This is a genomic window from Pseudomonas sp. BF-B-26, from assembly GCF_019956495.1.
Taxonomy (GTDB): domain Bacteria; phylum Pseudomonadota; class Gammaproteobacteria; order Pseudomonadales; family Pseudomonadaceae; genus Aquipseudomonas.
The window spans coordinates 1-57671 of the sequence record NZ_JAHBDP010000082.1; the positions used below are offsets into that span (position 1 = coordinate 1).

Genomic DNA, 57671 nt, shown 5'->3' on the forward strand with positions numbered 1-57671 from the left:
CGCGAAGGCGGAGTGTCAGTCAACATTGATGTCGACTGACACTCCGCCTTCGCGAGCAAGCCCGCTCCCACATTGGATTTGCTGTGTTTTAAAGATCAGTTCAACCACCACTCATGTTCATAAACCGCACAATCTGTACCTCCCCGTCTGGACTGAAATCATGGCGCAGTGGCTTGCCGCGCAAGGCCTTCTGCACCGCGTTGATCACCGGTTGGTCATCCAGCGGATAACGCCGCAGCAATCCCCGCAAATCCAGCGCATCATCCTGCCCCAGACACAGCAACAGCTTCCCTTCAACCGTCATCCGCACCCGATTGCAGCTGCCACAAAAGTTATGACTATTGGGCGAAATGAAACCAATGCGCGTCTCGGGATGGCGTTCCAGACGCACGTAGCGCGCCGGTCCGCCGCTGTTTTCGGTGCTGTCGAGCAAGCGATGCTGGCTGGCGATCAGCGTGCGCACTTCGTCGCTGGAACAGAACGATTCGCCCCGGGAACGACCGACGTCGCCCAAGGGCATTTCTTCGATGAAGCTGATATCGATGCGCTGATCAATCGCGTACTGCACCAACGCCGGGACTTCATCGAAGTTGCGCCCCTTCATCACCACGCAGTTGAGCTTGACCCGCTCAAACCCTGCGTCCCGCGCCGCTTCGATGCCGTTGAGCACCTGGTCGAGATCGCCGTTGCGGGTGATCGCCCGAAACTTCTGCCCGTCCAGGCTATCGAGGCTGATGTTCATCCGCTTGACCCCGGCGTCGACCAACGGCCGGGCCAGACGGCCCAGTTGCGAGCCATTGCTGGTCATCACCAGCTCACGCAAACCGGGCAACGCGGCGATGTTGCGGCACAGTCCGACAATGCCAGGGCGGATCAGCGGCTCGCCGCCGGTCAGGCGGATTTTGCGTACCCCCAGGCCGACGAACAGCGTCGCCAAGCGCTGCAATTCCTCCAGCGTGAGCACCTGCTGACGCGGCAGGAACGTCATGTTTTTCGCCATGCAATACACACAGCGAAAATCACAGCGGTCCGTCACCGACATCCGCAGATAGTCGATCTGCCGCCCAAAACCATCCTGCATCACAGCGTTCATCACTTCTCCCGGTTTGCCTCGAGGCTCACTGCACCAGCGGTGAGTCGGCGCCCTGCAAGTGGATGCCACGAATATCGGCTGCACCGATCAGGGTTTGCAGGTACTGCACCAGGGCTTTCTGCCAGACGCCTTGCTGCAACTGCGTGCGGATTGCCGTCGACACCACTTCATAGGGCAGCGGCATGCCTTCGATCCGCTGATCGACGCTGACCACATGCCAGCCGTAGCGACTTTCCAGCGGTTTGCTGGCCAGGCCTGGTGCCAGAGTGAACAGCTGACGCTCCAGCTCGGGCACGGTCTGGCCCTTGCTGATCTGTCCCAAAGAACCGCCTTGAGCCTTCGACGGGCAGGCCGAATATTTCACGGCCAGCTCGGCGAAACTGCCGGGGAATTCATCCAGCTGCTGCAGCAGGACTTCGGCCTGCCCCTGCGCCAGCTCCCGGGCCTCGACATCGTCTGGAGCACATTCGAGCAAGATGTGCCGCACCGCCAACAACGGCGCGCTGTGGAAGCGTCCGCGATTGTTTTCGTAGTAACGCAGACTCGATTCCTCGTCGCACTGCGGCACTTTCACCTCACGCTCAAGCAACAAACGCGTGGCCGCTTCTTCTTCGTTCTCACCGGCGCCGATCTCCAGCGACACCCCGAGTTCGGTGATGCGCTGCTGCAACAACTCGCGGATCACCAGCGCGCGGGCGGCCAGGAAGACCGCCTCCTCGCGGCTTTCGGCCGGATGATATTGCAGCTCCTGGGCCATCGCTTCCGGGGTGATCGACACCTCGTTGACGCTGATGATCGGCCACTCCTGTTCACTGCTGGCGATCAACTGCGCCGGGGCGTCATCGGCCGCCGCAGGCTCAACCGGCAGGGCTTCGAACTGCGCTTCTGCGACCGGCGCGATGTCCAGAACGACCTCGGCTTTTTTTGAAGAACCGCAGCCACCGCTGCCCCCGTTACCGCCACCACATCCACATCCACCTGACATGATTGTCTCCTCAGTACTTCTGACGAACGATTTGATAACGACGCCCCAAGTACCAGATCGGTGCGCTGATCATGTGTACGAGACGGGTGAAGGGGAACAGCACAAACAGGGTCAAGCCGAGAAACACATGCAATTTGTAGATCAACCCGACCGGCGCGATGGCCGCCGCTGCTTCCACTGGCCGCAACAGCACGGTGTTCTGCGCCCAATCGGCGAGCATCACCATCACCGAGCCGTCCATGTGGCTGGTGGACGCGACGATGGTCAGCAGACCGAGCAGCAATTGCGCCAGCAGCACCAGCAGCACCAGGATGTCCGAAGGACTGGAAGTGGCACGGACCCGAGGATCGCTAAGCCGGCGGTTAACCAGCATCAGCAGGCCGATCAGGCACAGCAGGCCGAAGAGCCCACCGGAAACCATTGCCAACAACTGCTTGTTCTCAGTGCTGATCACATGGTGATAAACCGACGCTGGGGTCAGCAGGCCGACAAAGTGTCCGGCCAGTACGAACAGCACGCCAATGTGGAAGAAGTTGCTCGCCACGCGCATGCCGCGCTGATTGAGCATCTGGCTGGAGCCCGCTTTCCAGGTGTACTGCGACAGATCGAAGCGCGCCCAGCTGCCAATCAGGCAAATCGCCAGGGCGACATAGGGATAGACCCCGAACAACAACAGGTTCCATTTAGACATTGCCTACCTCCTTGGCTGGCACGGCGGCCAGCCCTTCATGCTGAAAATCCACCCAGTGCAATGGCACTGCGCTTTCCTCACGGGCCTTGCCCGGTGCGCTAGGCAGTGAACTGCAACGGTCCTGCTGTTCGGCCTGGAGGAAGTCCACGGCCTCCTCTTCCCAGATCTTGTCGAGGGCTTCGAGGGAGTCGTCGCGCGGTTCCGCCGCGACCTGCGCCCGCAGGTCGGCGACTGCCTGATGCGGCTCGGCCCCGGCAATTTGCAGCAGCGCCCGGAAGCAGCTGGCATAGGCGCTTTCGCGCTCTTCCAGACGTGCCGCGAGCAAGGCCAGCAAGTGCGAAACATCCGCCAGGCCCTCGCGGGCCTCGAGGTCTTCGCGGGTGGAGAGGAACTCCAGGTACAGCGGGATGTAGTCGGGCAGCTCTTTGACGCCGATGGCAAAACCGGCTTCTTCGTATTGCGCCATCATGTCGACCATCGCCTGGCCACGGTCGCGGGATTCACCGTGCACGTGCTCGAACAACAGCAGCGACAGCGAGCGCCCTCGTCCGAACAGCGCACCGTAGTGCTCCTGCCCGTCCATCAAGTCATTGGCGCAGATCAGCTCGAGCAATTCGAATAACGCACCGCGCTGTTTAGGGCTGATTTCCCGTGACTGGATGATCGCTTGCTCCAGTTCGTCGCGACCGCCAATCAGCGTCTCGGTCGGGTAATCGAGCAGCAGCGAAATCACTTTGAGAATTTGCATGCTCATTCCTCCCACAACTGGACGGTTTTCAGGATGTCGCGGCGGTTGGCTTTCTTCGCACCGAACATGTTGGTGTCGGAGCTGCCGCTACAGCCGCTGCCGAAACTGAAACCGCAACCGGAACGTTCGGCGAAGGCATCGCTCATGGCGTCTTCACGGTGCGCGCTCGGTACCACAAAGCGGTCTTCATAGTTGGCGATCGCCAGGTAGCGATACATCTCCTCGACCTGGGCCACGCTCAAGCCAACATCCTTGAGTACTTGCAGGTCCTGAACCCCGTCGACTTGCTCGGAACGTTTGTAGGCGCGCATCGCCAGCAAGCGTTTAAGCGCACGCTTCACCGGTTTTTCATCGCCCGCCGTCAGCAGGTTGGCCAGGTACTTCAGTGGAATACGCAGGCTGTCGACGTCCGGGATCACCCCGTTCATGCCGACGGTGCCGGCAGTGGCGGCGTTCTGGATCGGCGACAGCGGCGGTACGTACCAAACCATCGGCAAGGTGCGGTATTCCGGGTGCAGCGGCAGTGCGAGTTTCCAGTCCACGGCCATTTTGTAGACCGGCGAACGCTGGGCTGAATCGATCACCGACTGCGGTACACCATCGGCCAGAGCCTGACGGATCACCGCCGGGTCATTTGGATCGAGGAAGATCTCCAGTTGTTTCTCGTACAGGTCCTGCTCATTGGCGGTGCTCGCCACTTCGCTGATGCGGTCGGCGTCATACAGCAGCACGCCGAGGTAACGGATGCGCCCAACGCAGGTTTCGGCGCAAACGGTCGGCATCCCGGCTTCGATACGCGGGTAGCAGAAGATGCATTTCTCGGACTTGCCGCTCTTCCAGTTGAAATAGATCTTCTTGTACGGGCAGCCGCTGATGCACATCCGCCAGCCACGGCATTTCTCCTGGTCGATCAGGACGATGCCGTCTTCTTCACGCTTGTAGATCGCCCCGCTCGGGCAAGCCGCTGCGCACGTCGGGTTGAGGCAGTGCTCGCACAGGCGCGGCAAATACATCATGAAGGTGTTTTCGTACTCGCCGTAAATGTCCGCCTGGATCTTGTCGAAGTTCTTGTCCTTGCGACGCTTGGCGAATTCGGTGCCGAGGATCTCTTCCCAGTTCGGGCCCCACTCGATTTTTTCCATGCGTTTGCCGGAAATCAGCGAACGCGGGCGCGCGGTGGGCTGATGCTCGCCCAGCGGCGCGGTGTGCAGGTGCTGATAATCGAAGTCGAACGGTTCGTAGTAGTCGTCGAGGCTCGGCAGGTCAGGGTTGGCGAAAATGTTCGCCAACACGCGGAATTTACCGCCGATGCGCGGGTTGATCGTGCCGTTGGCGTTGCGGATCCAGCCGCCCTTCCATTTGTCCTGGTTTTCCCATTCTTTCGGGTAGCCGATCCCGGGTTTCGATTCGACGTTGTTGAACCAGGCGTATTCCATGCCTTCGCGGCTGGTCCAAACGTTTTTGCAGGTGATCGAGCAGGTGTGGCAACCGATGCATTTGTCCAGGTTCAGAACCATGCCGATTTGTGAGCGAATCTTCATCTCAGTTCTCCTCAATATCGGTCGGCAGCGGACGTGGCAGGTCATCGCCACTTGAACCATCGAGCCAGTCGACTTTGGACATTTTGCGCACCACGACGAATTCGTCGCGGTTGCAACCGACCGTGCCGTAATAGTTGAAACCGTAGGCTTGCTGGGCATAGCCGCCGATCATGTGGGTCGGCTTGAGCACGACGCGGGTGACCGAGTTGTGATGGCCGCCACGGGTCTTGGTGGTTTCCGAACCGGGCACGTTCACGATCCGTTCCTGTGCGTGATACATCATCACCATGCCGTCCTTGACCCGTTGGCTGACCACCGCACGGGCGGTCAGCGCACCGTTGACGTTGAAGCACTCGATCCAGTCGTTGTCCTCGATGCCGGCGCTTTTCGCGTCGTTCTCCGAGAGCCAGACAATCGGCCCGCCGCGGCTGAGGGTGAGCATCAGCAGGTTATCGCTGTAGGTGCTGTGGATGCCCCACTTCTGGTGCGGGGTGATCCAGTTCAGGACGATTTCCTTGTGGCCGTTACTGCGCTTGCCTTTCACCCCTTCGATGGTGCGGGTGTTGACCGGCGGCCGATAACTCATCAGTTGCTCGCCGAACGCCTGCATCCACGGGTGATCCTGGTAGAACTGCTGACGACCGGTGATGGTGCGCCATGGGATGCCTTCGTGAACGTTGGTGTAGCCGGCGTTGTAGCTGACGTGATCGTCTTCGAGCCCCGACCAGGTCGGGCTGGAAATGATCTTGCGCGGTTGTGCCTGAATGTCGCGGAAACGGATGGCCTCGTGGGCCTTGGACAGCGCCAGGTGGCTGTGGTCGATGCCGGTGAATTCCGACAGTGCGGCCCAGGCCTTGACGGCGACCTGGCCGTTGGTTTCCGGTGCCAGGGACAGAATCACTTCAGCGGCGTCGATGGCCGTGTCGATTTTCGGCCGACCCTGGCTGATACCGGCATCGCCTTCTTTGTGATTGAGTTCACCGAGGAATTTCACTTCGTCTTCGGTGTTCCAGTTGATGCCTTTGCCGCCGTTGCCGTTTTTCTCCAGCAATGGCCCCAGGGACGAGAACTGCTTGTAGATGTTCGGGTAGTCACGCTCCACCACGTGCAGGTTCGGCGCGTTTTTGCCCGGCTCCGGTGCCACACCAGCGCTTTTCCAATCGGTGCCGCCAAACGGTTGGGCCAGTTCGCCGACGCTGTCGTGCATCAGTGGGATGGTCACCAGGTCCTTCTCAACGCCCAGGTGCCCTTCGGACATGCTGGAAAACGCCTTGGCGATGCCTTTGTAGATTTCCCAGTCGGAACGCGATTCCCACGCCGGGTCGATGGCGGCCGACAACGGGTGAATGAACGGGTGCATGTCCGAGGTGTTCATGTCGTCTTTTTCGTACCAGGTTGCGGTCGGCAACACGATGTCGGAATAGACGCAGGTCGAAGACATGCGGAAGTCCAGCGTGGTGACCAGATCGAGCTTGCCGATGGCGCCCTCGTCCACCCATTCGGCTTCTTCGGGTTTGCAATCGCCGACCTGGCCGATGTCTTCGTTCATCACACCGTTTTTGGTGCCGAGCAGGTACTTGAGCATGTACTCGTGGCCCTTGCCCGAGGAGCCCAGCAGGTTGGAACGCCAGATGAACATGTTGCGCGGGAAGTTGACCGGGCTGTCCGGCTGTTCGCAGGAGAAACGCAGCGAACCGTCCTGCAGCGACTTGACCACGTAGTCTTTCGGGTCCATGCCGGCCGCAGCAGCGTCGCGGCAAATGTGCAAAGGGTTAGTGTTGAGTTGCGGAGCGCTGGGCAACCAGCCGGCGCGTTCAGCGCGGATGTTGTAGTCCAGGGCATGCTCAGGGAATTGCGATTTATCGGCCAATGGCGAGAGCACGTCGTGCATGCTCATCTTCTCGTGGCGCCACTGCGAACTGTGGGCGTAGAAGAAGCTGGTGCCGTTCATTTGGCGAGGCGGACGGTTCCAGTCCAGGCCGAATGCCAGGGGCAGCCAGCCGCACTGCGGACGGAGTTTTTCCTGACCGACGTAGTGCGCCCAACCGCCACCGGTCTGACCGACACACCCGCAAAGCATGAGCATGTTGATCAGCCCGCGGTAGTTCATGTCCATGTGGTACCAGTGGTTCATCGCCGCGCCGACGATGATCATCGAGCGCCCCTTGGTCTTGTCGGCGTTGTCGGCGAACTCACGGGCAATCTGGATGGCTTTCTCACGGCTGACGCCGGTGATCTGCTCTTGCCATGCCGGGGTGCCAGGCACCGAGGCGTCGTCGTAATCCTTGGCCACATTTTCGCCGCCGAGGCCGCGATCGATCGCCAGGTTGGCGGCCGACAGGTCGAACACGGTGGCAACTTTGGCCACGCTGCCGTCTGCCAGCACCACGTTATGCACCGGCACGCGGCGGTATTGCACGGCATCGCCGGCCACGTGCTGGAAGTGCTCGTGGGACTCGCCGGCAAAATACGGGAACGCCACTTCGGCGACGTCATCGCCGATCAGGCTCAGCTTCAGATCGATCTCACGGCCTTCGCCGCCTTCACGAGGCAGGATGTTCCACTTGCCCTTCTCGCCCCAGCGATAACCAATGGAACCCTGAGGGGACACCAGCTCGCCGCTGACATCCAGCGCGATGGTTTTCCATTCCGGGTTGTTTTCCTGGCCGAGGTTGTCGGTCAGGTCACTGGCGCGCAGGAAGCGGTCTGGCTGGTAACCGGCGCCCGGTGCCTTGTCGACCATTTGCTTGAGCAGCACCAGCACCGGCAAATCGGTGAAGCGCTTGGCGTAGTCGCTGAAATAGGCGCTCGGTTTGTCCAGGTGGAACTCTTTGAAGATCACATGGTTGAACGCCTGGGCCAGCGCCGCATCGGTGCCTTGCTTAGGGTTCAGCCACAGGTCAGTGAGCTTGGCGACTTCCGAGTAATCCGGAGTGATCGCGACCGTCTTGGTGCCCTTGTAACGAACTTCGGTAAAGAAGTGCGCGTCCGGGGTACGGGTCTGCGGAACATTGGAGCCCCAGGCAATGATGTAGTTGGAGTTGTACCAGTCGGCCGATTCCGGCACGTCGGTCTGCTCGCCCCAGACCATCGGCGAGGCCGGTGGCAGGTCGCAGTACCAATCATAGAAACTCAGGCAGGCGCCGCCGATCAGCGACAGGTAACGAGAACCTGCGGCGTAGCTGACCATCGACATGGCCGGGATCGGCGAGAAACCGACGATCCGGTCAGGGCCGTATTGCTTGATGGTGTAGACGTTGGCCGCGGCGATGATCTCGTTGACTTCTTCCCAGTTGGAACGAATGAAGCCACCCATGCCGCGCTTGCTTTTATAGGAGTCGGCCTTGACCTTGTCCTCGACGATGCTGGCCCAGGCTTCCACCGGCGCCATGGTTTGCCGCGCATCGCGCCAGAGCTTGAGCAACGGTTTGCGGATTTTCGGGTACTTGAGCCGGTTGGCGCTGTAGATGTACCAGCTGTAACTGGCACCACGCGGACAGCCACGGGGCTCATGGTTGGGCAGATCGTTACGGGTACGCGGGTAGTCGGTCTGCTGGGTTTCCCAAGTAATCAGGCCGTTCTTGACGTAGATCTTCCACGAGCACGAGCCGGTGCAGTTCACCCCGTGGGTGGAGCGCACGATCTTGTCGTACTGCCAGCGCGAACGGTAGACGTTCTCCCAGTCGCGAGACTCTTTGCGGGTCTCTCCATGACCGTCGGAAAACTCGTTTTGCTTACGGTTGAAAAACCGCAATTGATCCAGTAAATGACTCACGGTGTAGTCCTCTCAGGCTTTGTCGCGGAGTCTGTGCCCCGCCCACGCAATGGTTGGATTCGGGTCGTCTCAGCAGGGTGTCGCGGCGCCTTTGCGCGCGTACCACCACCAGGTCACCACGATGCAGCTCAGGTAAAAGACGACGAACATGTAGAAGGCCATCTCCGGGCCGCCGGTCAGGGCCATCGAAGAGCCGAAGGATTTGGGAATGAAGAACGCACCGAAGGCGCCCATGGCCGAACTGAAGCCCAAGACGGCGGCTGACTCTTTGCCGGCATTTTTCAGCGCTTGTTCACGCACGGCGGGTGGTTTTCCGGCGGAAGCTTTTTCGTGCTGGGTGCGGAAGATCACCGGGATCATGCGGAAGGTGGAGCCGTTGCCGATGCCAGTGGTAATAAACAGCAGCATGAACATGCCGAGGAAGCCGTAGAAGTTGCCGCCGGTACCGTTCTGCGGCAGGAAGTGCATCACGGCGAAGACCATCACGATCATCAGCACGAAGTTCCACAAGGTCACTTTCGCGCCGCCGAGCTTGTCCGCCAGCCAGCCGCCCAATGGACGCACCAGCGCACCCACCAACGGGCCGAGGAAGGCGAATTTCAAGGCGATGACATCCGGGAACGAGGTTTTGATCAGCAGCGGAAACGCGGCGGAGAAACCGATGAACGAACCGAAAGTCGCCAGGTACAACCAGCACATCAGCCAGTTGTGTTTGCGTTTGAAGATGACGGCCTGCTCGCTGAAAGAAGCGCGGGCACTGGACAGGTCATTCATGCCGAACCAGGCCAGCACCGTCACCAGGACAATAAACGGCACCCAGATGAAGCCGGCGTTCTGCAACCACAATTGACCGCCGTCCGGCAGTGCTTGCGGCGAGCCGCCCATGAAGCCGAACACACCGAAGGTAATCACCAGCGGCACACAGAACTGCATCACCGAGACGCCCAGGTTACCCAGCCCGGCGTTGAGGCCAAGGGCCGTGCCCTGCTGCGACTTGGGATAGAAGAAGCTGATGTTGGACATGCTCGAGGCGAAGTTGCCGCCACCGAAACCGCAGAGTAAGGCAATCAACACGAACACGCTGTAGGAGGTGCTCGGGTCCTGCACCGCGAAGCCCATCCAGATCGAGGGCAACAACAGCGATGCGGTGCTCAGGGCCGTCCAGCGACGGCCACCGAAGATCGGCACCATAAAGGAATAGAAGACGCGCAAGGTCGCCCCGGACAGGCCTGGCAACGCCGCCAGCCAGAACAGCTGGTCGGTGGTGAAGGTGAAACCGATGGCGTTCAGACGCACGATCACCGTGCTCCAGACCATCCACACCGCAAAGGCCAGCAGCAGCGCAGGAATGGAAATCCACAAGTTGCGTGTGGCGGTCTGTTTGCCGCTACTTCCCCAGAATGCGGGGTCCTCGGGGCGCCAGTCATGAATGACCGGGCCTTTGTCAGGCTTTTGCAGAACGGACATGTTCTTCTCCTAGGGCAATGCTGGAAATCGGGGACGGGGTCAGCCGCGGCGCTTTACCCAGCACCGCGCTTTTGCGTATTTCGCTGAAGTACATCCAGGTGAGGGAGACCCAGACCACGCCGTACATCAACATGAAGCAGGAAGAGCGCACGCCGGTGAGGTCCACCAGGGCGCCGAACAGGATCGGCAACACGAAACCGCCCAGGCCACCGGCGAGGCCGACGATGCCGGACACCGCGCCCATGTTTTTCGGGTAGTCGTTAGCGATGTATTTGAAGACCGAGGCCTTGCCGAATGCGAAGGCGATGCCCATGACGAACAGCAGCACGGTGAACAACGCGGGGTTGAGGCCGATGTGGAAATCCACCGGGCCGTCGATCGTTTGCACTTGCAGTTGAGTCTGGGGATACGAAAGCAGGAACAGGCAGATCCAGCTGACCCACAACACCCACCAGGTCACGCTTTGCGCACCCCAGCGATCCGACATCCAGCCGCCGACGGCACGCAGCACGCCACCGGGCAGGGAAAAACAGGCCGCCAGCAACGCCGCGCTTTGCAGGCTGAAACCGTATTCCTGCACGTAGTACTTGGTCATCCACAGGGCCAGGGCGACGTAGCCACCGAAGACGATCGAGTAGTACTGGCAGTAGCGCCACACCGCCGGGTCTTTCAGCGAGCTCAATTGCTCGCGCAAGGTGGCGCCGGTGGCACTGCGGTGGTCCTTGTTTTCAGCGCTGAGGAACCAGAACAATAGCGCCGTAATAAAGAGGATCGCGCTGAAGACTTTCGGCACCAGCTGCCAGCTGCCGGCAGCGATCAGTGCCGGGGCGAGAAACTTGGTGACCGCGGCCCCGGCGTTACCGGCGCCGAAGATGCCCATCGCAAAGCCCTGATTCTCTTTGTCGAACCATTTGGCGACGTAGGCAATCCCGACCGAGAACGAGCCGCCGGCCAGGCCGACGAACAAGCCCAGCACCAGGAACTGCCAGTAGGCGGTGGCGTGACTGATCAGGTACAGCGGCGTCACGCAGGCCAGCATCAACAGGAAGAACACGCTACGCCCGCCAAAGCGGTCGGTCAGCAGGCCCAGCGGCAACCGCACCAGCGAACCGGTCAGGACCGGGGTCGCGGCCAGCAGGCCGAACTGGGTTTCGTTGAGCTGGAGAAGGTCCTTGATCGGCACCCCGAGCACGGCAAACATCATCCAGACCATGAAACAGACAGTGAAGGCCAATGTGCTCATGCCCAGCACCAGGCCTTGTCGTACACGGGGTTGGTTCACAAATGCTCTCCAGTCAGTTAGCCATGGCGGCAGACTAGAGAGGCCAACCCCGCAAAAACTTGATCCATGTCAACGAAGCCCAAGGGGGCATAGGCCTATGCTTGCGCGGTCTACCTCTAAGGAGGTAGTACAGGAAAACCCTGAAACCGTTGGTTTATCAGCGTCTTGAGGTTTTCTGCCAAGGTTTTTGCTGACAAGGATCAGTCGACAACTCTTTAGAGGTAGCGCGCCCGGGATCGGCGGCAAAACCCCTTCCTGGAGCTCCACGTGTTCTGTTTTGCTGATTTCTTCCGGGACCTGCGCTGATGATCCGCTGGTTGCGCAGCTCCCTGCCCGCTCGCGCCGGGCTGGCGGTGATCCTGATCGCCGTGCTCGCCCTCGCCAGTTCGTTGAGTGCCGGATTGATCGCCTGGTTCAGCCAGGGCGATGCCGCCGCCATCAACACTGCTGGCTCGGTGCGCATGGAGACCTACCACCTGAGCTGGAAACTGGCGGCGGGTGCAACGCCCTCAGAAATCATCGCCATCAGCGACAGCCTGCAAACCCGTCTCACCAGCCAGTCACTCAAAGCGGTGCTGGAAGATGGCCCGAGCACTGCGCTGCAAATCAGCTACGGACAAATACAGCAGCAATGGAACGAGGATTTGCGCCCGGCACTGGAGCGCGGCGATGCCGCCTATTTTCAGGTCCAGGCCCTGCCCTTCATTGAACAACTGAACCAGTTCGTCAACCTGTTGCAACGCCAAAGCGAACAGAAGCAAGGCTGGCAACAGGTGATTCAGGGTCTGGCCTTGTTCACCACCCTGTTCGTCCTGCTGATTGGGCTCTACGAACTGCAGTACGGGGTCGTCATGCCCTTGAAAGAGTTGGTGGATGCGACCCAGCGCTTTCGTCGCGGCGATTTCAAGGTGCGGGTCAATCATCAGTCCCAGGACGAACTGGGCCAGTTGGCCACGAGTTTCAACGCCATGGCCGAGACGATCGAAGACTCCCATCGCACCCTTGAGAGTCAGGTTCAGCAAAAAACCCTGAACCTGCAACAAGCCAATGCCGCCCTCGAGTTGCTGTACCAAAGCAGTCGAAGCCTGGCCACACGCCTGGCCAATGCCGAAGGCCTGGATGAGTTGATCCGGCGCTTCCAGCAACGCCTGCCCGGCTTGCGTCTGTCGCTGTGCCTGCAAGGACAAATGCAGGCACCGGCCCAGCAGTTGCTCGCCCTGCATGGCGCGAACATCCGCGAAGTCTGCGCCAGCAGCGATTGCGCCACGTGCCAGAAGCACCATAAAGCCAGTCCACAAACCTTCAGCATCAGCAATCAGGGCAGCGAACTGGGTGAACTCAAGGCGCACTTCGTCGACGGGCACCCGACGCAAGCCTGGGAAACCCAACTGATCCAGGCCCTGGCCAACCTGATCGGCACCTCGCTGTCGCTCAAACGCCAACGGGAGCAGGATCATCGCCTGCTGCTGCTTGACGAACGCACGATCATTGCCCGCGAGCTGCACGACTCACTGGCCCAGGCCTTGTCCTATATGAAACTGCAAGTCAGCCGCCTGCAGACTTTGATGCGCCGTGGCGAACCGGTGGAAACCCTGGAAAACGTCACCGCAGAACTGCGCGAAGGGTTGAATAATGCCTACCGCCAGTTACGCGAATTGCTGACCACCTTTCGCTTGCAGATCCACGATGCGGGACTGGTGCAGGAACTCAAGGACACCGCCGAGGAATTCTCCCGTCGCGGCGAATTCCAGGTGCACCTGCACGTCGACGCGCTGGCCTTTCAGTTATCGGCCAGCGAGCAAATCCACATTTTGCAGATCACCCGCGAGGCGCTCTCCAACTGCCTGCGCCATGCCCACGCGCAGAACGCCTGGCTGCAACTGCGTCAGGACGGTGAAACCGTCAGGCTCATCGTCGAAGACGACGGGCGTGGCTTCAGCGGCAACGTCGACCAACGCGAACACCACGGCCTGAAAATCATGGATGAGCGCGCCCGCAGCTTGCGCGGCCAACTCGAAATAGTCTCCAGGGAGCCGCAAGGCACCCGCGTCCAACTGGAATTCCAACCGGAGTTTCTCGGGCAGAAAACAGAAGGTAGCGTCACATGAACCCGTCCCTGCAACACACCATCCTGCTGGTCGACGACCACCCGATGATGCGTCACGGCATCCGCCAGATGCTCGAACTCGAAGATGATTTCCTGATCGTCGGCGAAGCCAATAACGGTGAAGAAGCACTCGCTCTGATCGAGCCGCTGCAACCGGACCTGGTGTTGCTCGACAACAACATGCCGCTGATGAATGGCATTGAAACCCTGCGCCAATTACGGGCGATGCACTACACCGGCAAGGTGCTGCTGTTTACGGTCTCGGACGCCGAAGACGATATTCGCGACGCACTGCGTCTGGATGCCGACGGCTACCTGCTCAAGGACATGGAGCCCGAACTGTTGATTCAGTACATCCGCAATGCCTTGAACGGCGAATTGGTGATCAGCCCGGGGCTGACCCAGGTCATGGCCCAGGCACTGCGCTCACCGCAGCGCCAGACGGTGGTGGAACTGACCGAGCGCGAACGCCAGGTGCTGAAAACCATCGCCAGCGGTTTCAGCAACAAGGTCATCGGGCACAAGCTGGGCATCACCGAAGGCACGGTCAAGGTTCACGTGAAAAACCTGCTGCACAAACTCGGCTTGCGCTCGCGGGTCGAGGCGGCGGTGTGGGCCATGGAGCATCTGCGCAATGCCGGATGACGGGCATGCCTCTTTGGAGGTAGGCCGGCAGAGGCATAGGTCATCGGGCCGGCGCTCTCTACTATGAGCGTCAGCGGAGGTACGCCATGCTGACCCACCCTTCCATCGTTTTATCGTTGCGTCGTCACCATCTGTTCAGCCAGTTACCGGAGAAAATCTTCGAGGAAGTCTGCGGCCTGGCGATGCTCAAGCGCCTGGCCTGTCACAGCACACTCATGCACCAAGGCGATCCGGCCAAGCGCTTTTTCCTGCTGGTCAGCGGCCAGATCAAGTTGTACCGGCTGACCGGCGAAGGTCAGGAAAACCTGGTGGAGATCATCCAGCCGGGCCAAACCTTTGCCGAAGCCTTGCTGTTCAGCCAGGCCCGTCTCTACCCGGTGAGCGCCACGGCGCTGAAGGACAGCGTGCTGGTGAGTATCGAGGGCAGCCATTACCGCAACGCCCTGGAGGACCAGCCGAAAGTCTGCCTGGCGATCCTCGCGAGCATGAGCGTCCACTTGCACCTGCGTCTGCGGGACATCGACACCTTGACCATGGCCAGTGCGAGCCGGCGGGTGATCAATTTTCTGTTCCAGGAACGCAACCCGGTCAGCGGTCTGATTGTGTTGCAGGTGTCCAAACGCCTGGTGGCCTCGAAGCTGGGTATCCAGCCGGAAACCTTTTCGCGGATCTTGCACCGCCTGGTGGACAGCGGCCTGATCGCCATGGAACGGCGCAACATCAGCATCCTCGCCGAAGAGGATCTCGCGGCCTTCCAATAGACGGAATTGACCGCAGTCAATGCGCAATGCCACCAGCCTTGCACACTGAAGAAGTCCACCCATGGAGAGCGCTCATGTCCCATTCAACCTTGCCCCTGATTTACTCCTGCTCAGGCTGCTCCAACGTCGCCCAACTGGCCAACACGCTGGCCGTGCGACTGGATCGCAGCGGCCTGGCGGAAATGTCCTGCATCGTCGGGGTCGGCGGGCATGTGGCGGCGCTGGTCAACAAGGCACGCTCGGGGCGGCGGATTTTTGCGCTGGATGGGTGTCCGTTGCAATGTGTTGAAAATTGCCTGAAGCAGCATGATCTGCATGCGGATGTGCATTTGATTCTTAGCCATTATGGTTTGCGTAAGCGTTATGGCGAGGATTGCACTGAGGCAGAGAGTGATGAGTTGTTTGAACAGATCAGGCAGTTGATTGCCAGTGATGCTCGGCAGCATGAAAGCCGGCAGGAAACGATGGCCTGAAGGCCAACGAAAATCAAAACTGTGGGAGCGGGCTTGCTCGCGAAAGCGCACTGACCGCTGACCTATGATTTTGGTCGGAGTACATATCCATTGTTGCGGTAACGGCGGCTTAGGGTTCCGCCCTTACGGCGGGTCACTTGGAAAAGCCCCAAGTAACCAAGGACTCTTGCCCCTGTCGTTCGGTGCCTCGCTCCGGTCCTGCTCCGTGGGCCCGCCGCCATTCCTCTGGAAGCAAACCTGATTAATTGTGGGAGCGGGCTTGCTCGCGAAGACGGACTTACATTCAACATTCATGTCGACTGACACGGTCTCTTCGCGAGCAAGCCCGCTCCCACAGTTAAGATTTTTTTAGGCACGGCATTCGGGTACACCGCCGCTGACCAGACTTGACCGAACCAACATCAGGTCGGCTATCAGGCCGCCTCGCTTTGGCTTTTGATCTTGCTTTGATCTTGATCTGCTCCGTCGGAAGGCCGAGCGCAGGTTCTGCGCAGTGGGCACCGCGGCAAGGATGCCGCGGTAGCCGCCCCCGGCCATGGATGGCCGATGGCGGCGGGCCCACGGAGCAGGACCGGAGCGAGGGTACCCTGAGCCTAGGCGAAGGGCCGTACGTCAGGGGCCAAAGCGTTTTGGTTACTTTGGCGCTTTTCCAAAGTGACCCGCCGTAAGGGCGGAACCCTAAGTCGCCATCACCGCAGCAACGGATATGTCCCCCAACCTTAGTGACGCTGACCGCTCTAGTGCCCGCGAATGTAATGCTCCAGCTGCCGAATCAAATCCGCCTGCTCAACGATAGCTTCCTTGACCAAATCCCCAATCGATAACAAACCAATCAGCTCGCCACCCTCCACCACCGGCAAATGACGCAGATGGCTATCAGTCATAACCGCCATGCAACGCTCAATACTCTGCTGACTGTCAGCCGTCACCACCGGCGCGCTCATGATGTCGCGCACCGGCGTACCCACCGAAGAGCGCCCCTGCAAAACCACCTTGCGCGCATAGTCACGCTCGCTGATCACGCCGACCACTTGCCCGGCCTCGATCACCGGAAGCGCGCCCACGTTCTTTTCGGCCATGATCCTCAGCGCTTCAAGCACCATTTCATCCGGCGCGATGCTATGCACCTGGCGGTTTTGCACGACCTTGAGTTTCAGCAATTGTGCGGCTGTTTTCATAAATGCCTCCGATGCGGATACGCGATGCTGTTGAACAGGCTCAAGCCACTCCGACTTCCACCACGCCGCTGTTCAACCGCACGGGCCAGACACGCAGACGCTGTTGCGGATACTCCAGGCAGCTGCCGTCCTCAAGGCGGAAATGCTGTTTGTAGATTGGCGATGCAACCACCAGATCCCCCTTGATGCTGCCCACCAATCCGCGACCGATCACATTCGCCCCGGACTGCGGGTCATGGTTGTCGATGGCGTAAAGGGTCTTGCCGTGAACATTCGGCAGGTAGAACAGCGCCACTTGCGCGCCGTCGAGCCAGACGACGACGCCGGAGTTGCTGACCAGGTCCTGTTGCTCGCACACCGTTTGCCAGGCCTCGGGGTTTTCCAGGGAATCGATGCGTTGGGTATTGGACTGGCTCATCAGGCAATCTCCTCGGTGACAGGGATAAGGTTGAGTTCGGCAGCCATGATCGGGCGCCGCTGGCCGCGTTCCTGGACAAAGTGGATGTCCGGGTCCGGGCGTTTATCGTTGACGAAGGTACGGAAGCGCTTGAGTTTTTCCGGGTCTTTGAGGGCGTTAGCCCATTCGCATTCATAGCGATTGACCACCAGTTGCATCTGCGACTCGAGCTCTTCACCCAGCCCGAGGCTGTCGTTGATGATCACTTCCTTGAGGTAATCGAGGCCGCCCTCCAGGCTTTCGCGCCACACCGAGGTGCGTTGCAATTTGTCGGCGGTGCGGATGTAGAACATCAGGAAGCGGTCGATGTAGCGGATCAGGGTCGCGTCGTCGAGGTCGGTGGCGAACAGCTCGGCATGGCGCGGGCGCATGCCGCCGTTACCGGCGATGTACAGGTTCCAGCCTTTCTCGGTGGCGATCACGCCAACGTCTTTGCTCTGGGCTTCGGCGCACTCGCGGGTGCAGCCGGACACCGCAAACTTGAGCTTGTGCGGCGAGCGCAAACCCTTGTAGCGGTCCTCGATGGTCAAGGCCATTTGCACGCTGTCTTGCACGCCATAACGGCACCAGGTGCTGCCGACGCAAGATTTCACGGTGCGGGTGGATTTGCCGTAGGCGTGCCCGGTTTCGAAACCGGCTTCAATCAGTTCGGCCCAGATGTCCGGCAACTCATGCAACTGCGCGCCGAACAGGTCGATACGCTGGCCGCCGGTGATTTTGGTGTAGAGGTCGTATTTCTTCGCCACCACACCAATCGCGATCAGTTTGTCGGCAGTGATCTCGCCACCGGGGATGCGCGGCACCACCGAATAGGTGCCGTTCTTCTGCATGTTGGCCATGAAGGTGTCGTTGGTGTCCTGCAGCGGTACCAGCGACGCGTCCATGATCGGCTGGTTCCAGCACGACGCAAGGATCGAGCCCACCGCCGGTTTGCACACGTCGCAACCGGTGTGGCCACGGCCATGCTTGGCCAGCAGTTCTTCGAAGGTGATCACCCCTTCTACCCGCACCAGCGCATAAAGCTCCTGACGGGTATAGGCAAAGTGTTCGCACAGGCTTTTGTCGACGCTGACGCCACGGGCGATCAACTCATGTTCGAAAACCTGCTTGAGCAGCCCGGCACAACCACCGCAACCGGTGCAGGCCTTGGTCTGCGACTTGAGCAGGCCGAGGTCGGTGCAGCCACCGTCGATGGCCGAGCAAATGGAACCCTTGGTGACGTTGTGGCACGAGCAGACCGTGGCCGCTTCGGGCAACGCGCCCGGGCCGAGGGTCGGTGCGCCTTCGGAGGACGGCAGAATCAGGCTGGCGGGTTCCGCCGGCAGCGCAATCGCGTTCTGCATGTATTGCAGCAGCGTGTCGTAATAGCTGTTGTCACCCACCAGCACCGCACCGAGCACGTGTTTGCCGGTCGCATCCACCACCAGGCGACGATAGCTGGCCGTGGTTTCGTCGATGAACTGATAACTGCGCGCGCCCGGCGTGCTGCCATGCGCGTCGCCGATGGAACCGACATCGACGCCCAGCAGCTTGAGCTTGGTCGACATGTCCGCGCCCATGAACGGCTCGGCGGTTTCGTTGCACAGCAATGCGGCAACACCGCGCGCCATTTGGTAGCCCGGGGCGACCAGGCCGAAAATGCTGCCGTTCCATGCGGCACATTCGCCGATGGCATAGATGTTCGGATCGCTGCTCTGGCATTGGTCATCAATCACCACGCCGCCGCGCGGGCCGACTTCCAGCGAGCATTGGCGGGCCAGTGCGTCTTGCGCACGGATACCGGCGGAAAACACGATCAGGTCGGTTTCAAGAAATTCGTCATTGGCGAAGTTCATCCGGTAGCGGTATTCCTCACCTGCGCTGATCGATTGCGTGCCGCGCGACAAATGCACGCCGACGCCGAGCCGTTCGATCTGCGCCTTGAGCGCCAGGCCACCGTATTCGTCCAGTTGCACCGGCATCAGGCGCGGGGCGAATTCCACCACATGCGCTTCGAGCCCCAGGGTTTTCAGGGCGTTGGCCGCTTCCAGTCCCAGCAAGCCACCGCCAACCACCACACCGCGTCGGGCGTTGCTGGCCGCGGCACGAATGGCATCGAGGTCTTCAAGGGTGCGATACACCAGGCGCGAATCGCCCTCGGCGCCTTCGATCGGCGGCACAAACGGATAGGAGCCGGTGGCCAGCACCAATTTGTCGTAGGAGACACAGCCTTGCGCGGTGATCACCTGGCGGCGTACACGGTCGATTTCCAGCACCGGTACCCCCAGATGCAACGTGACGCCCGGGGTCTGGTACAGCGAGGCTTCACCGAGGGCCAGCGACTCGGCATCACGGCCGGAGAAATACTCGGAAAGGTGCACGCGGTCGTAGGCACGCATCGGCTCCTCGCTGAACACGTGCAGCCGATAGTGATCAAGGGCACCGCGTTCGATCAGCTGTTCGACACAATGATGTCCGACCATGCCATTGCCGATCACGATCAGCGTTTGCAGCTTGTTCAAAGTGGCAACATTGGAATTCATAATAGACACCCGTCGATAGCTGTTCAAAAAGCAAAAAAAAACGCCTGAAACCTTGCGGTTCCAGGCGTCTTTGCCTGTTCATTTACGGTGCTAAGTCAGGCATCTATGCCGGAACCACCGATGTTGCCCACGACCTGTTCGGCCAATCGATCGTCGTTGACCGAGGGGGCTGCCCACTCGACTGCGTCACAGTGGGCCTGAACAGTGTCTTGCAGACTTTGTGCCAGTCGGCGATTGGCAGCATTTGCGTCGGAAAACAGGGGGCATTGGGCTCCAGAACATCCGATATTTGCCTTCGCATAGTGCAGCGCAGTGTTGCGTGGCCTTATAAAAGTGCACAAAGTTCGGCAACTCGACGATCGTGATATTCCATTTTCCCTATCCTTTTACGCAGACCACCTGCCGCAAAGTGTGCAGCACTTCCACCAACTCGCGCTGGGCGTGCATGACATCGTCGATGTCCTTGTAAGCCATCGGAATTTCATCGATGACGGCAGCATCCTTGCGGCACTCCACGTGGGCGGTGGCACGGATCTGGTCTTCGACGGTAAACAGGCTTTTCGCTTTGGTGCGACTCATGGCGCGGCCGGCGCCGTGGCTGCAGGAGCAGAACGACTCCTCGTTCCCCAGCCCGCGGACGATGAAGCTTTTAGCGCCCATCGATCCCGGAATAATCCCCAACTCGCCCTTCTTCGCCGATACCGCGCCTTTGCGGGTGACCAGAATTTCCTGACCAAAATGTCGCTCTTTCTGCACGTAGTTGTGGTGGCAGTTCACCGCTTCCAGCGCCGCCTCAAAAGGTTTGTTGATCACTTTTCGGGTCGCCTGAATCACCGCTTGCATCATCAATGCACGGTTTTGCCTGGCGAAATCCTGGGCCCAACCGACCGCTTCGACGTAGTCATCGAAATGCCGGCTGCCCTCTTTAAAGTAAGCCAGGTCACGATCCGGCAGATTGGCGAGGTGCTGACGCATATCCGCCTGGGCCATTTGAATGAACAGGTTGCCAATGGCGTTGCCAACACCGCGGGAACCGCTGTGCAGCATGAACCAGACCCGGTTGGTTTCATCCAGGCACACTTCGATGAAGTGGTTCCCGCTGCCGAGCGTGCCCAAGTGCCCACGGTTGTTGGTGTTGGCGAGTTTCGGGTACTTGGTGGTGATCGCCTTGAACCGCGAGTCCAGTGCCGCCCAGGCCCGGTCCGCCTCACGCGGAACGCTGTCCCAGGCGCCCTTGTCCCGAACGCCGCGGCCAATGGTGCGGCCATGGGGCACCGCCTTCTCGATCGCGCAACGCAAGCCATGCAGGTTGTCCGGCAAATCGCTGGCGGTCAGCGACGTGCACGCCGCGATCATCCCGCAGCCGATGTCCACTCCGACGGCGGCTGGAATGATCGCGCCGACCGTGGGAATCACACTGCCGATGGTCGAACCCTTGCCCAGGTGTACGTCGGGCATCACGGCCAGATGCTTGAAGATGAATGGCATCCTGGCGGTGTTCATCAATTGCTGTCTGGCTTCGTGTTCCACCGGGACGCCTTCGGTCCACAGCTTGATCGGTTTGCCGTTGGCGACTTCCAGCAGTTGGTAGGTATGTGCTTGCATGATTTTGATTCTTTTCTTTTGGCCGATTGTTCGGCGTTGGTCTGGCGCCTGGGGTGATAAAGGTCGGTGCAATTGCATTGGCGGTCGCCTGTTGGGAAAGGTATAGCCGCCGACGTGCCAGTTTTGATTTTCCTACGTTGCGGAAGAAAGGGACACCTGAAACAACCGCCGACACTTTTCTCCTGTCAGCACCGATAACAGAAACGCCGCTCAGTGAGCGGCGTTTTTTGTGAGTTCTACTGAAGTGACGAACAGGCACCCTTTCAGAGCTTGGCGATCGATACTTCGGTGGATTTGACGAAGGCAATCACCTCGCTCCCCACTTTCAATTCAAGATCGCGCACTGAACGGGTGGTGATCACCGAGGTGACGATGCCGGAGGCGGTTTGCACATCGATTTCGGAGACCACTTCGCCTGTCACAATTTCCTTGATGACACCCTTGAACTGGTTGCGGACGTTAATCGCTTTGATGGTCATGATGAGGCTTCCTGTCTGATGTCGAATACATCCGCACGGATGTGCAGGCCTTCAAAATGAACCTCCCAAATCAATATTAAAAGGAATAAATATCGATTTACTTATTCCCACATCGAATATCAAGTCCGCCCAGCCTCTACCACAGCGCCACGGTATAGCTGACGATCAGGCGGTTCTCATCCAGGTCATTACCGAAGTTCGAACGCACTGACGCGTTGCGCCATTTAAGACCCAACCCTTTCAACGAACCGTCCTGCACCACGTAAGCGATATCGGTGTTGCGCTCCCATTCCTTGCCCTCACCCGGCGCAGTGCGTTGCACATTGTCGCCAGAGATGTAGCGCGTCATGAAGGTCAACCCCGGCACACCGAGTGCGACAAAGTTGTAGTCGTAGCGTGCCTGCCAGGAGTGCTCGTCGATGTTGGCGAAGTCACCGATCTGCACGAAGTTGACCAGGTACGGGTCGCTGCGCCCGATATACGGAAACGGATCGTCGCCGCTCATGCGCTGATAGCCAACGCCCAGCGCATGACCACCGAGGCTATAGGTGAACAACGCACCGAAGGCCTGGTTGTCGATATCACGAAAGTTGCCGTCTTCGGTGCTGCGTGCATAGCGCACGTCGCTCTTGAGCGACTGGCCTGAGCCCAGGTCCAGCGTGTGCACCAGCCCGAGGTAATTTTGCTGGTAGATGTTTTCCAACTGGCCGTAGCGGTACTGCACGGTCAGGTTCGGCAGGAACTGATAGTCCGCCCCGGCAAACTGAAACTTGTCGCTTTGCCCGCCAATGCGGTTGGCGGTCATGTCCTGATAGTCGGTGGAGTCGACGAAATTGATCTGCGTGAGCTGACCGGCCGTGAGCTTCAAACGATCGATTTCCTGCACATTCACCAGGCCGCCCTTGAACGTGCTCGGCAACAGGCGGGTATCGTTGGAGCTCACCACCGGGTCCTTGATCTGCAATGTCCCGAATTTCAAGATGCTGTTGGACACGCGCATTTTGCCCGTCAGGCCTAACTCGCCATAGCGATCCTGTGAGCCGCCGGATAAATCCGGTGGCAACAGATTGGTACCCGCCGTCCCGCCGCCGGAGTCCAGTTTGAAACCGGCCATGCCCAAAACATCCAGGCCGAAACCGAACGTGCCGGCGGTGTAACCCGACTCCATCCGCAACAGAAAACCCTGCGCCCATTCCTCGGCCTTGTCCCGCGAACCGTCCTGGCGAAAATCACGGTTGAAGTAGAAGTTGCGCGCTTCCAGGCTGCCTTTACTGTCCGCCACGAAATCCGCCTGAGCGGCCGGTGCACAGAGCAGGCTCAGGCCGAGCAATGTGCCAGCCGGGGCGTACCCCTTGAATGGTCGGGTACGCCCCGCTTTTGAAGGCACGTGGACAGTCATGGTTTTTTCCATGGAAGAGGTTCCTGCGGCAGCAAACGAAGATGACGGACACGCCTCATTATTTTTTTGTGAAGGCGTTGTCGTGGGGGGCGGACGCAGCGATCTACGTCGTGGGGCGGATTCTTCGTGCAGGGGCAGAACGGCGTCAAACGGGAAAAAGACGAGGTTATGCATAAGAAAATTTGATGCCCGCGATGGCGGACTCTGGAGTAACAATTGCAACTCGCCCCTTCATTACAAGAGCCATAAGCGCCAAGGGAACCGCCATGAACCTCAAATTCCTCGAAACCTTCGTCTGGGTCGCCCGCTTGCAAAGCTTCAGCCTGACCGCCGAGAAAATGTTCAGCACTCAGGCAGCGATTTCCAGCCGGATCGCCGCGCTGGAAGACGAGTTGGGCCTGCGCCTGTTCGTGCGCGATTCACGCGGGGTGTCGCTGACGCCTGAAGGTCTCAAGGTGCTCGACTATGCCGAGCAGATGCTCGAGGTTCAGCGTGCGTTGAAACACTCGCTGGACAACACCAGCCCGCAGCAGGGATTGGTGCGCATTGGCGTGATGGATACGGTGATTCACACCTGGCTCAGCCCGTTGATGTCGACCCTGATGCAGACCTTCCCTGCCGTGGAAATCGAGATCACTGCCGACGCCGCGCGCAATCTCTGCGAGCAACTGCAAAAGGGCTATCTGGACATCGTTTTCCAGACAGACCTGATCCGCCACGAAAGCGTGCGCAACCTCGAACTGGCGCACTATCCCATGCACTGGATCGCCGCCAGCAATTCGATCTATGCCCGGCCTTATGCCTCGCTCACCGAGATGGCCGGCGAGCGCATCATCACCTTCGTCAAACATTCACGACCGCATCAGGATGTGCTCAACCTGTTGCACGCCCATGGCATCGGCGCACCGCGCGTCAGTTGCGTTAACTCGGTGTCGGCCATGACCCGGCTGATTCGTGACGGCTTTGGTATTGGCGCCTTGCCGGCGGCACTGGTGGCCAAACCCCTGGCCAGCGGCGAGTTGATCCAGCTGGACCCCGGCAGCCGCTTGCCGCAACTGGATGTCGTGGCCTCTTGGCGCGCGGGGGTCGGACTGGAACTGATCGAGAACATCGTCGAGATGAGCCGCCAGGTGGTCTGCCAATACGCTGCGGATGTCGGTCCGTTACTTATGGTGGCGGCACCGGGCCTCGACAGCCGACTGCCCCCTGAATAACTTTTAGTTGTCTGAGGGCAACAACATTCCTTGTTGGACGGCATCACCACGGTTTTCTAAAAAGGCTCAACGAACCTGCCGAGATGCCATGATGAACCAACCTACCCTGCCCTTCGAACAACTGCAGCGCAGCACCCCTCTCGCCCTGCGCCAAAGCATCGCCGCCGGGCACTATCAGGGTCACACCAGCGGCTTGGGCCAAGGCCGGGTGCAAGCCAATATCGTGATTTTGCCCAGTGACTGGGCCAATGAGTTTCTCAGGTATTGCACCCTCAATCGTCAAGCCTGCCCGCTGCTCGACATTACCGAACCGGGCGATCCTTATTTCCGCAATCTTGGAGCAGGCATTGATATTCGCCATGATGTGCCCCGATACAGGGTTTATCGCGATGGCGAACTGAACGAAGAACCGCTGGATATCGAACACCTTTGGCAAGATGACCTGGTGGCGTTCGCCATCGGCTGCTCGTTCTCCTTCGAACAACCGTTGCTGGATGCCGGCATACCCCTCAAGCACATCGATCTAGGACGCAATGTCGCCATGTACCAGACCAACATCGACACGCGCCCCACCGCTCGCCTCGGCGGCAAGCTGGTGGTGAGCATGCGGCCGATGAAAGCCGCTGCCGCCATCCAGGCCATTCAAATCACCGCACGCATGCCCAATGTCCACGGCGCTCCCGTGCACATCGGCGATCCGTCGCTGATCGGCATCCACGCGCTCGACACCCCGGACTACGGCGACGCCGTCCCCATTGAAGCTGACGAAATACCGGTGTTCTGGGCGTGCGGTGTGACACCTCAATCGGTGGTGCAGGCCTCACGCCCGCCGCTGTGCATCACCCACGCCCCCGGTTGCATGCTGGTGACGGATTTGTACAACAGCGCTTTGTAAAGGCGTGGGTGTGCTTGAGTTCAGTGGATTGTGCCGAAGCCTTGTAAAACCACTCAATGTAGTCAACGATGCAATTGGCCTTCGTCCCTTGTTTTGTGCCATGGACCCTGTCCCGTTTCCTGAATGTTCAGGACTAAAGTTCGCGCACTTTGCCCACAAAAGACCGGATGACAGCAGAACCGACTATCCTTTCGGACAGTGAACGCTGCACTCTTGGCAAAAAGGGACGCCATGCCAGACTTTGATCGCGCCATCGACTCCAGACCCGGGCTACTCTGGATCGCTTCAATTACGGTTTTCTGTCTTTTCACCGCAACGCCCGGATTCGGCCAGAACCTGCCAACCACAGCGGGTGTCGAAAACGCCACGGTTACGGTGATTCAAGCGCAGGAAATCGTTTCCAGGGCCACTCTCGAAGCCGTTCGCTGGAGCGGCCCTGAATCCGGCCCGCAAGCCCTGCCGGGCAAGAGCATCGCCTTTGTCGCAGAAGATTTGCGTAACGGCGGAATTGTCGGTGTCGCGCAAGGTGCTCGCGAGGCTGCCAAGGCGATGGGCTGGACCCTGAAGATATTCGACGGCGCTGGATCATCGGCCGGACGCGCCAAGGCCTTTTCCGATGCCCTGGCAGCGAAACCCGACGGCCTCATTCTGTGCGGCTCCGATGCCCTTGAGAACAATGCGGCACTGATCCTCTTCGCCAACAGGGATGTGCCGGTGGTTGGCTGGCACGCCGGGGCACGGCCCGGGCCGATTGACGGCACGCCGGTGGCCATGAACGTCACGACCGACCCGCTCGAAGTGGCTCGCCTCACGGCCATGGCGGCGGTGGCACAGTCAAACGGACACGCCGGCGTGGTCATCCTGACCGACTCCAAGTACAGCATCGCCATGGCGAAAGCCAAGGCCATGGAAAACGTCATTCGGGCCTGTCAGGAATGTACGTTGCTGGAAGTGCGCGATGTCGCGATCTCCGAAAGTGGCGAGAAGATGCCGGCGATCACCAAGGAGCTGCTTCAGCGCTATGGCAAACGCTGGACCCACACGCTGGCCATCAACGATATCTATTTCGACTACTCGATTGCCTCATTGACCAACGCCGCAATACCCAGCGACGGCATCAGTCTGTTGTCTGCCGGCGATGGCAGCGCTTCGGCTTTCTTGCGCATACAGGCAAAAACTTACCAGACCGTCACCGTGGCCGAGCCGCTCAACCTGCATGGCTGGCAAGTGATGGATGAATTGAACCGGCTGTTTGCAGGTCAGCCGGTGAGCGGCTTCGTCGCGCCGATTCACCTGGTCAATGCCGACAATATTGCCTTCGACGGCGGGAAGAAATTCCAGTACGACCCTGACAATGGCTATCGAGACATCTATCGCCACCAATGGAATCCATGACATTGGACGTTATTTCCCGGCTCGGACGCCGGCTATTGCCGCAATCGCTACGCGCACAGTTCACACTGGCGTTTCTGACGCTGGCGCTGCTGATCCTGGCGAGTGGTGCAACGGCGGTCTACGCCGTGCGCACGTCAAACAACGCCACCCGCCAGCTGACGGATGAACGACTGGTCCGCATGCAAGATGGGCAAGACATGCTGCAGCGTACCTTGCTGATCGAACGCCAGACCGATCAGCTCCTGACAACCCGCTCCCCCGACACCCTGCGTTCAAGCTATGCGGCGACTGTCGAACAGCTTGAAGCCCTTGATCAACTGGTGCAGCAGCTGACTGCCGCGAACAGTGGCGTGGCGATACTCGACATGCATCAGTCGAGTCAGATGTTCCGCAATACCGCCAACATCGTTGCTCAGCTGCGAGAAGGCCTGCTGCAAACCGAGGTCACCTTCGAACAAACCATGGAGGATCACACCGCCCGGTTAACCGCGACTCAGACCCAGGCCAGCCTCGAACTGGCGGTGTTACTTTTCGATCTGCCGCAGGCTGTTGACAATGATGCCGTGCAACGGCTGCGGATCCGATATGAGCGCCTGTCACGCACCGCAGGCAAGTTACCCGACGCCGATGTGGGGACGCCTGATCTCTTCTCCCTGCGCCTGAAGCTCATCAATCAGCACAACGTCATACAGCGCTTCAATGAGGAACTGAAGAATGAGGCTGGGGTTCTGGTCGCGGTGGCCCGTGCGCAATCCAGCGCTTACACCGAAGACTATCGCGAAGCCCTGCAGCGCCTGGTCGAAGCCTCAAATCGTAGCCAGCAATGGGTGCTGATCATGTTGGGCGCCAGCCTGGTATTCGCCTGGTTCGTGACCCGGGTCTTCATGGGCCGTCATGTGCTCATGCGTCTGAATGAAATAAGCCGGCAATTGCGTCAGGAACACACTGACAAAACGCATTTGATGATGGCAGAACATGGGAAAGACGAGATCGGCAACATGGCTCGCGCGGTGAATCAATTCCTCAAAGACCGACTTCAACTGGAAAAAAGAACGGTCCAATTGAGTATCGCCACAGAGCGGCTCGCGCTGCAAAACAGCCGACTGGAGCAAGAAGCCGTGATCCGTGCCGGACAACGTCATGTCCTGGAGTTGATCGCCAGGAGCACCGAGCTGGCAGAAGTCCTCGACAGCCTGGCTCACCTGGTGGAGTCCCAGTTGAAGGGGATGATGGTGTCCATCCTGGTGCTGGATGAGGATGGCAAACACCTGCTGCACGGGGCGGCCCCCAGTTTGCCGAAAGCCTATAACCAGCTCATTGACGGGATTGCGATCGGTCCGAACGTCGGTTCATGCGGCACCGCGGTGTATCGACGAGAACCGGTCATCGTCACGGATATCGAGCTGGATCCGCTGTGGGAAGCGTACCGTTCAGCCGCTGCGCCCTATGGATTTCGAGCCTGCTGGTCGACGCCGATTCTGTCCCATGAGCGAAAGGTATTGGGTACGTTTGCCTTGTATTCCAATACCGTACGCAGCCCCAGCTCGGCCGAGACGCGACTGATTGACATGGCGACACCGCTTGCCGGTATTGCGATAGAACGCCAGCTTACCGAAAAGCGCATTCGCTATATGGGCGACCATGACGCACTGACCGGGCTGCCGAATCGCACACTGCTCGAAGACCGTCTCAAGCAGGCGATGCTTTATGCCCAGCGCTACGACCGCCTGGTGACGGTGGTGTTTCTCGATCTGGACAAATTCAAACTGGTGAATGACAGCCTTGGACACAGTGCTGGAGACGAACTGCTGAAAACCGTCGCCCAGCGCATGCTGGAGTGCGTACGCCGCACCGACACCGTCGTGCGACTGGGTGGCGACGAGTTTGTGATCATCCTGTTCGACCAGCCCTCAGACCTCGACGGCGTTACTCCAGCCCTGCACAAAATCCAGGAAGCCATCCTGCGACCGATTCAACTCAGCGGGCATACACTCCACGTCACCTGCAGCATGGGGTTGGCCACCTACCCTGCCGACGGCAGCGATACCGACACGTTGCTCAGCAACGCGGATGCCGCCATGTACCGGGCCAAGGAACTGGGTCGCAACAGTTACCAGTTCTATACGAGCGAGATGAATAACAAGGTTCAGGGCAAGCTCGCCATGCAAGACGGGCTTCGAAACGCACTCAACCATGACGAGTTCCTGCTGCTGTACCAGCCACAGGTGGATTTGCAGTCAGGCCAGATTATCGGAGTAGAGGCACTGATCCGCTGGCAGCACCCCGAACTCGGCATCGTGTCTCCAATCAAATTCATTCCGCAGGCCGAAGAAACCGGGTTGATCGTGCCCATCGGCGACTGGGTGATTCATGCCGCGTGCAGACAGAACAAGGCCTGGCAGGATGCGGGCTGGCCGCCGATCACCATGTCGGTGAATATTTCTGCACGCCAGTTCGTCGAAAGGGACCTGATCGACCGGGTGATGCATGCCTTGCAAGAAACCGGGCTGGACCCGATGTACCTTGAGCTGGAGCTGACCGAAAGCCTGATCATGCAAGACCTTCAGCAAGCCATCAGCAAAATGAAGGAACTGCAATCAATGGGGATCAGCCTCTCGATCGACGACTTCGGCACCGGCTACTCCAGCCTCGCAGCATTGAAAAGCTTTCCGATCGCGAGACTCAAGATCGACCAGTCTTTCGTGCGCGACCTGCCCGACAACGAGAACGACAAAGCCATCGCCACCGCGGTGATTTCGTTGGGGCACAAACTGAACCTCAAGGTCATTGCCGAAGGTGTCGAAACCGAAGAGCAGCAAACCTTCCTGCGTGAAAACGGCTGCGATGAGATTCAGGGCCACTTTTTCAGCAAAGCGGTCAGCGCAGAAGAAATCAGCCTGTTACTGCGTACACCCCGGTTGCCTCAACCGAGCCGCATTGCGAGCCCTGACTCGGTCAGGCGAAAACGCGATGTAAAACGCCCAAGCAGTCCAATGCCGGGGCATTAATACTGCGCAGGGCGTTTTCAACTGCTCGAAGATGCAGGTATTCCTGTGTCGCCCTACTAACTGCCTTCGCGAGCAAGCCCGCTCCCACATTGGTTTTGTGGAGTGCCCGCAATCCAAGGCACGCCTGATATCTAATGTGGGAGCGGGCTTGCTCGCGAAGGCGTCCGAACAATCAGCTCTGGGCTTTGCTCAATTTGGTGAACAGCTCAGTCGGTACTTTCTTGCCATTGGAGGTGTATTGGTTGGTGCGGAACTTGTAGACCTCGCCTTCGGAGAGGAAACCGTCGTTGTTGGTGTCCATCGCCTTGAATTCCTCACCACCCTGCGGGGCCACGGTCAGCAGTTCTTTCAGGGAAACGCGGCCATCCTGGTCAGTGTCGGTACGGGCGAAGGACGCATCGCCGCACTTGCCTTCACCGCATTTGCCTTCGCTGGTCTTGGTGACTTTGGCGCCGGTTTCGCTGGCACCGCACTTGCCTTCGCCACACTTGCCTTCGCTGGTTTTTTCCGTCGAGGCGAGTTGGTAACCTTGTGGCAGTGCATCTGCGGCGAAGGCGCTTGAGGCGAGGTTCATGCTGCCGGCCAGAGCAACTGCGATCAGGCCAATGCGGGATTTGTTCGACATACGGGACATGGTTATTACTCCGGATACAGTGTGAGGCCAGGCCGCCAGGATCATGCCACGAGGGCGATAAGCCGGGGGGCGAGGAGCGTTTGCTTTCTCGCTAAGGCAGGGCTATTTGACTGCAACCGTGTATCCCGGATGTATCCGGATCGAGGGGCATTTGTAAGTCAGTCTCCGCATAGCAGCTGCGGATACACAGCGATACACAGGCCCTGCTCTTTTCCTCTTTGCCCCAAAAGATCGCAGCCTTCGGCAGCTCCTACAGGGGATCGCGTTTCAAATGTAGGAGCTGCCGAAGGCTGCGATCTTTTGATCTTTTGCAGCTACTTACTCCGGCGGATCAATCTGATCCAGCACTCGATTGGCCGTGATCTCGGCCAGCATGATGCTGTTGGAAATACCCAGCAGCGCATAGCGCGACTCACCGTCCAGATGATCCACCAACTGATGGACCATCACATCAACCGAGGCCAGCGTCTCGACCAAATAAACTACCAGGGATTCGGTATCGCTCTCTGGGTCGACGAAAAAACTCTTGTTAGGTGTGCGCGACGTGGCTTTGATGTCGGCAATTGAGAAGTGAAAATCGAGGGCACGCTCGGCGGCCTCATTGAGTTTTTTGGAATCGGGTTTGTACGGGGAAACCGGGTCGGTGTCCGGCGGGTTCGGTGTAGGCTTTTTCATATGCTGAGTTACCTAATGATGTGCCAACCTCTTGCTGCTAAACAAAGAGGGTGGCAACTGCACGCAGGTTAGCAGACCGGGTAACCCAGCAATCCGGCGCGCCCGAGGGCGCCCTACGTACAGCTACCATCAAGTACAGGTAATGAAATACCTACAGGACAGATGCATGCACAGCCGAGTTAACGCGGGCTGCTAAACCCGATCACTGATGGGCAGTGACAGGACTCAAGTTACCGACGGGCCCCAAGGCGCACAAGCCGGCGGATTCTGGCGTAACCGTAGGCAACGGCGCAAGGTTTTGTAGCTTTCAGGAAGTAAACTTGAAGGCGCTTAAACACGCGCCTCCAGCGTTGTTGAAAAAGCAGAGGGATGCTTCCTACACGAGGTGAAAACCTGAGGAGTATCGTCGACTAAATCGTTAGCACAAACCGGCATTCATCCCCGCTCTTGTTGTTACAAGACAGTTGTTCAGACAAGAATCCACACCGATCAAGCACTTTTCTTGAGCCCACGTTTTCCTCGTAGACATAAGCAACCAGTTGCCGAAGTTCCCAACGCACCTGTGCCTCCTGGATCAGATGTTTCAACGCCAGTGTTGCCAGCCCCTGCCCGCAAACGCTTTGAGCAATCCGATAGCCGACTTCTGCCGAGCGCTCGGACCTGTCGATGCTTTTCAGGTTGGCTCGACCCACTATTGTTTCACTGGAATCTACGATAACGAACGGGTGCCAGGCGCCGATGGCAAAATCGGCTAAATAGCCTTCAATGTGAGCGGCGACACCCTGCAACGAGTAGAAATAAGGGTCACGCGCATCAATATGCGTTTCGAACCATTCACGGTTGTCAATTTCGAATGCCAGCAACGCTTGCGTGTCAGTGCTTTTTAGCTCGCGAACTCTAAATGAACTCATTATTCACCTCTCCTTGTCTCAGCCCGAAAGCCGCCTACCCTGGCCAACTTCGTTGAACTGTATTGCGCTTTCAGGCCTGGTCCGGCCGGGCGTTGGGGTTACTTGAAAACTGGCACGGTACTCGACTTGACTGGATTTTGCAGGTACTCACGCAAGCGAACGCCAATCTCTGCGATTTTTGCCTCGCCCTCACGCAAGGCTTGCGGGTTGGTGTGGACCGAGTAGCTCCCCAGTTCAAGATCATAGGGATGCGGTGCCGCTGAACCGATGACGAAGACCGTATCTTCGTGCAGGGCCTTCAGCGTAACGGCACCGCTACCTGGTTCGAAGACAACCATTTCCCCCGCAGTGACTATCCCAGGCACGGAAAGAGCACCTCGACTGACACTCAACCACAATGACTCGTGCCCATTGGGCGGCGCATAAGTCCAGGATTCCCCGGCGCGTAGCGTTACCAGTAAATAGTTCATTCCAGCAGGCGCGCGGACCGGGCTTTGGACACCTTCGTACGCACCAAGAATCACCCGCGCAGGCCCCACTTCAGGCATCGCGCTTGACTCCAGGTATTGGCTGTCGACACTGGCGTTTTCCAACGCGGGCGGTAATGCAACCCACAGTTGAAAACCTTGAATGCGCTTCGATGTCCCTGCCGACATCTCCTTTCCGTGCCAGACCCCGCCGCCCGCCCGCATCCATTCAACACCACCATAGTCGATCATCCCTGAACCCGAATCAGCATCCTCGAAGCGCAAATTGCCTTCAGTAATGACGGTGACGGTGGCGATCCCCGAGTGCGGATGCATTGGCATGCCGCCTATGAATGAACTCTCACCTTCAAACAGATCCAGAAAAACGAAAGGCTTGATCAGGTGGCCCAGATCGGAAGGACTCATCAGTCGGACAATAGCGCCATGCCCGCTACCAGTGGTGCGGTAGCTGATTGCGCGGTGGGTCACGGTTTCGCGTGTAGCGCTTGGGACGATACCGATAGGAGGTTGTTGCTGAATGGTCATGATGATTACTCACAGGAGAGTGGCAGCCTAGCGGCCCGATACCTCAAACAATAGAGCCGGGACGATTGCTTGATTAGCCGATAGAATTGGATTGCACTCGTCCACCTATGACAGGAATGCCCCGCCATGCTCGACCTCAACGACATCGCCATGTTTGTGCAGGTGGTACGCAGCGGCAGCTTTGCAGAGGCGGCGCGACGGCTGGGCATGCCGCCCAATACAGTGAGTCGTCGCATCCAGCAGCTCGAAGTAAATCTCGGTACGCGGCTGCTGCAACGCTCAACCCGCAAGCTCACGCTCACCAGTGCTGGTCAGGATTTTTATGAGCGTTGCGCGGGAGCGGTCGACGGCCTTCTCGAAGCGGGACAGGAGTTGATGACGGGCAGCGGCGAGCCCAGCGGCCTGGTGCGCGTGGCGGCGCCAGCCGACTTCTTCGACTTCTTCGAGATGGAGTGGGTGACCGAGTTTCTCGCAGCACATCCTCGCGTGCGGCTCGACTTCGTGCTCAGCGATGCGAAGGCTGACTTGATCGCCGAACAGATCGATGTCGCCTTTCGTGGCGGGTCTTTGCGCGATTCAGGCTATGTCGGTCGTCAGATCCTTGACCCGCGTAGCGTCGGAATGGTGGCAAGCCCCGCCTACATCGCAGCGCGTGGCTCACCCCGCACGTTGCAGGATCTGCTGAGCCACGATTGCGTGATCTCCGCGCATCCCAGCGGTCACGCTACATGGCGGATGGTCGGCCCGAAGGGTGAGGAAGAAGTGCAAGTGGCCGGGCGTTTTAGCGCAAATACCGCGCAGGCACTGCGCAAGGCCGCCGTGGCCGGACTCGGCATCGCGCTGCTGCCGCCCGTCATGGCCAGGCTCGACGTTCAGGCCGGCGTGCTCGTACCGGTGCTGCCTCACTACCAACCCAACGGTTACGGCATGAACGTGCTCTATCCGAGTCGCCGGCACCTGCCGCTCGCGGTAACGGCGTTTATCGGGTTAGTGATCCAGAAGATGAATGCGGCAGACGCCCCGGAAGGTCTATCGAAGCACCCCAGTCTCGCTTGAGACTCTTCAAAATGATGCCGTAACAATGGCACCCCTCGCTAATAGCCAGCATAGACACCTACTCGCCCATAAAATCCCCCTTGAAAAGCACGATAAGTAGCTAGCTATTTGTTGAAGAAAGTCTGAAGTATTCATTTGAATTTTCGGATTCTTCCACCCCGCCGCCTATGCCTAACATCGGCTCCACAGTGAACCAGCCACGGCAGTGCCGGCTGGCTTTGTCGAAGTGCTTTTGCAGTAGGCCTGAGAATTTTTGAGGATCACCGATGAAGCTGGAAATTTTCCGCACGCTGTGGGGTTACACCGCCAGCAAGGCCCAGGCACTTGAAGAGCTGCTGCAGGCGGGCTTTGATGGAATGGAAGCACGTCTGCCACTGGACGCCCGTGAACGGGCTAAGTTCGCCGCCTTTCTCCACGCCAATCGCCTGGGTTACATCAGCACGGTTTTCACGGCGTACGATGTGCTGCCGGAGCAGTCGGCGACCCCTGCCGTCCACCTCAATGACCTCAATCAGAAACTCGCCTGGGCTGCCGAGCTCGGCCCACGTTTCGTCAACGTACTGGCGGGCAATGACCGCTGGTCCTTGCCACAACAAGTGGAGTTTTTTGGCCAGGCGCTGGAACTGGCGCGCAAGCACGGCCAGGTCTGCAGTTTCGAAACTCACCGCTCGCGTTCGCTGTTCAACCCCTGGGTGACCCTGGAGTTGATCCGGCAACTGCCCGATCTGTTGTTCACCAGTGACATCAGCCATTGGGTCGTGACCTGCGAGCGTCTGTTGAACGACCCGGCCGATGATTTGAGCGCTTTCATCGAGCGGGTTCACCATATCCAGGCACGGGTCGGTTACGACCAGGGCCCGCAAGTTCCGCACCCGGCGGCTCCCGAATATGCAAAAGAACTGGCTTTCCATCAGCAGCACTGGGAAAGCATCTGGCGCTCGCAGCAAGCCCGCGGTTACCAGGTCAGTACCCTGACCCCGGAATTCGGCGCTGACGGCTACCTGCATCATTTGCCCTTCACCAATGTCCCGGTCGCCGATCTGTGGTCATTGAACGTGTGGATGGGCCAGACCGAGCGCGAACACTTCGAGCGTTTCCACCACTCAAGCCATCCTTAGGGAGCCGATGCGTCATGCCTGACAATAAAAACAACAGCGCCAGCACTGACACGCACAAAGCCAACTTCAATAGCATCCCGGTGGTCAACATCGCCGGTCTGTTCAGCGTCGAACTGGAGCACCGCCTGGCCGTGGCCGAACATTTGGGGCGCGCCGCCAGCGAAGTCGGGTTCCTCTATATCACCAATCACGGTATCGACCCGCAGCTGATCGCCAACCTGCGCAAGGCGGCCAAGGACTTTTTTGATCAGCCCTTCGACACCAAGATGCGGCACTACATCGGCACCTCGCAAACCCACAAGGGCTTTGTGCCCGAAGGCGAAGAGGTCTATTCCAAAGGCAAGCCGGACCACAAGGAAGCCTTCGACGTCGGCTTCGAAGTCCCGGCCGATGATCCGCTGGTGCTGGCCAACACCCCGTTGCTGGGGCCCAACGACTGGCCACAACTGCCGGGTTTCAAGGCGTCGGTGCAGGCCTACTATGAAGCGATCTTCGCCTTGGGCCGGCGCCTGTTCGGCGGCTTTGCCCTGACCCTGGGCCTGGAAGAAAATTACTTCGACAGCCTGGTCACCCGCCCGCCGTCCAAGCTGCGCCTGATCCACTACCCCTTCGACGGTGCCGCCCATGACGCACCGGGTCTTGGCGCCCATACTGACTATGAGTGTTTCACCATCCTCCTGGCCGACAAACCAGGCCTTGAGGTGATGAACAACCTTGGACAATGGATCGATGCACCACCGATGGCCGACGCCTTTGTGGTCAACATCGGCGACATGCTGGAAGTGATGACAGCAGGCGCATTCGTTGCCACTGCGCACCGGGTGCGGAGCGTGAAGGAGGAGCGTTATTCCTTTCCACTGTTTTATGCCTGCGACTATCACACCCAGATCAAACCGCTGCCCGGGTTCACCCAGGGAGGCAACGACTACGAAGAAATCACGATCGGCGAACACATGTACGGCCAGGCACTGCAGACCTATCAGTATCTGCGTCAAAGGGTGGCCAATGGGGACGTTCAACTGCCAGGCAAGGCACGCAAGCCCGCCAGTTTCGGACATTTGAAAAATCAGGCTCAACCGTCCTGATTGAAGTTTTCAGTTACCCCTTACCTACGCCGGAGTCAGTAAAGATGAAAAACAATAATAAAAACCTGTTGAGCTTGGCTGTATTGGCGGCCGGTATGCTCGGTGCCTCGTTGAGCATGGCCGCATCAGACACGTTCAAGGTCGGCATGGAAATCACCTACCCTCCTTTTGAGTCCTATGACAAAGACAAAAACGTGGTGGGCTCAGACCCGGAACTGGCAGCCGCCCTGGCCAAGCACATGAACGCCAACGTGGAGTTCATCGACACCAAATTCCCGAGCCTGATCCTGGGCCTGAACTCCGCCAAATACGACGCGGTCATTTCCGGCATGTACATCACACCGGAGCGCCAGACTCAGGCCCAAACCATCGCCTATGCCAACACCGGTGCCGCGGTCATGGTGCCCAAGGGCAGCGAGATCAATGCGAAAAAACCTGAAGACCTGTGCGGCTTGAAACTGGGCCTGGAACAGGGCACGACCTGGGTCAAGGAATTCAAGAAGCTCTCCGATGAGTACTGCGTGCCAAATAACAAAGGCGCCATCACCGTCAGCGAGTACCCTTCCGCGCCCGAAGTGACCCAGGCCCTGTTGTCCAAAAACATTCAGGCCCAGGTTGAAATCGCTGGCGCTGCAAAAATGATCGCAGAAAAAACCAATGGCCGGGTAGTGATCACCACCGAACACCCGATCTATCAACAAACCCTCGGTATCTTCGTCAAGAAAGGTAACGACGAAACATTCCAGGCCGTGCAAAAAGCCTTCGAAGAGACGAAAAAGAGCGGTGAATACGCCGCTATTCTTAAGAAATATGGCTTGGAAGAACCGACTGCCCACTAAGAACGTGTCCTTGTAGTCTGGTCATCTGCCGCCCCTGCACCGGGGTGGCAGATCGAGGTGCCCTATGCAATTCGATTGGTCGTATTTCTTGTCCCTGTTCTCCCTGCCGGACTTCTGGAAAGCCTGCGTCACGGTGGTCCAGCTCAGTGCCCTGGCCTGGTTCCTCGGCATGCTGCTGGGCTTTGGCCTGGCCACGGCCAAGTTGTCCCAGTCGCCCCTATTGCGCATTCCCGCGGCGGTCTACATCTGGTTCTTCCGCAGCATCCCGCTGCTGGTGCTGGTGGTCTTCGTCTACAACTTGCCCCAATTGTTTCCCGGTAGCGGACCGATTCTGTCGAACCCCTTCTACTCCGGCTTGCTTGCCCTGGTGGTCACGGAAGCGGCTTACATGGCAGAGATCCACCGTGGTGGCCTGATCTCCGTGGCCAAGGGCCAAAAGGAAGCAGGCCGCGCGCTGGGTGTCGGCCTGTTCGGCATGCAGCGCTTGATCGTGATCCCCCAGGCTTTCCGTATCTCGCTGCCGACGTTGATCAATGAATACATCACAGTGGTCAAGCTGACGTCGCTGGTCTCGGTCATCTCCCTGACCGAAATCCTCACGGTCGGCCAACGCCTCTATGCCACCAACTTCCTGGTCATGGAAACCCTGGCGGCGGTGGGCGTGTACTACGTGCTGATCGTCACCGTGTTCGGCTTTTTCCTGCAGCGCCTGGAGCGCTACCTGGACCTGAACTTCCGCAAGCCGCATACACTCGATGCCGCCGCCGTGGTCAAGCTCAAGGCCTGCGCCGAAGCCTTGCCCGACACTGCGCGTAAAGCCGCGAGCAGCAACGCGACGCCCATCCTGCAACTGAAGAACATCCAGAAGAGCTATGGCACGCACCAAGTGCTGATGGGTATCGATCTGAATGTCGAATACGGCCAGGTGATCTCGATCATTGGCCCATCCGGCTCCGGCAAAACTTCGCTGATCCGCACGGTCAACGGTCTGGAAACTATCGATACCGGCGACATTCTGTTGTTCGGTGAAAAATTCATCGAAGCGTCGGACAAACCCAACAGCGCCCGTCTGCGCAAAGGCGTGCGGCACATTGGCATGGTGTTCCAGAACTTCAATCTGTTCCCGCACCGCACCATTCTCGACAACGTCACGCTGGCGCCGCGTTACCACGGCATCCCGGGCGAGCTGAGCGAGCACCGTGCTTATGCGCTGCTGGACAAGGTCGGCCTGCTCGCCCACGCCCACAAGTACCCGCACCAGCTCTCCGGCGGACAGCAACAGCGCGTGGCGATCGCGCGTGCTTTGGCCATGGAGCCGGACATCATGCTGTTCGACGAGCCTACGTCAGCGCTCGATCCAGAGCTGGTGGGCGATGTGCTGAACGTCATACGCGACCTTGCCAGTGAAGGCATGACCATGATTATCGTCACCCACGAAATGGACTTTGCCATGTCGATATCCGACCGGGTCGTGTTCATGGAGAACGGTAATATCCAACTGGATGCTGCACCTGAAACCATACGCTGCGATGCCGAAGGAGAGAGAGTGCGGCGCTTTATGGGCATCAGTACTCGATCGCCAAACCTGCCTGTCACTGCGAATCATGCGTGAGCATGGCGCTGCACCAGGCAACTACTTTCTTTGAGCTTCCTTCTGTCAGGAAAACACGCATGAACCTTGGAATAGCAGGACGCTGGGCGCTGGTGTGCGCGGCCAGCAAAGGCCTGGGTAAAGCCTGCGCACAGGCACTCGTCAGCGAAGGCGTGAACGTAGTGATCATCGCCCGAGGCGAACAGACGCTGAATGAAACAGCCCGTCAGCTCAGAGCGATAAATCCTGAAGTGACGGTCATCGCCGTGGCCGGAGACATTTCAACGCCCGAGGGTCGCGCGGCCGCCCTCACGGCCCATGAGCATTTCGATATTTTGATCAACAACGCTGGAGGCCCTCCTCCCGGGGATTTCCGCGAATGGAACCGCGACGCCTGGCTCAAGGCGCTGGATACCAACATGCTCACACCAATCGAGTTGATCAAGGCAACGGTAGACGGCATGGCGACCCGCGGATTTGGCCGAATCATCAACATCACGTCGAGTGCCGTGAAGTCCCCGATCGAAAGCCTGGGTCTTTCCAATGGCGCGCGCAGTGGTCTGACGGGATTTATCGCAGGGCTTGCACGGCAAGACAACATCGCCAGTCGGAATGTGACGATCAACAACCTGCAACCGGGCTCATTCGACACCGATCGACTGCGTGACAACCTGGTCGCTGCGGCCGAAGAGTCGGGGCAAGACAGTGAGGCATTCCTCGGCGAATGCCGTAGCGAAATTCCTGCCAAACGCTTCGGCTCACCCGAAGAGTTCGGCGCTCTGTGCGCTTTCGTTTGCAGCAGTCATGCGGGCTACCTGACCGGGCAGAACTTGTTGATTGATGGAGGGGCTATTCGCTCCAGCCAATAAAGACGGCAGGCACAAGTGGCGCGAATGGCATAGATGCTTTCGCCATTGCGTTCCAACCTTCAACCCTGATACCGAGTCCAAATGAACTCAGTAGTACGGCAGGCTTCGCAACTAAGTCTGTTGTACTTCCCTATCAGTCGTTATGGGTTGCCGGTGCTTGTCGGAAACTGTCTATCAAGCCCACCTGCGCGGCACTTAAATAAGTGCCTGATTCCGACACCCTCTGCCGGCAGCCGACAGACGCTTTAATTTTATCTTCTTACTCTCCACTGACCGACGTTCATCGCTTCACGTCGGTCCAGTCAGTCCTGCCACTGCACACCCCGCCATAGGCTCTAGCCGAGCGGACTATGGGTCGGGTGTAAGGAGAATAAGAATAATGAATCCAGTGTTTACATCATCACTCAACCACTTGCTCGATACCGTCACCGCTGGACCGCAGCGCGTCCCAGGCGTAGTCGCAGCAATAACCGGGCGCGACGGTTTGCTCTACGAAGGTGCTTCAGGTCAACGGACGCTCGGTCAAGCCGGTGCAATGACGACCGACAGTGTTTTCGCCATGTTTTCGACGACTAAAGCGATAACCGCCACGGCGGTGCTTCAGTTGGTCGAGGACGGCCTACTGGATCTCGATGCGCCTGCCAGGAACTATGTGCCGATGATCGGCGAACTCAAGGTGCTCGAAGGGTTTGATATCGACGGCACCCCGCGGCTTCGCGCGCCCAAAAAACACATCACCACGCGGATGCTTCTGCTTCATACAGCAGGTCTGGGTTATGAATTCTTTAACGAAAACTACAACAGGCTAGTCCAGGAAGGACGCCAACCCAGCATCATCAGTGGATCGTTGGCGGCACTCATGACGCCCTTGCTGTTTGAGCCTGGTGAACAGTGGGAATACGGTTCCAGCATGGATTGGGCCGGTCTGGTGGTCGAGGCCATTACCGGCAAACGTCTGGGTGAAGTCATGCAACAACGTATTTTTGAGCCGCTGGGCATGACCGATACCGCCTTTAGCATGACCGCATCGATGCTCCAGCGACGGGCTGGAATGCATCAGCGTGAAGAAGATGGATCGCTGACCGCAGTCGAGGGTTCCCTCCTTCCAGAGGAACCAGAAGTGCACATGGGAGGCCATGGTCTGTTCTCGACAGTGAAGGATTATTGCCTGTTCATCCGGGCCTGGCTAAACGATGGACAAGGTGATCACGGACCCATTCTGAAGCCTGAGACGATTCGTTTCGCTGAAAAAAACGGGCTCGACAACCTGAAAATAAAAGCCCTTCCCTGCGTGATTCCGAGTATTTCCCACACGGCGGAATTCTTCCCCGGCATGCCAAAGTCATGGGCGTTGAGTTTCATGATCAACGAACAAGACGCACCCACCGGTCGTCCTGCGGGCTCTTTGGCGTGGGCTGGATTGGCCAATCTTTTCTATTGGATCGATCGCAAGAATGGCATCGGCGGTTTTTGGGCCACTCAGATATTGCCATTCGTAGACCCTGTTTCGACCAACGGATATCTGGATTTCGAAACGGCGGCCTACCGCAATCTGACCACCTGAACCCGTACTTGATTCGATTCGCATGAGAGCCCTCCAAGGGCTCCAGGCGATGGCGCAAGAAAACTATCCCCTTCTCCGAAAACAACAAAAACAAAACAGGTGACTCATGGAGATCTCCACACGTACCCCTGTGCGCGCTCGATCCACAGAATGCGCATTTGGCACGTCAACAATCAGTGCTGGCCTCCTGTTGGCGACTCTGGCGGGCAACGCCGGAGCCGTCGATGTGGACGCCGGCGAATACGCCGCTGCGCTTCCAGCCGGCAGCAATATCGGCTTGCTTTACCTCCAGCATGCCGAACGGCGGTCGCTTTACGGTAACGGTCACAAGGTTGCGATCAAAGCGGGACTCGACTCGGATATCGGCATATTGCGCGTCGCGAATTACCAGCAGTTGGGTGACTACACGATCAATACGCAGTTCCTGTTGCCATTCGGGCGCCTGGAAGGAACACGCGATAACGACGCGTTGGGACAAGCCAATGGCACGGGCGACTTGATTCTGGCGTCCACCCTGTGGCTCGTGAATGATCCGGCGAAGAACCGTTACTGGGGCATAGCGCCCTACCTGTACGTGCCGACCGGTAACTATGACCGAAACGATGCACTCAACCTTGGAGAAAACCGTTGGAAGATGACGTTGCAGACGGGCTATGTGACCGGCCTCACTGAAAAGTTATCCCTGGACCTCACCGCCGACGTGACCCTGTTTGGCAAAAATGACGACCTCACGAGTCAAAGCCTGACGTTGCGCCAGAAGCCACTATGGCAAGCCCAGACGTACCTGAGGTACGCCGTGACGCCCAAGCTGTCGGTGCATGTCGGCGCGTCTCAACTCTGGGGTGGTGAGACGCGCGTTGACGGTCAGGATCAGAACGATGAACCCAACACCAGCAAGTACCGTGTCGGGGGATCGTACTGGATGACCCCTACGTTCCAGGCCCTGCTCAATTACGGCCAGGACGTATCGGTCGACAACGGCTTCAAGGAAAAGCAGCGGGTTAACCTACGGCTGTTGTGGGTGTTCTGACCCACAGCAAGTGGTTGGTTTCCTGGGCACCGAGAGCGTCTTGGACGTCACTCTCGGTGCCCTTTTCTGCCTCGCATCGCTAACGCAGTCGGCGCTGCAAGGTTTGGGAGGGTAATTCACTGAAACGCTTGCGATAGATTCCCGCAAATTCACCCAGGTTTAGATAACCCCACCGAAAGGCGATGGTGGAAACAGTTGTCCCCGACTCCGGACCCGTTGCCAATAAATCGCGGCGCACACCCTGCAACCGCTGCTCGCGCAAGAACGCACCGGGCGTCATGCCGCGAAAACGCGAGAAGGCTCCACTCAATGCCCGCACACTGGTCCCGACGGCACTGGCAACCTCTGCCATCGTCGGCAGGCTCGCTGCATTGGCACTCATGAACTCTTCGGCGGCCCTGACATAACGCGGTGCAATCCGGTTCATTGGACTATTGAAATCAAGCCCTGCTTGCGCGGCGCGGGCAGCCCACTCTCGCAATAGATGAACGCAAAGACTTTGCTCCAGATGAGCCCCCAGACGTCCTTCAGCCATGTGTTCGGAAGCCTCGGCCACGCAACGAACCGTGTACTCCAGCAGGCTTAGCCAGCTCGAACCGACTCCGCCGATGACGCACTTGTGTCTCCAGAACTGATCATCGGGCACGAACCCAAACCACTGCTGCGCCATCCGTTCCAAAACTGCATGAGGAATAGTCAGATTCAGTTGCAGGTGATCCGGATCGAGGTCGATCCGGTAATCGACACGACTGCAATTGGCAATGAAGGATTGACCTACTGCCGTATCCTCAGTGACCGAACGTTGAGCCCAGTGCCGGGCATTGCCGCGAATGGTCGTAAGCAGTAACGCATTCCCCGCCTCGGGCGAAAATTCATCGACGCTCACGGCGACTCCATAGGCAAAACGAGTCAGCGTCAACTCGCCAATCCTGGACGAATGCATGGTTGCGTGCGGCTTGATGGCATGCCCGATGGGGGCCACACGATAGGGCATGTATACGCGATCCGACCAGTCGCTGATTTCATCCCACTCGGTTGAAAAGATTTTGTGTTGCTGGCGTAGCGGCTTGCCGCTGACATCGGTTAACAACGCATGGTCGAGACGCATGGAGACACCTGTTTTTATTATTTTAGGGTGAACCGCTGATCAGAGTAGCAACCTCAGGGCGATGGCAAGTAGGCCATCCCTTGCGACTCGCCCATCAGCAGCGGGCGATTGAGATCCGCGCAGGCGCGCAGGTAGTCGGCTACCAAGGTAATCCGCTTGAGCTTGCGCAGGTCCTCGCTGTAGTACATCCAGAACTGTCGAGTGACCTCCACCTCATCCGGGAGCACTTCGCACAGGCGCGGGTCGGGACCAGCGAGGAAGCAAGGCAGGATGGCCAGCGCGCGCCCTTCCAGCGCCGCATGGTACTGGGAAACTACGCTGGTGCTGCGCAGGCGGCTGTGCGCGCCGGGCAGCAGGTCGTTCAGGTAGAGCAGCTTGAAGCTGAAGGCCAGATCCTCGACATAGGTCACGAAGGGGTGACCGGCCAGGTCCTCGCGACTGGCAATCGGCGAATGATTGGCCAGGTACTCCGGTGTCGCATACAGACGCAGTCGGTAGTCGCACAGCCGCGAGCACACGTACGGACCGCGCTCAGGCCGCTCCAGGGTGATCGCGATGTCTGCCTCGCGCCGTGACAGGTTGACGAAGTGCGGGACCGGCAGGATGTCCACGGAGATATGCGGGTAATGGATGATGAAGTGGCTCATCTGCGTGGTGATGAAACAGGAGCCGAAAGCCTCGGTACAGCCGATGCGCAGGTGTCCGGCGAGCCCCCCGGTGGTTCCGGAAACCTGCTCGCAGGCTGCCAGCAGCGTACTTTCCAGCGTTTCGGCGTGACTGACCAGGCGTTGCCCCTCGACAGTCATGACAAAACCCGACGCTCGGGACTTCTCGAAAAGCAGTGCACCAAGGCTTTGCTCAAGGGCTCGGATGCGCCGCGACACCGTGGTGTAGTCCACCCCCAAACGACGTGCTGCGCCACTCGCGGTGTGAGCACGGGCGACCTCGAGAAAGAAGCGCATATCGTCCCAATTCACATGACTTTGGGTTGTGCGTTTTTGCATATTCATCAGGCTTTTCTGCCAATACATATTGGAAATTAGCCAACATATACTCGCATTCAGCCTGGTTTGACCAGCATCGTTTCTCAACCGGAAACGCCCAAATTTCAATCAGGGCTGACGGCATGAATGCAGGGAAAAAACACTGCTTTCAAGCCGAAAACAGGCAGCTGTGCGACAGCGCAATCACTGCCACATTCGGCCCCGTCGAGAGCTCATAGACGGGTTCCCTGTCGGCACCTGACCGACGTCATTTCAACACCCCTCGCCTCCGGAAGATCGCCAGGGCAGATACGACTCCAGCAGCATTCAGGTGACGCTCCGCTTCGGGACGTCGCCCGGGTACCCGTACGCCCCTCAAAAGGCCGACATACAACAACAATTAAAAGCGGAGCCTCATCATGACGACTGACCATCCGAACCACGTCCAGACCTGCGCCCAGGTCAGGGCCAATCCCAAGTTCCAGCGACTCACCCGCCAGCGCGCGCTGCTGGCCTGGTCACTGAGCGCCGCCGTCCTGGCTGTCTATTACAGCTTCATCATGGTAGTGGCCTTCGCACCTGCCTGGCTGCACCTGCCGCTGTACGACGGCAGTCATCTCAGCCTCGGCATGCCGATCGGCGTGGCAATTATCCTGCTGTCCTGGCTGCTTACCGCCTGGTATGTGAACACCGCCAACACCCGTTTCGACGCGCTCAGCGCGCAGATCCTCCTGGAGACCCGCGCATGAAACGCCTACTCGCCCTTCTCGCCCTAAGCCCGCTGCTGGCCAACGCCGCAACTATCACCGCGGAGAAGCAACCGCTCAATGTGCATGCCATCGGCATGTTCTTCGTCTTCGTCCTTGCCACGTTGCTGATCACTTGGTGGGCGTCCCGTCGCACGCGCTCCGCTGCCGACTTCTACAGTGCCGGCGGCGGTATCACGGGTTTTCAGAATGGCCTGGCGATCGCCGGTGACTACATGTCGGCAGCCACTTTGCTGGGCCTGTCGAGCATGGTGTTCGCCAAGGGTTACGACGGCTTCGTCTACATCATTGGCTTCTTTGTCGGCTGGCCTATCGTCACCTTCCTGATGGCCGAGCGCTTGCGCAACCTGGGGCGCTACACCTTCGCCGACATCGTCTCCTACCGCCTCGATCAAACCCGCGTACGCAGCTTTGCCGCCCTCGGATCGCTGACCGTGGTGTGCTGCTATCTGGTGGTGCAAATGGTCGGCGCCGGTCAGCTGATCAAACTGTTGTTCGGTCTCGACTACCGCACGGCGGTGGTGGTAGTCGGCGTGTTGATGTTGGTCTACGTGATCTTCGGCGGCATGCTCGCCACCACATGGGTGCAGATCACCAAGGCGGTCCTGCTGCTGGCCGGCGGCACGACCCTGATGCTGATGGCCCTGAGCCGTTTCGGCTTCAGCTTCGAGACGCTGGCCGCCCAAGCCGTGGCGGTGCATGCCAGCGGCGTGCAGATTATGGGCCCGGGCACCTTGCTGGCCGACCCGATCAACGCGGTGTCACTGTCCCTCGGACTGGTCTTCGGCATCGCCGGCCTGCCGCACATTCTGATGCGCTTCTTCACCGTGCCCAATGCAAAGGAAGCGCGCAAATCGGTGCTATTCGCCACGGTGTTCATCGGCTTCTTCTTCCTGGTGGTCTGCATCCTGGGCTACACCGCCATCGTCATCGTCGGCACAGACCCGCAGTACTATGTCGACGGCAAGCTCGGCGGCGCCATGATCGGCGGCGGCAATATGGTTGCCATGCATCTGGCTAAAGCGGTGGGCGGCAACCTGTTTCTCGGATTCCTCTCCGCCGTGGCTTTCGCCACCATTCTCGCCGTCGTGTCCGGTCTGGCCCTGGCGGGTGCCTCGGCCATCTCCCATGACCTTTATGCTTCGGTATTGAAGAAGGGCCGCGCCGACGAGAAAAAGGAAATGCGCGTGTCGCGCATTGCCACCGTCTGCCTGGGCATCGTTGCGATTTCCCTTGGCATTCTGTTCGAGGGCCAGAACATCGCCTTCCTGGTCGGCCTGACGTTCGGCATCGCCGCATCGGCGAATTTCCCGGTACTGATCATGTCCATGTACTGGGGCGGCCTGACCACCCGCGGCGCCCTTTATGGCGGCCTGACCGGCCTGATCAGCGCGCTGGCCCTGGTGGTCTGCTCACCGTCGGTGTGGGTCGGCGTATTGGGCCATGCCCAGGCAATCTTCCCCTACGACCAGCCGGCGCTGTTCTCCATGCCTTTGGCCTTCCTGGTCATCGTGGTGGCGTCCAAACTGGACCGTAGCGAGCGCGCCGACCGTGAGCGCGCTGCCTATGCCGATCAGTTCGTCCGCGCCCAGACTGGCCTGGGCGCTGCAATGGCCAGTAGTCACTAACGCTGCAGCTTTCCGGGGTCTATGCCCCGAGCGCGAGTTCGCCCCTTAGCGTCGCGTTTTTTTACTCCCGCCCTGCGCCGCCCGGCGCAGGGCACCTCCAACGAGTCTTCCCTCCACCGGCCCCGGCCAGTGCGGGAACGGCTTGCTTATAACAACAAGAGGCAAGCAATGAAACCTACCACCCTTACCCTGTTCCTGGCCGGCAGCGGCCTCGCCGTACAGGCTCACGCCGACTTCCTCGCAGACAGCAAGGCCAGCCTGGAACTGCGCAACTTTTACTTCAACCGCGACTATCGCCAGGACAACGCCGCCCAATCCAAACAAGAGGAATGGGCCCAGGGTTTCCTGCTGCGCTATGAATCGGGCTTCACCGACGGTTTGATCGGTGTCGGCTTCGATGCCATCGGCCTGGTCGGCGTCAAGCTTGATTCCAGCCCTGATCGCGCAGGCTCCGGCCTGCTCAAACGCCACCGCGACACGAGCAAAGGTGCGCAGGACGAGTACGGCGAACTGGGCCTGACCGCCAAAGTGCGTGCCTCGAAAAGCACGCTGAAACTCGGCACGCTGCTGCCGAAACTGCCGACGGTACTGGCCAACGATTCACGGCTGTTGCCACAAACTTTCAAGGGCGGTCAGTTGACCTCGCTGGAACTCGAAGGCCTGACGGTGGATGCCGGACGACTGACCCAGGTCAATCAGCGCGACTCCTCGGATTACGAGGACATGGGCATCACCCGCACTGGCGCCAAGGGCATCACCAACCGTCATCTCGACAGCGACAGCTTCGATTTCGCCAGCCTTAACTACAAATGGACCAGCAACCTCGCCACCGGCTACAGCTACGGTCACCTCGACAACTTCTACAGCCAGCACCTGGTCAACTTGACCTACGTGTTGCCGGTGACGACGGGCCAGTCGCTGAAAACGGACCTGCGCTTCGCCCGCTCCACGGATGATGGCGGCAGCAATGTCGATAACAACGCCATCGGCGCAATGTTCACCTACAACCTTGGCGGGCATGCGTTGGGCCTGGGTTATCAAGGCATGAGCGGCGACACCGGCTACGCCTACGTCAACGGCACCGATGCCTTTTTGGTGAACTTCGTGCAGATCGGCGACTTCGCCAGCAAGGACGAAAAGTCCTGGCAGGCGCGCTACGACTACAACTTTGCGGCCATTGGCGTTCCGGGCCTGACCTTCATGACCCGCTACCTCACCGGCGACAATATCGATCTGGGCGGCAATCGTCCGGAAGGCAAGGAATGGGAACGTGATACCGACATTGGTTATGTCGTGCAGAGCGGGCCGCTGAAGAATGTCGGGGTGAAGTGGCGCAACGCGACGGTGCGCTCGACCAACTTCGGCAGCGACCTGGATGAAAACCGCCTGATCCTCAACTATACCCTGGCGCTCTGGTAAATCTCCCCGCCAGACGGGGCCGCTCGCATCGCCTGAGAGTGCGAGTGGCCCCCCAATCCAACGCGCCACCTCTATGATTTTTTTGCACAACGCACCGGTTTTTATGAGCATTTTTAATTGATTTTTGCATGCATATACTGGGCTCAAGCGCCTGGTCATGAACCGCGCCAGACCCAACAAAAACAAACAAGGGCATACACCGTGAAGACATCCATGCTTGCCGCCGTCTCCCCGTTCTCAGGTACCTGCACGCGTCTCGTACGCATTGCTGCCCGCAGCGAAGCCTCCTTCGCCGCCTGACCATCCCGTACCTGTACCCGCGCCGATCGTCACCACGATCGATGGAGACTCCAATGAACAGCAACTGCCAACCGTTCCTCGCCGCTCGAGACTTCCTGCTGGCCCACCGTACCGACTACGCCACTGCCGTGCGTGACTTCCGCTGGCCGCAACTGAACGAGTTCAACTGGGCACTGGATCACTTCGATGCCATGGCCGAGGGCAACCAGGCCAACGCCCTGTGGATCGTTGAAGAAGACGGCAGCGAACAGCGCTACAGCTTCCAGCAACTGGCCTCGCGCTCCAATCAGGTGGCCAACCACTTGCGTGCCCTTGGCGTGCGCCGTGGCGAACGCATCCTGCTGATGCTCGGCAACGACGTCGCCCTGTGGGAAACCATGCTGGCCGCCTTCAAAATCGGCGCCGTGGTCATTCCCGCCACCGCCCTGTTGACCCCGGATGACCTGCGCGACCGCATCGAGCGCGGCCAGGTTCGCCACCTCGTGGTCGGCAATGCCCATGTCGACAAGTTCGTCGGCCTGGGTGAAGGCTGCAGTCGCATCTGCGTCGGTCCGGCCCCCGCCGACTGGACCCCATACAGCGCCGCCAGCGAATATTCCGAGCAGTTCGAAGTCGAGGGCCTCACCCTGGCCAGTGATCCGATGCTGCTGTACTTCACCTCCGGCACCACCTCCAAACCGAAGATGGTGCTGCACAGTCACCAGAGCTACCCGGTCGGCCACCTGTCGACCATGTACTGGATCGGCCTGCAGCCGGGTGACCTGCACTTGAACATCTCGTCACCGGGCTGGGCCAAACATGCCTGGAGCTGCCTCTTCGCACCGTGGAACGCCGGCGCCTGCATCTTCATCCACAACGTCGCGCGCTTCAGCGCTCCGGCCCTGCTTGGCGCGCTGGAGCGCTATGGCGTCACTAGCCTGTGCGCCCCGCCCACCGTGTGGCGCATGCTGATTCAGGAGGACCTGGCCAGTTACAAGGAGCGCTTGAAACTGCGTGAACTGGTGGGCGCCGGTGAGCCGCTCAACCCGGAGATCATCGAGCAGATCCTGCATGCCTGGGACTTGCCACTGCGCGACGGCTTCGGCCAGTCGGAAACCACCGCGCTGGTCGGTAACACACCCGGCCAACTGCTCAAACCCGGCTCCATGGGCCGTCCGCTACCGGGCTACCAGGTGACCATGCTTGACCCCGACGGCGTACCCGGCAACGAGGGAGAAGTAGCCCTGCCGCTGGACGTGCGACCACTCGGTCTGATGTTGTGCTACGAGGACAGCCCGGAAAAAACCGCCGAAGTGATGCGCGACGGTTACTACCGCACCGGCGATACCGCACAGATCGACGAAGAGGGCTACATCACCTTCGTCGGCCGTGCCGACGACGTGTTCAAGGCTTCCGACTACCGCATCAGCCCCTTCGAACTGGAAAGCGCACTGATCGAACACCCGGCCGTGATGGAAGTGGCCGTGGTGCCGAGCCCTGATCCGGTGCGCCTGGCAGTGCCCAAGGCCTATCTGATCCTGGCCCATGACGAACCCGGAAGCGCTGAACTCGCCGCCAACATCCTCGCCTTCGCCCGCGAGCACCTGGCGCCCTATAAGCGGGTACGGCGCATCGAATTTGTCAGTGAGCTACCCAAGACCATCTCCGGGAAGATTCGCCGGGTGGAATTGCGGCAAATGGAAGTGCAGCGTCGCCAGGGTGACGCACGAGGCCCGCAGGAATACTTCGAAGAAGACTTCCCGCAACTCAAGGGCTGAACCCGGGCCGGTACGCCGGCCATTCTGAATTCAAACGCGACCGCTCGGCCAATCAGGCCGAGGGGCCTCACTCGACTCAAAAAAAGTAGACAGGACCCGAAAATGACCTCCTCCAGCATTCCTAGCGTCAAGCTTCTCATCAACGGCGAATTCGTCGAATCGCGCAGCACCCAATGGCGCGACGTGATCAACCCGGCTACCCAGGAAGTCCTGGCCCGCGTCCCCTTCGCCACCGCCGAAGAAATGAACGCCGCCGTGGCCAGCGCCAAAGAAGCCTTCAAGACCTGGCGCAAAACGCCGATTGGCGTCCGCTCCCGGATTTTCTTCAAATACCAGCAACTGATCCGCGAGAACATCAAGGAACTGGCAGCACTGCTCACCGCCGAACAGGGCAAAACCCTGCCGGATGCAGAAGGTGATGTGTTCCGCGGTCTGGAGGTGGTCGAGCACGCCGCCTCCATTGGCAATCTGCAGATGGGTGAGTTGGCCAACAACGTCGCCAATGGCGTCGACACCTACACCTTGATGCAGCCGCTGGGCGTGTGCGCCGGCATCACCCCGTTCAACTTCCCGGCGATGATCCCGTTGTGGATGTTCCCGATGGCCATCGCCACCGGCAACACCTTCATCCTCAAGCCGTCCGAGCAGGATCCGCTGGTGACCATGCGCCTGGTGGAACTGGCGCTCGAGGCCGGTGTACCGAAGGGAGTGCTCAACGTCATCCACGGTGGCGTCGACGCGGTGAACCTGATCTGCGACCACCCGGACATCAAGGCCGTGTCCTTCGTCGGTTCGACCAAGGTCGGCACACACGTCTACAACCGCGCTACCCAGAATGGCAAGCGTGCACAGTGCATGATGGGCGCGAAGAATCATGCCATCGTCCTGCCCGATGCCAACAAACAGCAGACCCTGAACAACCTGCTGGGTGCTTCCTTTGGCGCTGCGGGCCAGCGCTGCATGGCTCTGCCAGTGGTGATCCTGGTCGGTGAAGCGCAGGCCTGGTTGCCGGACCTGATCGAGCGAACCAAGACCCTCAAGATCAATGGCGGCACCGAACCAGGCACCGACATCGGCCCGGTGATCTCCTGCGCGGCTCTGGATCGCGTCAACAGCCTGATCGCCAGCGGCATCGAAGAAGGCGCCAGGCTCGAACTGGATGGACGCAACCCAAGTGTGCCTGGCTACCAGGACGGCAACTTCGTCGGCCCGACCATCTTCTCCGGCGTCACTGCACAAATGTCCGTATACCGCGAAGAAATCTTCGGCCCGGTGCTGTGCGTCATGCACGCCGCCAGCCTGAGCGAAGCGATCGAGATCATCAACGCCAACCCGAATGGCAACGGTACTGCCCTGTTCACCCGTTCCGGCGCTGCCGCGCGTCACTTCCAGGAAGAGATCGACGTCGGCCAGGTAGGCATCAACGTGCCGATCCCGGTACCGGTCCCGCTGTTCTCGTTCTCCGGTTCGCGCGCCTCCAAACTCGGTGACCTGGGCCCCTACGGCAAACAAGTGGTGACCTTCTACACCCAGACCAAGACGGTCACCCAGCGCTGGTTCGACGAAGACGACACCAGCGGTGCGGTAAACACCACCATCACCCTGAAATGACCTTTGCTGGCCGGCGCCAAGCGCCGGCCAGTCAGGAGCTGAAAGATGGAATACCAAACTTTACTGGTCGACGTGCAACAGCGCGTGGGCCTGATCACCCTCAACCGGCCACAGGCGCTCAATGCGCTGAACAGCCAATTGATCGCCGAACTGAACCAGGCCCTTGATCGTCTGGAGGCCGACCCTGAAATCGGCTGCCTGGTCATCACCGGATCGACCAAGGCCTTTGCCGCCGGCGCTGACATCAAAGAGATGGCCGCGCTGAGTTATCCGCAGATCTATCTGGACGATTTCTTCGCGACCGCCGACCGCATCGGCGCCCGGCGCAAGCCAATGATTGCCGCAGTGGCTGGCTACGCGTTGGGTGGCGGCTGCGAGTTGGCGCTGATGTGCGACTTCATCTACGCCGCCGATAACGCCCGCTTCGGTCTTCCGGAACTGAACCTGGGAGTGATCCCCGGGATTGGTGGCACCCAGCGCCTGAGCCGCGCCGTTGGCAAGTCCAAAGCCATGGAGATGTGCCTGACTGGCCGCCAGCTCGGCGCCGAGGAAGCTGAGCGCGCCAATCTGGTGGCCCGTGTTTTCCCCGTCGCAGAGTTACTGGAACGAACCCTGGAAGTCGCCCGCGGCATTGCCGGCAAGTCGTTACCGGCGGCCATGATGATCAAGGAATGCGTCAACCGCGCTGAAGAAATCAGCCTCAGCGAAGGCATACGTTTCGAGCGTCGGTTGTTCCATTCGCTGTTTGCCGGCCACGACCAAAAGGAAGGCATGCAAGCCTTCGTCGAAAAGCGCGTGCCGAATTTCCTGCACCGCTGATCCCCACTCGCAAAAGGTAGTCATCATGCATATCGGATTTCTCGGCCTCGGCAACATGGGCGGCCCAATGGCCCGCAACCTGCTCAAGGCGGGACACAGCCTGACCGTTTTCGATCCTTTCCCCCAGGCGGTCGCCGCCCTGGTGGAGGCCGGTGCCAGCGCCGCTGACTCCCCCGCCGCTGTGGCCAAGGCCAGGGTTGAGGTGATCATCACCATGTTGCCGACCGCCGACCATGTGAAGCAGGTCTATCGCGGCAAGGAGGGCCTGTTGGCCAATATTGGCCAGGGCGTGCTGTTGATCGACAGTTCGACCATTGACCCGCTCAGTGCCCGCGAAGTGGCCAAATTCGCCCTTGCCCAAGGCAACCCGATGCTCGACGCGCCGGTATCCGGCGGCACCGGTGGCGCGACGGCAGGCACCCTGACCTTTATGGTCGGCGGCCCGGTCAGCGTATTCGACCAGGCCCTGCCAATCCTCTCGGCCATGGGCAGGAACATCGTGCACTGCGGCGCAGCAGGTAACGGCCAAGTGGCCAAGATCGCCAACAACATGCTGCTCGGCATCTCCATGGTCGGCGTCGCCGAGGCCATGGCCCTGGGTGTGGCCCTGGGCATGGACGCCAAGGTGCTGGCCGGTGTCATCGGCACCTCCACCGGTCGCTGCTGGAGCTCGGAGATCAACAATCCGTTCCCGGGCGTGCTGGAAAACGCTCCGGCCTCGCGTGGTTACAGTGGCGGCTTTGGTACCGACCTGATGCTCAAGGACCTCGGCCTCGCCACCGAAGCAGCGAAACATGTGCGTCAGCCGGTGGTGCTCGGTGCTGCCGCCCAGCAGCTGTACCAGACCTTCAGCCTGCAAGGTAATGGCGGCCTGGACTTCTCCGCCATCATCAAACTGTTTCGTGGAGAAGCAAAAGCATGAGCGAGCAGCAAGCCCCGGTGCTGGCCAGTGTGCGCAACCGCATCGGCCACCTGACGCTGAATCGACCAAGCGCGTTGAACACCCTGGACCTGCCCATGGTGACACTGTTGTGCCGGTACCTGTGGGTCTGGGAACAGGACCCGGAGATCGTCGCCGTGACCCTTCGTGGCGCCGGGGAAAAAGCCTTCTGTGCCGGTGGCGACATCCGCATGCTGTACGACAGTCACAAGGCCGGCGACAACCTGCACGAGCTGTTTCTCGAGGAAGAGTACGCCCTGGATGAGTACCTGCATGGCTATTCCAAACCGGTGCTCGCGCTGCTGGATGGGTTCGTCTTGGGTGGCGGTATGGGGCTGGCACAGGCGGCCTCACTGCGGGTGATCACCGAGCGCACGCGGATGGGTATGCCGGAAGTCGGCATCGGCTTTTTCCCCGATGTCGGCGGCAGCTATTTCCTACCGCGCCTTCCGGGTGAGCTGGGTATCTATCTGGGGGTCACAGGCTGCCAGGTACGTGCCGCCGATGCCCTCTATGCCAACTTGGCTGACTACTGCCTGCCCAGTGAGCAACTGGCCGAACTGGATGCCGCGCTGGATCAGTTGAACTGGACCGGTGCGCCGGACCAAGACCTGCAAGACCTGCTCGGCGGCATGGCCACCGAGCGTATAGCGGGGTCGGAGCTCAAGGCCTATCGCCAGGTGATCGATGAATATTTCGCCCTGCCCGATGTGCCGGCCATACGCACCGCCCTGCAGCGCGAGCAGCGTCCTGAGTTACGCGACTGGGCCGAACAAACGGTCAAGCTGCTCGACAGCCGTTCGCCTCTGGCGATGGCCGTGACCCTGGAGTTGCTGCGCCGCGGCCGTTACCTGAGCCTGGCCGACTGCTTTGCCCTGGAGTTGCACCTGGACTATCAGTGGTTCGACAAAGGCGACCTGATGGAGGGCGTGCGCGCCTTGATCATCGACAAGGACAAAACTCCGCGCTGGAACCCGCCAACCCTGGCGGAACTGGCACCACCGCGGGTGCAATCCTTTTTCAGCGGCTTCCGCCCGGCCTCCGCCAACCCTCTTCGCACCGCCTGATCGGCAGGAGACACTGCAATGCACGATATCGAATTGACCGAAGAACAACGCATGATCCGCGACATGGCGCGCGACTTTGCCCGCAGCGAAGTCGGCCCGCATGCCCAAGCCTGGGAGAAGGCCGGCTGGATCGATGACGCCGTGGTGGCGCAGATGGGTGAACTGGGCCTGCTGGGCATGGTAGTGCCGGACACCTGGGGTGGCAGCTACACCGACTATGTGGCCTACGCCCTGGCCGTGGAGGAAATCTCGGCTGGCGACGGTGCCCTCGGCGCATTGATGAGCATCCACAATTCAGTGGGCTGCGGCCCCCTGCTGGAATATGGCAGCCCGACTCAGCAAGACGACTGGTTGCCGCTTCTAGCCAGCGGCCAAGCCATAGGCTGCTTCTGCTTGACCGAGCCGCAGGCCGGCACCGAAGCACACAACCTGCGCACCCGCGCCGAACTGCATGATGGGCAGTGGGTGCTCAGCGGTGCCAAGCAGTTCGTCAGTAACGGCGAGCGCGCCAAGCTGGCCATCGTTTTCGCCGTCACCGATCCGGAACGGGGCAAGAAGGGGCTGTCGGCCTTCCTGGTACCGACCGACAACCCTGGTTTCGTGGTCGACCGCCGTGAGCACAAAATGGGGATCAAGGCCTCGGATACCTGCGCGGTGACCCTGAACAACTGCACGATCCCCGAGGCGAACCTGTTGGGCGAACGCGGCAAGGGCCTGGCCATTGCCCTGTCCAACCTGGAAGGTGGTCGCATTGGTATCGCCGCCCAGGCCTTGGGCATCGCCCGCGCCGCTTTCGAGGCCGCGCTGGGGTATGCCCGCGAACGGGTCCAATTCGGCAAGCCGATCATCGAACACCAAAGCGTATCCAACTTGCTCGCCGATATGCACACCCGGCTCAATGCCACCCGACTGCTGGTGCTGCATGCCGCACGCCTGAAAAGCGCCGGGCAACCGTGTCTGTCAGAAGCCTCGCAGGCCAAGCTGTTCGCCTCGGAAATGGCCGAGCGCGTGTGCTCCAGCGCCATGCAGATCCATGGCGGCTATGGCTACCTGGAGGATTACCCGGTGGAGCGTTACTACCGCGATGCACGCATCACCCAGATCTACGAAGGCACCAGCGAGGTCCAACGCCTGTTGATCGCCCGCGAGCTGGCCCACTACGCGCTCTGAGTCCCCCCGTCCGGATGCGCCCGCCGCGTCCGGACGCCCACTTTTCTGCCCCTCCTTGTGGAGTTGCCCATGCCCCGCTTGCGCAATATTCCCATCAACCGCCGACTGTGGTTGATCCTGCTGACGTCCATCCTGATGCTGCTGACTCTCGCCGGCATGATGCTCAAGCAGAACTATGACAACCTGTATGCAGCCAAGGCGCTGAAAACCCGTCACGTGGTCGAGACGGCCAGCGGCATCCTGCGCCACTTCCAAAACCTGGAAGAACACGGGCTCAGTCGGGAACAGGCGCAGCAGCAGGCTATCGCGGTAATACGCGATCTGCGCTATGACCACGGGGAGTACTTCTGGCTCGAAGACCTCGACACGCGCATGATCCTGCATCCCAATGCCAAGCTTGAAGGCAAGCGCATGGCTGGCACCCTCGACCCTGATGGCAAGGCGCTCTTTGACGAGATGGTTGCCGTGGCGAAACGCGACGGCTCAGGCCTGGTGAGTTACCGCTGGCCCAAGCCGGGTTCCGACGCGCCGGTGGAGAAGGTTTCCTACGTCGAACTGTTCAAGCCCTGGGGCTGGATCGTCGGCTCGGGTATCTACATTGACGACGTGCAAGTCGAGTTCCGCCGCCAGCTGGTACACACCTTCGTCATCCTGATAATGATCACCCTGCTACTCAGCGCGCTGATCCTGCTGATTGCCCGCAGCATCGCCTCGCCACTGGCGCAAGCGGTCGATGCCATGCAGAACATCGCCAGCGGCGATGCCGACCTGACCCGCAACCTGGACAGCCAGTGGCGCGACGAGCTGACCGCCCTCAACGGCCACTTCAACGTGTTCACCAACAAGCTACGCACTGTGATCGGCCAATCTATGCAAACCGCCGGCAGCCTGAACCAGGCCTCGCAATCACTCGCTGAGATTGCCAGCGATAGCCAGCGCCACAGCCAGCAACAGTCCCAGCAGATGGAACTGGTGGCCACCGCCATTCACGAGGTTTCTTACGCCGTGCAGGAAGTGGCGAAGAACGCCGAACACGCCGCCAACGAAGTACGCCAGGCCGATGAGCAGGCACGCCAGGGCCAGCACAATATTGACAACAGCCTGAGCCAGATCGACCAGTTGTCCGAGACCATCGGCCAGGCTGTCGAGGTGATCCAGAGCCTGGCCCAGGAAAGCACCCAGATCGGCAGTGTGCTGGAAGTCATTCGCGCCATCGCCGAGCAGACCAACCTGTTGGCGCTGAATGCCGCCATTGAGGCGGCGCGCGCTGGCGAACAGGGCCGCGGCTTCGCCGTGGTAGCAGACGAAGTGCGCCTGCTGGCCCAGCGCACTCAGCAGTCCATCGCACAGATCCAGGGCATGATCGAGCGCCTGCAGGGCAACTCGAAAGCGGCGGTGAAGGTCATCAATACCAGCAGCCAAGCCGCTCAACAAACCGTCGAACAGGCCCGCCTAACCGGTGAAAGCCTGCACCAGATTCTCAGCGCGCTGCGCAATCTCACCGAACTGAACGCCTCGATCGCCAGCGCCACCCTGGAGCAGTCCCATGTGGTCGAGGACATCAACCAGAATGTCACCCGTGCAGCTTCGCTGGCCCACGAAAATGCCCAGGCAGCAGGCCGGTCCAACGAGGCCAGCCAGGAACTGGGCCAACTGGCGGGTCAGCTGAATCGGCTGTTGGGGCAGTTTCGGGTATGAAGGTGATGGCGGTACCTGTCGAACAAGGGCACCACTCGCGCTACCTGGAAACCCGCCACAAGGCGCTCGAGCTGTTCGCCAGGTGTGGCTTCAGCCGGGTAAGCATGCGCGACCTCGCCACTTATCTGGGGATCAATGTCGGCTCCATTTACAACCACATCGATAGCAAGGAAGCCCTGCTGTTCGAGCTGATCGAGGAACTCTACGAACAGTTGCTTCACGGCGCTAGCCTGGTGAATCGCCGCAAATCCGCACCGGCGGTACGACTGCACGGTCTGCTTGAGGCGCACCTCCTGCTA

47 protein-coding genes (1 of these 47 running past the window's edge) are annotated in these 57671 nt (G+C 59.6%); 27 read left to right on the forward strand and 20 right to left on the reverse strand.

All coding sequences use genetic code 11. The annotated features are described in order from the left end of the window. Positions 1 to 100: 100 nt before the first annotated feature. The 8 genes from moaA to KGB03_RS18155 form a co-directional block, all read right to left on the reverse strand. Complete coding sequence (moaA, locus tag KGB03_RS18120; RefSeq protein ID WP_223527993.1) at positions 101 to 1093, reverse strand: GTP 3',8-cyclase MoaA; 993 nt, start codon at positions 1091 to 1093, stop codon at positions 101 to 103. Between the two features lie 25 nt (positions 1094 to 1118). Continuing rightward, positions 1119 to 2078, reverse strand: coding sequence for a peptidylprolyl isomerase (locus KGB03_RS18125; RefSeq protein WP_223527996.1), 960 nt, complete (start codon positions 2076 to 2078; stop codon positions 1119 to 1121). Between the two features lie 10 nt (positions 2079 to 2088). Next, positions 2089 to 2769 carry a respiratory nitrate reductase subunit gamma gene (narI, locus tag KGB03_RS18130; RefSeq protein WP_192408294.1) on the reverse strand — a complete coding sequence of 227 codons (681 nt, stop codon included), beginning with the start codon at positions 2767 to 2769 and terminating at the stop codon, positions 2089 to 2091. After that, positions 2762 to 3517 (reverse strand): nitrate reductase molybdenum cofactor assembly chaperone, encoded by a 756-nt coding sequence (gene narJ / locus KGB03_RS18135; protein ID WP_218537236.1) that lies wholly within the window; start codon positions 3515 to 3517, stop codon positions 2762 to 2764. Before narJ ends, narI begins: the two co-directional genes overlap by 8 nt. Before the next feature lie 2 nt (positions 3518 to 3519). Then, positions 3520 to 5058: a nitrate reductase subunit beta gene (gene narH, locus KGB03_RS18140; protein ID WP_033059086.1), complete on the reverse strand. Its 1539-nt coding sequence runs from the start codon at positions 5056 to 5058 to the stop codon at positions 3520 to 3522. 1 nt (position 5059) lies between these two features. Further along, positions 5060 to 8833: a nitrate reductase subunit alpha gene (locus tag KGB03_RS18145; protein WP_223527999.1), complete on the reverse strand. Its 3774-nt coding sequence runs from the start codon at positions 8831 to 8833 to the stop codon at positions 5060 to 5062. A 69-nt stretch (positions 8834 to 8902) separates the two neighbouring features. After that, complete coding sequence (locus KGB03_RS18150) at positions 8903 to 10300, reverse strand: NarK family nitrate/nitrite MFS transporter (protein ID WP_192408292.1); 1398 nt, start codon at positions 10298 to 10300, stop codon at positions 8903 to 8905. Next, positions 10278 to 11582 (reverse strand): MFS transporter, encoded by a 1305-nt coding sequence (locus KGB03_RS18155; protein WP_223528002.1) that lies wholly within the window; start codon positions 11580 to 11582, stop codon positions 10278 to 10280. Before KGB03_RS18155 ends, KGB03_RS18150 begins: the two co-directional genes overlap by 23 nt. A 305-nt stretch (positions 11583 to 11887) precedes the next feature. Between KGB03_RS18155 and KGB03_RS18160 the strand changes: the two genes are divergently transcribed. The 4 genes from KGB03_RS18160 (at position 11888) to KGB03_RS18175 (ending at position 15568) form a co-directional block, all read left to right on the forward strand. Next, positions 11888 to 13690 (forward strand): HAMP domain-containing protein, encoded by a 1803-nt coding sequence (locus tag KGB03_RS18160; RefSeq protein ID WP_223528005.1) that lies wholly within the window; start codon positions 11888 to 11890, stop codon positions 13688 to 13690. Then, positions 13687 to 14334, forward strand: coding sequence for a two-component system response regulator NarL (gene narL / locus KGB03_RS18165; RefSeq protein WP_111450199.1), 648 nt, complete (start codon positions 13687 to 13689; stop codon positions 14332 to 14334). The genes KGB03_RS18160 and narL overlap by 4 nt, the downstream gene beginning before the upstream one ends. A gap of 86 nt (positions 14335 to 14420) precedes the next feature. Beyond that, positions 14421 to 15095 (forward strand): Crp/Fnr family transcriptional regulator, encoded by a 675-nt coding sequence (locus KGB03_RS18170; protein WP_218537230.1) that lies wholly within the window; start codon positions 14421 to 14423, stop codon positions 15093 to 15095. A 74-nt stretch (positions 15096 to 15169) separates the two neighbouring features. Continuing rightward, positions 15170 to 15568 (forward strand): putative zinc-binding protein, encoded by a 399-nt coding sequence (locus KGB03_RS18175; RefSeq protein WP_192408287.1) that lies wholly within the window; start codon positions 15170 to 15172, stop codon positions 15566 to 15568. Between the two features lie 737 nt (positions 15569 to 16305). Here the strand turns inward: KGB03_RS18175 and KGB03_RS18180 are convergent. The 6 genes from KGB03_RS18180 to KGB03_RS18205 all read right to left on the reverse strand — a co-directional run bounded on the left by KGB03_RS18180 (position 16306) and on the right by KGB03_RS18205 (position 23208). Next, positions 16306 to 16746, reverse strand: a complete 441-nt coding sequence (locus KGB03_RS18180; protein WP_111452578.1) for a CBS domain-containing protein — start codon at positions 16744 to 16746, stop codon at positions 16306 to 16308. A 40-nt stretch (positions 16747 to 16786) separates the two neighbouring features. Continuing rightward, entirely contained in the window at positions 16787 to 17164 is a 378-nt protein-coding gene (gene nirD, locus KGB03_RS18185; RefSeq protein WP_223528008.1) for a nitrite reductase small subunit NirD, read from the reverse strand. Continuing rightward, positions 17164 to 19725, reverse strand: coding sequence for a nitrite reductase large subunit NirB (nirB, locus tag KGB03_RS18190; protein ID WP_223528011.1), 2562 nt, complete (start codon positions 19723 to 19725; stop codon positions 17164 to 17166). Before nirB ends, nirD begins: the two co-directional genes overlap by 1 nt. Before the next feature lie 378 nt (positions 19726 to 20103). Next, positions 20104 to 21330, reverse strand: a complete 1227-nt coding sequence (locus tag KGB03_RS18195) for an RtcB family protein (protein WP_223528014.1) — start codon at positions 21328 to 21330, stop codon at positions 20104 to 20106. Between the two features lie 263 nt (positions 21331 to 21593). Then, positions 21594 to 21809, reverse strand: a complete 216-nt coding sequence (locus KGB03_RS18200; RefSeq protein WP_008145745.1) for a molybdopterin-binding protein — start codon at positions 21807 to 21809, stop codon at positions 21594 to 21596. A 136-nt stretch (positions 21810 to 21945) separates the two neighbouring features. Then, a complete protein-coding gene (locus KGB03_RS18205; RefSeq protein WP_223528078.1) occupies positions 21946 to 23208 on the reverse strand; it encodes an OprD family porin in 1263 nt (420 codons plus the stop codon). 266 nt (positions 23209 to 23474) lie between these two features. On the opposite strand from KGB03_RS18205, the gene KGB03_RS18210 reads away from it, so the two are divergent. The 4 genes from KGB03_RS18210 to KGB03_RS18225 all read left to right on the forward strand — a co-directional run bounded on the left by KGB03_RS18210 (position 23475) and on the right by KGB03_RS18225 (position 29720). Beyond that, positions 23475 to 24422, forward strand: coding sequence for a LysR family transcriptional regulator (locus tag KGB03_RS18210; RefSeq protein WP_008145748.1), 948 nt, complete (start codon positions 23475 to 23477; stop codon positions 24420 to 24422). Positions 24423 to 24513: 91 nt separating this feature from the next. After that, positions 24514 to 25317 carry a putative hydro-lyase gene (locus KGB03_RS18215; protein ID WP_223528082.1) on the forward strand — a complete coding sequence of 268 codons (804 nt, stop codon included), beginning with the start codon at positions 24514 to 24516 and terminating at the stop codon, positions 25315 to 25317. Positions 25318 to 25548: 231 nt separating this feature from the next. Continuing rightward, positions 25549 to 26712 carry a substrate-binding domain-containing protein gene (locus KGB03_RS18220; RefSeq protein WP_223528017.1) on the forward strand — a complete coding sequence of 388 codons (1164 nt, stop codon included), beginning with the start codon at positions 25549 to 25551 and terminating at the stop codon, positions 26710 to 26712. Then, complete coding sequence (locus KGB03_RS18225) at positions 26700 to 29720, forward strand: EAL domain-containing protein (RefSeq protein WP_223528020.1); 3021 nt, start codon at positions 26700 to 26702, stop codon at positions 29718 to 29720. The genes KGB03_RS18220 and KGB03_RS18225 overlap by 13 nt, the downstream gene beginning before the upstream one ends. A gap of 172 nt (positions 29721 to 29892) precedes the next feature. Here the strand turns inward: KGB03_RS18225 and KGB03_RS18230 are convergent, their stop codons facing one another. The 4 genes from KGB03_RS18230 to KGB03_RS18245 form a co-directional block, all read right to left on the reverse strand. Then, positions 29893 to 30354 (reverse strand): hypothetical protein, encoded by a 462-nt coding sequence (locus tag KGB03_RS18230; protein WP_223528023.1) that lies wholly within the window; start codon positions 30352 to 30354, stop codon positions 29893 to 29895. Between the two features lie 318 nt (positions 30355 to 30672). Continuing rightward, entirely contained in the window at positions 30673 to 31029 is a 357-nt protein-coding gene (locus KGB03_RS18235; RefSeq protein ID WP_223528026.1) for a DUF6124 family protein, read from the reverse strand. Between the two features lie 410 nt (positions 31030 to 31439). After that, positions 31440 to 31940 (reverse strand): GNAT family N-acetyltransferase, encoded by a 501-nt coding sequence (locus tag KGB03_RS18240; protein WP_223528029.1) that lies wholly within the window; start codon positions 31938 to 31940, stop codon positions 31440 to 31442. A gap of 98 nt (positions 31941 to 32038) precedes the next feature. Further along, on the reverse strand, positions 32039 to 32953 hold the full coding sequence (locus KGB03_RS18245; RefSeq protein WP_223528032.1) for a pirin family protein: 915 nt from the start codon (positions 32951 to 32953) through the stop codon (positions 32039 to 32041). 126 nt (positions 32954 to 33079) lie between these two features. Here KGB03_RS18245 and KGB03_RS18250 point away from each other — a divergent pair, with 126 nt between their 5' ends. The 8 genes from KGB03_RS18250 (at position 33080) to KGB03_RS18285 (ending at position 42105) form a co-directional block, all read left to right on the forward strand. Next, positions 33080 to 34009: a LysR family transcriptional regulator gene (locus tag KGB03_RS18250; RefSeq protein ID WP_223528035.1), complete on the forward strand. Its 930-nt coding sequence runs from the start codon at positions 33080 to 33082 to the stop codon at positions 34007 to 34009. 266 nt (positions 34010 to 34275) lie between these two features. Then, positions 34276 to 35127: a sugar phosphate isomerase/epimerase family protein gene (locus tag KGB03_RS18255; protein ID WP_223528038.1), complete on the forward strand. Its 852-nt coding sequence runs from the start codon at positions 34276 to 34278 to the stop codon at positions 35125 to 35127. A gap of 14 nt (positions 35128 to 35141) precedes the next feature. Continuing rightward, positions 35142 to 36212 carry an isopenicillin N synthase family dioxygenase gene (locus KGB03_RS18260; protein ID WP_192408238.1) on the forward strand — a complete coding sequence of 357 codons (1071 nt, stop codon included), beginning with the start codon at positions 35142 to 35144 and terminating at the stop codon, positions 36210 to 36212. A gap of 44 nt (positions 36213 to 36256) precedes the next feature. Continuing rightward, entirely contained in the window at positions 36257 to 37051 is a 795-nt protein-coding gene (locus KGB03_RS18265) for an ABC transporter substrate-binding protein (protein WP_218537026.1), read from the forward strand. Positions 37052 to 37115: 64 nt separating this feature from the next. Continuing rightward, entirely contained in the window at positions 37116 to 38663 is a 1548-nt protein-coding gene (locus KGB03_RS18270) for an amino acid ABC transporter permease/ATP-binding protein (protein WP_223528041.1), read from the forward strand. A gap of 59 nt (positions 38664 to 38722) precedes the next feature. Then, positions 38723 to 39511: an SDR family oxidoreductase gene (locus tag KGB03_RS18275; protein ID WP_223528044.1), complete on the forward strand. Its 789-nt coding sequence runs from the start codon at positions 38723 to 38725 to the stop codon at positions 39509 to 39511. A gap of 379 nt (positions 39512 to 39890) precedes the next feature. Continuing rightward, complete coding sequence (locus KGB03_RS18280) at positions 39891 to 41075, forward strand: serine hydrolase domain-containing protein (RefSeq protein ID WP_218537029.1); 1185 nt, start codon at positions 39891 to 39893, stop codon at positions 41073 to 41075. A 106-nt stretch (positions 41076 to 41181) separates the two neighbouring features. After that, complete coding sequence (locus KGB03_RS18285; RefSeq protein WP_218537030.1) at positions 41182 to 42105, forward strand: transporter; 924 nt, start codon at positions 41182 to 41184, stop codon at positions 42103 to 42105. Positions 42106 to 42184: 79 nt separating this feature from the next. On the opposite strand, the gene KGB03_RS18290 is transcribed toward KGB03_RS18285, so the two are convergent. Together KGB03_RS18290 and KGB03_RS18295 are read right to left on the reverse strand one after the other, a co-directional pair. After that, positions 42185 to 43213 carry an AraC family transcriptional regulator gene (locus KGB03_RS18290; RefSeq protein WP_223528047.1) on the reverse strand — a complete coding sequence of 343 codons (1029 nt, stop codon included), beginning with the start codon at positions 43211 to 43213 and terminating at the stop codon, positions 42185 to 42187. A gap of 53 nt (positions 43214 to 43266) precedes the next feature. After that, the gene (locus tag KGB03_RS18295; RefSeq protein ID WP_033053263.1) at positions 43267 to 44217 is read right to left on the reverse strand and encodes a LysR family transcriptional regulator; all 951 of its coding nucleotides are present in this window, start codon (positions 44215 to 44217) and stop codon (positions 43267 to 43269) included. Between the two features lie 398 nt (positions 44218 to 44615). On the opposite strand from KGB03_RS18295, the gene KGB03_RS18300 reads away from it, so the two are divergent. The 11 genes from KGB03_RS18300 to KGB03_RS18350 form a co-directional block, all read left to right on the forward strand. Next, the gene (locus KGB03_RS18300; protein ID WP_218537032.1) at positions 44616 to 44945 is read left to right on the forward strand and encodes a DUF485 domain-containing protein; all 330 of its coding nucleotides are present in this window, start codon (positions 44616 to 44618) and stop codon (positions 44943 to 44945) included. Then, entirely contained in the window at positions 44942 to 46591 is a 1650-nt protein-coding gene (locus tag KGB03_RS18305; RefSeq protein WP_223528049.1) for a cation acetate symporter, read from the forward strand. The genes KGB03_RS18300 and KGB03_RS18305 overlap by 4 nt, the downstream gene beginning before the upstream one ends. Positions 46592 to 46759: 168 nt before the next feature. After that, positions 46760 to 48010, forward strand: coding sequence for an OprD family porin (locus tag KGB03_RS18310; RefSeq protein WP_223528051.1), 1251 nt, complete (start codon positions 46760 to 46762; stop codon positions 48008 to 48010). Positions 48011 to 48363: 353 nt separating this feature from the next. Next, positions 48364 to 50067, forward strand: a complete 1704-nt coding sequence (locus KGB03_RS18315; RefSeq protein ID WP_218537035.1) for an AMP-binding protein — start codon at positions 48364 to 48366, stop codon at positions 50065 to 50067. Positions 50068 to 50169: 102 nt separating this feature from the next. Further along, positions 50170 to 51678, forward strand: a complete 1509-nt coding sequence (locus KGB03_RS18320; protein ID WP_223528054.1) for a CoA-acylating methylmalonate-semialdehyde dehydrogenase — start codon at positions 50170 to 50172, stop codon at positions 51676 to 51678. Between the two features lie 45 nt (positions 51679 to 51723). Then, complete coding sequence (locus tag KGB03_RS18325) at positions 51724 to 52497, forward strand: enoyl-CoA hydratase (protein WP_223528056.1); 774 nt, start codon at positions 51724 to 51726, stop codon at positions 52495 to 52497. A gap of 25 nt (positions 52498 to 52522) precedes the next feature. Next, complete coding sequence (gene mmsB, locus KGB03_RS18330; protein ID WP_223528059.1) at positions 52523 to 53419, forward strand: 3-hydroxyisobutyrate dehydrogenase; 897 nt, start codon at positions 52523 to 52525, stop codon at positions 53417 to 53419. Further along, entirely contained in the window at positions 53416 to 54504 is a 1089-nt protein-coding gene (locus KGB03_RS18335; protein ID WP_223528062.1) for an enoyl-CoA hydratase/isomerase family protein, read from the forward strand. The genes mmsB and KGB03_RS18335 overlap by 4 nt, the downstream gene beginning before the upstream one ends. Positions 54505 to 54522: 18 nt before the next feature. After that, positions 54523 to 55674, forward strand: a complete 1152-nt coding sequence (locus tag KGB03_RS18340) for an acyl-CoA dehydrogenase family protein (RefSeq protein ID WP_223528065.1) — start codon at positions 54523 to 54525, stop codon at positions 55672 to 55674. 69 nt (positions 55675 to 55743) lie between these two features. Continuing rightward, positions 55744 to 57372 carry a methyl-accepting chemotaxis protein gene (locus KGB03_RS18345; RefSeq protein ID WP_223528068.1) on the forward strand — a complete coding sequence of 543 codons (1629 nt, stop codon included), beginning with the start codon at positions 55744 to 55746 and terminating at the stop codon, positions 57370 to 57372. Then, positions 57369 to 57671: the beginning of a TetR/AcrR family transcriptional regulator gene (locus KGB03_RS18350; RefSeq protein WP_223528071.1), read on the forward strand. 339 nt of this gene lie beyond the right edge of the window; 303 of the gene's 642 nt are visible here — the first part of the coding sequence; it begins with the start codon at positions 57369 to 57371; its stop codon lies beyond the right edge, outside the window. Before KGB03_RS18345 ends, KGB03_RS18350 begins: the two co-directional genes overlap by 4 nt.

Bases quoted from the DNA above. Each gene is read 5' to 3' on its own strand.
- nirD (WP_223528008.1), bottom strand. From the start codon at position 17,164: ATGAGCCAGTCCAATACCCAACGCATCGATTCCCTGGAAAACCCCGAG.
- KGB03_RS18255 (WP_223528038.1), top strand. From the start codon at position 34,276: ATGAAGCTGGAAATTTTCCGCACGCTGTGGGGTTACACCGCCAGCAAG.
- narJ (WP_218537236.1), bottom strand. From the start codon at position 3,517: ATGCAAATTCTCAAAGTGATTTCGCTGCTGCTCGATTACCCGACCGAG.
- KGB03_RS18260 (WP_192408238.1), top strand. From the start codon at position 35,142: ATGCCTGACAATAAAAACAACAGCGCCAGCACTGACACGCACAAAGCC.
- KGB03_RS18200 (WP_008145745.1), bottom strand. From the start codon at position 21,809: ATGACCATCAAAGCGATTAACGTCCGCAACCAGTTCAAGGGTGTCATC.
- narI (WP_192408294.1), bottom strand. From the start codon at position 2,769: ATGTCTAAATGGAACCTGTTGTTGTTCGGGGTCTATCCCTATGTCGCC.
- KGB03_RS18215 (WP_223528082.1), top strand. From the start codon at position 24,514: ATGAACCAACCTACCCTGCCCTTCGAACAACTGCAGCGCAGCACCCCT.
- KGB03_RS18245 (WP_223528032.1), bottom strand. From the start codon at position 32,953: ATGACCATTCAGCAACAACCTCCTATCGGTATCGTCCCAAGCGCTACA.
- KGB03_RS18220 (WP_223528017.1), top strand. From the start codon at position 25,549: ATGCCAGACTTTGATCGCGCCATCGACTCCAGACCCGGGCTACTCTGG.
- moaA (WP_223527993.1), bottom strand. From the start codon at position 1,093: ATGAACGCTGTGATGCAGGATGGTTTTGGGCGGCAGATCGACTATCTG.
- mmsB (WP_223528059.1), top strand. From the start codon at position 52,523: ATGCATATCGGATTTCTCGGCCTCGGCAACATGGGCGGCCCAATGGCC.
- KGB03_RS18275 (WP_223528044.1), top strand. From the start codon at position 38,723: ATGAACCTTGGAATAGCAGGACGCTGGGCGCTGGTGTGCGCGGCCAGC.
- KGB03_RS18290 (WP_223528047.1), bottom strand. From the start codon at position 43,213: ATGCGTCTCGACCATGCGTTGTTAACCGATGTCAGCGGCAAGCCGCTA.
- KGB03_RS18325 (WP_223528056.1), top strand. From the start codon at position 51,724: ATGGAATACCAAACTTTACTGGTCGACGTGCAACAGCGCGTGGGCCTG.
- KGB03_RS18235 (WP_223528026.1), bottom strand. From the start codon at position 31,029: ATGAAAAAGCCTACACCGAACCCGCCGGACACCGACCCGGTTTCCCCG.
- KGB03_RS18265 (WP_218537026.1), top strand. From the start codon at position 36,257: ATGAAAAACAATAATAAAAACCTGTTGAGCTTGGCTGTATTGGCGGCC.
- KGB03_RS18160 (WP_223528005.1), top strand. From the start codon at position 11,888: ATGATCCGCTGGTTGCGCAGCTCCCTGCCCGCTCGCGCCGGGCTGGCG.
- KGB03_RS18205 (WP_223528078.1), bottom strand. From the start codon at position 23,208: ATGACTGTCCACGTGCCTTCAAAAGCGGGGCGTACCCGACCATTCAAG.
- KGB03_RS18340 (WP_223528065.1), top strand. From the start codon at position 54,523: ATGCACGATATCGAATTGACCGAAGAACAACGCATGATCCGCGACATG.
- KGB03_RS18195 (WP_223528014.1), bottom strand. From the start codon at position 21,330: ATGCAAGCACATACCTACCAACTGCTGGAAGTCGCCAACGGCAAACCG.
- KGB03_RS18305 (WP_223528049.1), top strand. From the start codon at position 44,942: ATGAAACGCCTACTCGCCCTTCTCGCCCTAAGCCCGCTGCTGGCCAAC.
- KGB03_RS18335 (WP_223528062.1), top strand. From the start codon at position 53,416: ATGAGCGAGCAGCAAGCCCCGGTGCTGGCCAGTGTGCGCAACCGCATC.
- KGB03_RS18250 (WP_223528035.1), top strand. From the start codon at position 33,080: ATGCTCGACCTCAACGACATCGCCATGTTTGTGCAGGTGGTACGCAGC.
- narH (WP_033059086.1), bottom strand. From the start codon at position 5,058: ATGAAGATTCGCTCACAAATCGGCATGGTTCTGAACCTGGACAAATGC.
- KGB03_RS18270 (WP_223528041.1), top strand. From the start codon at position 37,116: ATGCAATTCGATTGGTCGTATTTCTTGTCCCTGTTCTCCCTGCCGGAC.
- KGB03_RS18150 (WP_192408292.1), bottom strand. From the start codon at position 10,300: ATGTCCGTTCTGCAAAAGCCTGACAAAGGCCCGGTCATTCATGACTGG.
- KGB03_RS18320 (WP_223528054.1), top strand. From the start codon at position 50,170: ATGACCTCCTCCAGCATTCCTAGCGTCAAGCTTCTCATCAACGGCGAA.
- KGB03_RS18280 (WP_218537029.1), top strand. From the start codon at position 39,891: ATGAATCCAGTGTTTACATCATCACTCAACCACTTGCTCGATACCGTC.
- KGB03_RS18285 (WP_218537030.1), top strand. From the start codon at position 41,182: ATGGAGATCTCCACACGTACCCCTGTGCGCGCTCGATCCACAGAATGC.
- narL (WP_111450199.1), top strand. From the start codon at position 13,687: ATGAACCCGTCCCTGCAACACACCATCCTGCTGGTCGACGACCACCCG.
- KGB03_RS18295 (WP_033053263.1), bottom strand. From the start codon at position 44,217: ATGCAAAAACGCACAACCCAAAGTCATGTGAATTGGGACGATATGCGC.
- KGB03_RS18300 (WP_218537032.1), top strand. From the start codon at position 44,616: ATGACGACTGACCATCCGAACCACGTCCAGACCTGCGCCCAGGTCAGG.
- KGB03_RS18240 (WP_223528029.1), bottom strand. From the start codon at position 31,940: ATGAGTTCATTTAGAGTTCGCGAGCTAAAAAGCACTGACACGCAAGCG.
- KGB03_RS18345 (WP_223528068.1), top strand. From the start codon at position 55,744: ATGCCCCGCTTGCGCAATATTCCCATCAACCGCCGACTGTGGTTGATC.
- nirB (WP_223528011.1), bottom strand. From the start codon at position 19,725: ATGAATTCCAATGTTGCCACTTTGAACAAGCTGCAAACGCTGATCGTG.
- KGB03_RS18125 (WP_223527996.1), bottom strand. From the start codon at position 2,078: ATGTCAGGTGGATGTGGATGTGGTGGCGGTAACGGGGGCAGCGGTGGC.
- KGB03_RS18180 (WP_111452578.1), bottom strand. From the start codon at position 16,746: ATGAAAACAGCCGCACAATTGCTGAAACTCAAGGTCGTGCAAAACCGC.
- KGB03_RS18315 (WP_218537035.1), top strand. From the start codon at position 48,364: ATGAACAGCAACTGCCAACCGTTCCTCGCCGCTCGAGACTTCCTGCTG.
- KGB03_RS18225 (WP_223528020.1), top strand. From the start codon at position 26,700: ATGGAATCCATGACATTGGACGTTATTTCCCGGCTCGGACGCCGGCTA.
- KGB03_RS18170 (WP_218537230.1), top strand. From the start codon at position 14,421: ATGCTGACCCACCCTTCCATCGTTTTATCGTTGCGTCGTCACCATCTG.
- KGB03_RS18310 (WP_223528051.1), top strand. From the start codon at position 46,760: ATGAAACCTACCACCCTTACCCTGTTCCTGGCCGGCAGCGGCCTCGCC.
- KGB03_RS18175 (WP_192408287.1), top strand. From the start codon at position 15,170: ATGTCCCATTCAACCTTGCCCCTGATTTACTCCTGCTCAGGCTGCTCC.
- KGB03_RS18230 (WP_223528023.1), bottom strand. From the start codon at position 30,354: ATGTCCCGTATGTCGAACAAATCCCGCATTGGCCTGATCGCAGTTGCT.
- KGB03_RS18210 (WP_008145748.1), top strand. From the start codon at position 23,475: ATGAACCTCAAATTCCTCGAAACCTTCGTCTGGGTCGCCCGCTTGCAA.